49 protein-coding genes, 1 pseudogene and 1 riboswitch are annotated in these 54,348 nt (G+C 66.7%); of the genes and pseudogenes, 23 read left to right on the plus strand and 27 right to left on the minus strand.

Going from position 1 to position 54,348, the window contains the following annotated elements; all coding sequences use genetic code 11:
- Positions 1-257 precede the first annotated feature (257 nt).
- Both ACYVD7_RS04635 and metF read right to left on the minus strand, forming a co-directional pair.
- A complete protein-coding gene (locus tag ACYVD7_RS04635; protein WP_460759647.1) occupies positions 258-893 on the minus strand; it encodes a hypothetical protein in 636 nt (211 codons plus the stop codon).
- 275 nt (positions 894-1,168) lie between these two features.
- Positions 1,169-1,999: a methylenetetrahydrofolate reductase [NAD(P)H] gene (metF, locus tag ACYVD7_RS04640; RefSeq protein ID WP_460759650.1), complete on the minus strand. Its 831-nt coding sequence runs from the start codon at positions 1,997-1,999 to the stop codon at positions 1,169-1,171.
- Positions 2,000-2,197: 198 nt separating this feature from the next.
- Here metF and ACYVD7_RS04645 point away from each other — a divergent pair, with 198 nt between their 5' ends.
- The 3 genes from ACYVD7_RS04645 (at position 2,198) to ACYVD7_RS04655 (ending at position 4,998) form a co-directional block, all read left to right on the plus strand.
- Positions 2,198-3,136, plus strand: a complete 939-nt coding sequence (locus ACYVD7_RS04645) for an alpha/beta fold hydrolase (protein WP_460759652.1) — start codon at positions 2,198-2,200, stop codon at positions 3,134-3,136.
- 75 nt (positions 3,137-3,211) lie between these two features.
- On the plus strand, positions 3,212-4,252 hold the full coding sequence (locus ACYVD7_RS04650) for a sensor histidine kinase (RefSeq protein ID WP_460759655.1): 1,041 nt from the start codon (positions 3,212-3,214) through the stop codon (positions 4,250-4,252).
- Positions 4,249-4,998, plus strand: coding sequence for a LytR/AlgR family response regulator transcription factor (locus ACYVD7_RS04655; RefSeq protein WP_460759657.1), 750 nt, complete (start codon positions 4,249-4,251; stop codon positions 4,996-4,998). Before ACYVD7_RS04650 ends, ACYVD7_RS04655 begins: the two co-directional genes overlap by 4 nt.
- A 98-nt stretch (positions 4,999-5,096) precedes the next feature.
- On the opposite strand, the gene ahcY is transcribed toward ACYVD7_RS04655, so the two are convergent.
- Positions 5,097-6,527, minus strand: a complete 1,431-nt coding sequence (gene ahcY / locus ACYVD7_RS04660) for an adenosylhomocysteinase (RefSeq protein WP_460759660.1) — start codon at positions 6,525-6,527, stop codon at positions 5,097-5,099.
- 47 nt (positions 6,528-6,574) lie between these two features.
- Positions 6,575-6,667: riboswitch (S-adenosyl-L-homocysteine riboswitch) on the minus strand.
- A gap of 242 nt (positions 6,668-6,909) precedes the next feature.
- Here ahcY and ACYVD7_RS04665 point away from each other — a divergent pair.
- Together ACYVD7_RS04665 and ACYVD7_RS04670 are read left to right on the plus strand one after the other, a co-directional pair.
- A complete protein-coding gene (locus ACYVD7_RS04665; RefSeq protein ID WP_460759663.1) occupies positions 6,910-7,479 on the plus strand; it encodes an ECF-type sigma factor in 570 nt (189 codons plus the stop codon).
- On the plus strand, positions 7,476-10,220 hold the full coding sequence (locus ACYVD7_RS04670) for a serine/threonine protein kinase (protein WP_460759665.1): 2,745 nt from the start codon (positions 7,476-7,478) through the stop codon (positions 10,218-10,220). The genes ACYVD7_RS04665 and ACYVD7_RS04670 overlap by 4 nt, the downstream gene beginning before the upstream one ends.
- Before the next feature lie 104 nt (positions 10,221-10,324).
- On the opposite strand, the gene metK is transcribed toward ACYVD7_RS04670, so the two are convergent.
- Complete coding sequence (metK, locus tag ACYVD7_RS04675) at positions 10,325-11,542, minus strand: methionine adenosyltransferase (protein WP_460759668.1); 1,218 nt, start codon at positions 11,540-11,542, stop codon at positions 10,325-10,327.
- 226 nt (positions 11,543-11,768) lie between these two features.
- Here metK and olsF point away from each other — a divergent pair, with 226 nt between their 5' ends.
- Together olsF and ACYVD7_RS04685 are read left to right on the plus strand one after the other, a co-directional pair.
- Positions 11,769-13,505 (plus strand): bifunctional ornithine lipid synthase OlsF, encoded by a 1,737-nt coding sequence (gene olsF, locus ACYVD7_RS04680; RefSeq protein WP_460759670.1) that lies wholly within the window; start codon positions 11,769-11,771, stop codon positions 13,503-13,505.
- Entirely contained in the window at positions 13,502-14,434 is a 933-nt protein-coding gene (locus tag ACYVD7_RS04685; RefSeq protein WP_460759673.1) for a UDP-2,3-diacylglucosamine diphosphatase, read from the plus strand. The genes olsF and ACYVD7_RS04685 overlap by 4 nt, the downstream gene beginning before the upstream one ends.
- Before the next feature lie 173 nt (positions 14,435-14,607).
- On the opposite strand, the gene ACYVD7_RS04690 is transcribed toward ACYVD7_RS04685, so the two are convergent.
- From ACYVD7_RS04690 to ACYVD7_RS04700, 3 genes are all read right to left on the minus strand, one after another.
- Complete coding sequence (locus tag ACYVD7_RS04690) at positions 14,608-14,895, minus strand: hypothetical protein (RefSeq protein ID WP_460759675.1); 288 nt, start codon at positions 14,893-14,895, stop codon at positions 14,608-14,610.
- An 85-nt stretch (positions 14,896-14,980) separates the two neighbouring features.
- Positions 14,981-17,350, minus strand: a complete 2,370-nt coding sequence (locus ACYVD7_RS04695; protein WP_460759678.1) for a serine/threonine-protein kinase — start codon at positions 17,348-17,350, stop codon at positions 14,981-14,983.
- Between the two features lie 222 nt (positions 17,351-17,572).
- Positions 17,573-18,271, minus strand: a complete 699-nt coding sequence (locus ACYVD7_RS04700) for an RNA polymerase sigma factor (RefSeq protein ID WP_460759681.1) — start codon at positions 18,269-18,271, stop codon at positions 17,573-17,575.
- Positions 18,272-18,523: 252 nt separating this feature from the next.
- On the opposite strand from ACYVD7_RS04700, the gene ACYVD7_RS04705 reads away from it, so the two are divergent.
- Entirely contained in the window at positions 18,524-19,561 is a 1,038-nt protein-coding gene (locus ACYVD7_RS04705; RefSeq protein ID WP_460759683.1) for a metal-dependent hydrolase, read from the plus strand.
- Between the two features lie 45 nt (positions 19,562-19,606).
- On the opposite strand, the gene dusB is transcribed toward ACYVD7_RS04705, so the two are convergent.
- Entirely contained in the window at positions 19,607-20,605 is a 999-nt protein-coding gene (gene dusB, locus ACYVD7_RS04710) for a tRNA dihydrouridine synthase DusB (protein ID WP_460759686.1), read from the minus strand.
- A 417-nt stretch (positions 20,606-21,022) separates the two neighbouring features.
- Here dusB and ACYVD7_RS04715 point away from each other — a divergent pair, with 417 nt between their 5' ends.
- The gene (locus ACYVD7_RS04715) at positions 21,023-21,682 is read left to right on the plus strand and encodes a hypothetical protein (protein ID WP_460759688.1); all 660 of its coding nucleotides are present in this window, start codon (positions 21,023-21,025) and stop codon (positions 21,680-21,682) included.
- Positions 21,683-21,718: 36 nt separating this feature from the next.
- On the opposite strand, the gene ACYVD7_RS04720 is transcribed toward ACYVD7_RS04715, so the two are convergent.
- Positions 21,719-22,021, minus strand: a complete 303-nt coding sequence (locus ACYVD7_RS04720; RefSeq protein ID WP_460759691.1) for a hypothetical protein — start codon at positions 22,019-22,021, stop codon at positions 21,719-21,721.
- A 126-nt stretch (positions 22,022-22,147) separates the two neighbouring features.
- On the opposite strand from ACYVD7_RS04720, the pseudogene ACYVD7_RS04725 reads away from it, so the two are divergent.
- The 3 genes and pseudogenes from ACYVD7_RS04725 (at position 22,148) to ACYVD7_RS04735 (ending at position 24,213) form a co-directional block, all read left to right on the plus strand.
- Positions 22,148-23,294: pseudogene (locus ACYVD7_RS04725) on the plus strand (IS3 family transposase).
- A complete protein-coding gene (locus ACYVD7_RS04730) occupies positions 23,295-23,720 on the plus strand; it encodes a hypothetical protein (RefSeq protein ID WP_460759693.1) in 426 nt (141 codons plus the stop codon).
- Between the two features lie 10 nt (positions 23,721-23,730).
- Positions 23,731-24,213 carry a hypothetical protein gene (locus ACYVD7_RS04735; protein WP_460759696.1) on the plus strand — a complete coding sequence of 161 codons (483 nt, stop codon included), beginning with the start codon at positions 23,731-23,733 and terminating at the stop codon, positions 24,211-24,213.
- 288 nt (positions 24,214-24,501) lie between these two features.
- Here ACYVD7_RS04735 and ACYVD7_RS04740 read toward each other — a convergent pair whose 3' ends face one another.
- From ACYVD7_RS04740 to ACYVD7_RS04770, 7 genes are all read right to left on the minus strand, one after another.
- Positions 24,502-24,774 (minus strand): hypothetical protein, encoded by a 273-nt coding sequence (locus ACYVD7_RS04740; RefSeq protein WP_460759698.1) that lies wholly within the window; start codon positions 24,772-24,774, stop codon positions 24,502-24,504.
- A 71-nt stretch (positions 24,775-24,845) separates the two neighbouring features.
- On the minus strand, positions 24,846-25,079 hold the full coding sequence (locus tag ACYVD7_RS04745; protein WP_460759701.1) for a hypothetical protein: 234 nt from the start codon (positions 25,077-25,079) through the stop codon (positions 24,846-24,848).
- A gap of 49 nt (positions 25,080-25,128) precedes the next feature.
- A complete protein-coding gene (locus ACYVD7_RS04750) occupies positions 25,129-25,791 on the minus strand; it encodes a class I SAM-dependent methyltransferase (protein ID WP_460759704.1) in 663 nt (220 codons plus the stop codon).
- A 267-nt stretch (positions 25,792-26,058) separates the two neighbouring features.
- The gene (locus ACYVD7_RS04755) at positions 26,059-28,668 is read right to left on the minus strand and encodes an N-acetylmuramidase domain-containing protein (RefSeq protein WP_460759706.1); all 2,610 of its coding nucleotides are present in this window, start codon (positions 28,666-28,668) and stop codon (positions 26,059-26,061) included.
- A 227-nt stretch (positions 28,669-28,895) separates the two neighbouring features.
- On the minus strand, positions 28,896-29,858 hold the full coding sequence (locus ACYVD7_RS04760; protein ID WP_460759709.1) for a ribokinase: 963 nt from the start codon (positions 29,856-29,858) through the stop codon (positions 28,896-28,898).
- 142 nt (positions 29,859-30,000) lie between these two features.
- Entirely contained in the window at positions 30,001-31,299 is a 1,299-nt protein-coding gene (locus ACYVD7_RS04765; RefSeq protein ID WP_460759712.1) for a NupC/NupG family nucleoside CNT transporter, read from the minus strand.
- A gap of 250 nt (positions 31,300-31,549) precedes the next feature.
- Positions 31,550-32,686, minus strand: coding sequence for a GGDEF domain-containing protein (locus ACYVD7_RS04770; RefSeq protein ID WP_460759715.1), 1,137 nt, complete (start codon positions 32,684-32,686; stop codon positions 31,550-31,552).
- A gap of 77 nt (positions 32,687-32,763) precedes the next feature.
- Between ACYVD7_RS04770 and ACYVD7_RS04775 the strand changes: the two genes are divergently transcribed.
- Entirely contained in the window at positions 32,764-33,729 is a 966-nt protein-coding gene (locus tag ACYVD7_RS04775) for an aldo/keto reductase (RefSeq protein ID WP_460759718.1), read from the plus strand.
- A gap of 311 nt (positions 33,730-34,040) precedes the next feature.
- Entirely contained in the window at positions 34,041-35,042 is a 1,002-nt protein-coding gene (locus ACYVD7_RS04780; RefSeq protein ID WP_460759721.1) for a hypothetical protein, read from the plus strand.
- 171 nt (positions 35,043-35,213) lie between these two features.
- On the opposite strand, the gene ACYVD7_RS04785 is transcribed toward ACYVD7_RS04780, so the two are convergent.
- From ACYVD7_RS04785 to ACYVD7_RS04795, 3 genes are all read right to left on the minus strand, one after another.
- Positions 35,214-36,323 carry a PDZ domain-containing protein gene (locus ACYVD7_RS04785; RefSeq protein WP_460759724.1) on the minus strand — a complete coding sequence of 370 codons (1,110 nt, stop codon included), beginning with the start codon at positions 36,321-36,323 and terminating at the stop codon, positions 35,214-35,216.
- A gap of 63 nt (positions 36,324-36,386) precedes the next feature.
- Complete coding sequence (locus ACYVD7_RS04790) at positions 36,387-37,304, minus strand: hypothetical protein (RefSeq protein WP_460759726.1); 918 nt, start codon at positions 37,302-37,304, stop codon at positions 36,387-36,389.
- Positions 37,297-37,917, minus strand: coding sequence for an RNA polymerase sigma factor (locus ACYVD7_RS04795; protein WP_460759728.1), 621 nt, complete (start codon positions 37,915-37,917; stop codon positions 37,297-37,299). The genes ACYVD7_RS04790 and ACYVD7_RS04795 overlap by 8 nt, the downstream gene beginning before the upstream one ends.
- Before the next feature lie 215 nt (positions 37,918-38,132).
- On the opposite strand from ACYVD7_RS04795, the gene ACYVD7_RS04800 reads away from it, so the two are divergent.
- The 7 genes from ACYVD7_RS04800 to ACYVD7_RS04830 all read left to right on the plus strand — a co-directional run bounded on the left by ACYVD7_RS04800 (position 38,133) and on the right by ACYVD7_RS04830 (position 43,288).
- On the plus strand, positions 38,133-39,089 hold the full coding sequence (locus ACYVD7_RS04800; RefSeq protein WP_460759731.1) for an SPFH domain-containing protein: 957 nt from the start codon (positions 38,133-38,135) through the stop codon (positions 39,087-39,089).
- Positions 39,090-39,092: 3 nt separating this feature from the next.
- The gene (locus ACYVD7_RS04805; RefSeq protein WP_460759733.1) at positions 39,093-39,533 is read left to right on the plus strand and encodes an NfeD family protein; all 441 of its coding nucleotides are present in this window, start codon (positions 39,093-39,095) and stop codon (positions 39,531-39,533) included.
- 23 nt (positions 39,534-39,556) lie between these two features.
- Positions 39,557-40,039 (plus strand): hypothetical protein, encoded by a 483-nt coding sequence (locus tag ACYVD7_RS04810; RefSeq protein WP_460759735.1) that lies wholly within the window; start codon positions 39,557-39,559, stop codon positions 40,037-40,039.
- Positions 40,040-40,110: 71 nt separating this feature from the next.
- Positions 40,111-41,241 (plus strand): glycine cleavage system aminomethyltransferase GcvT, encoded by a 1,131-nt coding sequence (gcvT, locus tag ACYVD7_RS04815; protein ID WP_460759738.1) that lies wholly within the window; start codon positions 40,111-40,113, stop codon positions 41,239-41,241.
- Positions 41,242-41,340: 99 nt separating this feature from the next.
- On the plus strand, positions 41,341-41,736 hold the full coding sequence (gcvH, locus tag ACYVD7_RS04820; protein ID WP_460759740.1) for a glycine cleavage system protein GcvH: 396 nt from the start codon (positions 41,341-41,343) through the stop codon (positions 41,734-41,736).
- 161 nt (positions 41,737-41,897) lie between these two features.
- Positions 41,898-42,488, plus strand: coding sequence for a hypothetical protein (locus tag ACYVD7_RS04825; protein ID WP_460759743.1), 591 nt, complete (start codon positions 41,898-41,900; stop codon positions 42,486-42,488).
- Between the two features lie 380 nt (positions 42,489-42,868).
- Positions 42,869-43,288: a hypothetical protein gene (locus ACYVD7_RS04830; protein ID WP_460759745.1), complete on the plus strand. Its 420-nt coding sequence runs from the start codon at positions 42,869-42,871 to the stop codon at positions 43,286-43,288.
- Positions 43,289-43,605: 317 nt separating this feature from the next.
- Here ACYVD7_RS04830 and ACYVD7_RS04835 read toward each other — a convergent pair whose 3' ends face one another.
- From ACYVD7_RS04835 to ACYVD7_RS04845, 3 genes are all read right to left on the minus strand, one after another.
- Positions 43,606-44,538, minus strand: coding sequence for a histone deacetylase family protein (locus tag ACYVD7_RS04835; protein ID WP_460759748.1), 933 nt, complete (start codon positions 44,536-44,538; stop codon positions 43,606-43,608).
- 397 nt (positions 44,539-44,935) lie between these two features.
- Positions 44,936-45,490 (minus strand): cob(I)yrinic acid a,c-diamide adenosyltransferase, encoded by a 555-nt coding sequence (locus tag ACYVD7_RS04840; RefSeq protein WP_460759751.1) that lies wholly within the window; start codon positions 45,488-45,490, stop codon positions 44,936-44,938.
- Positions 45,491-45,588: 98 nt separating this feature from the next.
- A complete protein-coding gene (locus tag ACYVD7_RS04845) occupies positions 45,589-46,170 on the minus strand; it encodes a DUF6580 family putative transport protein (RefSeq protein ID WP_460759754.1) in 582 nt (193 codons plus the stop codon).
- A 136-nt stretch (positions 46,171-46,306) separates the two neighbouring features.
- Here ACYVD7_RS04845 and ubiH point away from each other — a divergent pair, with 136 nt between their 5' ends.
- Together ubiH and ACYVD7_RS04855 are read left to right on the plus strand one after the other, a co-directional pair.
- On the plus strand, positions 46,307-47,551 hold the full coding sequence (gene ubiH, locus ACYVD7_RS04850) for a 2-octaprenyl-6-methoxyphenyl hydroxylase (protein ID WP_460759824.1): 1,245 nt from the start codon (positions 46,307-46,309) through the stop codon (positions 47,549-47,551).
- Positions 47,548-48,765 carry an FAD-dependent oxidoreductase gene (locus ACYVD7_RS04855; protein ID WP_460759756.1) on the plus strand — a complete coding sequence of 406 codons (1,218 nt, stop codon included), beginning with the start codon at positions 47,548-47,550 and terminating at the stop codon, positions 48,763-48,765. The genes ubiH and ACYVD7_RS04855 overlap by 4 nt, the downstream gene beginning before the upstream one ends.
- An 87-nt stretch (positions 48,766-48,852) precedes the next feature.
- Here the strand turns inward: ACYVD7_RS04855 and ACYVD7_RS04860 are convergent, their stop codons facing one another.
- The 5 genes from ACYVD7_RS04860 to ACYVD7_RS04880 all read right to left on the minus strand — a co-directional run bounded on the left by ACYVD7_RS04860 (position 48,853) and on the right by ACYVD7_RS04880 (position 54,033).
- Positions 48,853-49,377: a hypothetical protein gene (locus ACYVD7_RS04860; protein ID WP_460759759.1), complete on the minus strand. Its 525-nt coding sequence runs from the start codon at positions 49,375-49,377 to the stop codon at positions 48,853-48,855.
- A gap of 112 nt (positions 49,378-49,489) precedes the next feature.
- A complete protein-coding gene (gene rlmM / locus ACYVD7_RS04865) occupies positions 49,490-50,557 on the minus strand; it encodes a 23S rRNA (cytidine(2498)-2'-O)-methyltransferase RlmM (protein ID WP_460759761.1) in 1,068 nt (355 codons plus the stop codon).
- A gap of 260 nt (positions 50,558-50,817) precedes the next feature.
- Positions 50,818-51,393 (minus strand): nucleoside deaminase, encoded by a 576-nt coding sequence (locus ACYVD7_RS04870; protein WP_460759764.1) that lies wholly within the window; start codon positions 51,391-51,393, stop codon positions 50,818-50,820.
- Positions 51,393-51,680, minus strand: a complete 288-nt coding sequence (locus ACYVD7_RS04875; RefSeq protein WP_460759825.1) for a hypothetical protein — start codon at positions 51,678-51,680, stop codon at positions 51,393-51,395. The genes ACYVD7_RS04870 and ACYVD7_RS04875 overlap by 1 nt, the downstream gene beginning before the upstream one ends.
- 607 nt (positions 51,681-52,287) lie before the next feature.
- Positions 52,288-54,033, minus strand: a complete 1,746-nt coding sequence (locus tag ACYVD7_RS04880; RefSeq protein WP_460759766.1) for a glutamine--tRNA ligase/YqeY domain fusion protein — start codon at positions 54,031-54,033, stop codon at positions 52,288-52,290.
- Positions 54,034-54,348: the final 315 nt, after the last annotated feature.

The following is a 54,348-nucleotide window of genomic DNA, read 5'->3' on the forward strand; positions in this document are numbered from 1 at the left end:
CCTTGGTGGACCGCGTCGTCATGACGCAGGGCGCGGGTGCGCCAGCGGGCGAGGTTGCTGGCTGTGCGACTCACGTGCACGCCGCGTCGCAGCACGTTTGACCACACGGTGGCGCACTGTCTGGCATTGGCGGGGCCGTTTGAACCGCAGGCGCGAACAACGATGCGCTGCATCGATCGGTCAGGCGATTGTCGCTGCGTGATGCGGTCCGGCGATCAGGCCGCCCTGGTCAGAACGCACCGATCAGAACGCACCGATCAGAACCGCACCCACAAGCAGCCAAAGTACCTGGTCAGCGCGAACACGGTGTGCGTCGGCGTCGCGGTGCTACCCAGGGTCTGTTCGACGCGAAGGGCGACCGGCGCGCGTCGTACCGTCGTCTGCGGGTAGTAACCGGGATCCGCAGGCGCTTGCGCGTTGTCCGAGGTGACGTCCGTATCCGGGGTGAGCGGCCTGGCTTCGGTCCAGCCGGGTTCGGGTTCCGGCGCGGGCGCGGGATGGCTCGCAGGCGTGATTGGCACGATGTCGACCAGTGGACGGCTGGCGATGCCATCCAGTCGCGTCCACACCTGGTACGCGGTGTCGCCCGACATGCCGACCCAGTGGTACACGCCGGCGAGGCGGTTGGCGTCGTGCGAATCGATGGCGGTGGTCATCTCGAACACCAGGTCCTGCAGGTTGTGCGCGCAGCCGCCTGGCAGGCGCCGCGCGCCGCTGCCTGCCTGCACCTGTTCACGTGGCAACCGCTCGGCCGCGCCGATGTCGCCGCATTGCTTGTCGGTGAACACCGCCTGGCCGCTGGGCAGGACGCAACGCCGTACCTGCGCGGCCGCGTCGCCGTGCCACAGGGCGCAGGCGAGGATCACGAAGCAGAATGGCAGGCGGGCCGGCATGTGGCCGCAGCCTAGCGCCGCGTCCCCGGTGCGGAAAGTGCACGCAGCCCGAAATGGAACACTCGTGGCGAAACATGCATCGCGGGCGTGCGTCGCGAAGTGCGCCGGTCAAGCGCTGCAATCACCAGGATGGGCGTGTGCCCGCGATGCGCCGATTCACTCGGGCGTGTCCAACTCGGACGTGTCCAACTCTGACGTGTCCAACTCTGACGTGTCCAACTCTGACGTGTCCAACTCTGACGCGTCCAACTCTGACGCGTCGAACCCGGTGCCGTTCAATCCAGTCGCGACAGCACGCCCAGCGTGGGTTTGGACAGGTTGAGCGTGTAGAAGTGCAGGCCCGGCGCGCCGCCCTCTATCAGCCGGCGACATAGCGCAGCTACGAACTCGGCGGCGAACTCGCGCACGCTGTCGACGTCGTCGCCGTAGGCCTGCATGCGCTTGCCCACCCAGCGCGGGATTTCCGCACCGCAGGCTTCGGAAAAGCGGCGCAATTGGGTGAAGTTGGAGATCGGCATGATCCCCGGCACGATCGGCACGTCCACGCCCAGCCTGCGCACGTCGTCGACGAAGCGGAAATAGGCGTCGGCATTGTAGAAGTACTGGGTGATCGCGCCGTTCGCACCGGCATCGACCTTGCGCTTGAAGTTGCGCAGGTCGGCGAAGGCGTCGTCGGCCTGCGGATGGCATTCGGGGTACGCGGCGACTTCGATGTGGAAGAAGCCGTCGTGCTCCTTGCGGATGAATTCGACCAGATCGCTGGCGTAGCGGAAGTCGCCGGCCTGGCCCATGCCCGACGGCAGGTCGCCACGCAGCGCAACGATGCGGCGGCAGCCCATCGCCTTGTAGCTTTCGATCAGTTCGCTGAGCTCGGCGCGCGTGCCACCCACGCAGGACAGGTGCGGCGCCGCCACGAGGCCGTGGTGCTTGTGCAGGCGCTGCACGGTTTCCGGCGTGTACGACAGCGTCGAGCCACCGGCGCCGAAGGTGCACGAGACGTATTGCGGCGACAGCGGACGAAGCTTCGCGGCGGTCTTGTCCAGCTGGGCGCGCTGGTCCTCGGTCTTGGGTGGGTAGAACTCGAAGCTGATCGGGGGAAGGGTCATGCGGCCGCCGGACGGGGAAGTCGGGGGAGCTTATCTCTTCATCGCGATGATAGGAAATAAGAAATTGGGCGGGCGCCCTGGCCCCTCACCCCGGCGCGCCGCCGTCCACCACGGCCACCGGCCGCTCGTCATTCCTTTCCCGCGGCTGTGGCGGCTGGCGGCCACGCTTGCACCACACCAACGCAAGGAGCCCGTTCCATGCAACTGCTCGTCCGATCGCTGTTCCAGTCGGCCTTTCGCACTTCCTTCCGCCTGTTCGCCGCTGGCTTTGCCCTGTCGTTCGCCGTCTGGCACACGGCCCAAGCGGCGCCGCAGTCGTTCCGCGACCTGAAGATCGAAGTCGTCGGCAAGGGCCTGCCCGTGCTGATGATCCCCGGCCTCAACAGCGCCGGTGAAACCTGGACCGAAACCTGCGCCGCCCTGCAGGCCGACCATGTGCAGTGCCATATCGTCACGCTGCCAGGATTCGCCGGGCAGCCCGCCGCCCGCGACGCGAGCAAGGATGCGTGGCTCGACGACATGCGCGATCGCCTGCTGGCGTACGTCAAAGCCCGCAAGTTGTCGCATCCGGTCGTGATCGGGCACAGCCTGGGTGGTTTCGTTGCCCTGCAGATGGCGATCAAGCAGCCCGATGCCGTCGGACGGCTGGTGATCGTCGACGCGCTGCCCTTCTTCACCGCCGCGCAGAATCCCGCCGCCACCGAGGAGAACGCGCGACCGTTCGCAGACAACCTGCGCAAGCAGATCCTGGCGCGCGATCCCGCCCCCAAGCGCGACGGCGTGCCGCCGTGGCTGCAGGGCATGACGCGCGAAGCGCAGCGCACGCAGACCCTGGTTGCGTGGGGCGATGCCAGCGACCGTGCCACTACTGCAGAGGCGATGTACGAAATGCTGACCCGCGACGCGCGTCCGCAAATGGCGCAGATCCATGCGCCTACGCTGGTTCTGGGGGCGTGGGCGGCGTTTGCGCCCTACGGCGCCACCAAAGAGTCGACGGCCGCGATCTTCAAGACGCAGTTCGCCTCATTGAAGGATGTGCGTATCGAGATGAGCGACAACGGCTACCATTTCCTGATGTGGGACGATCCGCAGTGGCTGCAAGCGCAGGTGCGCGGGTTCGTCGCGACGGCACAGTAGTCGACGGCCTCTCTTCGACGGCCGGCGTGATGCCGGCCGTCGTCGTGCAGGCAGGCTCATGAGGCAGGTGACGAGATGTTGACCCGCGGCGAATGGCGCTTTGTTTCGTTGAACAGTCTGTTCGGCATCGGTTACGCCGGTCTCAACCTGCTGTTTTTTGCCGTATTTGCGCGTCTCAACACGCCCGCGTGGTTGGTGTCGGTGTGCCTGGGCATCGGCGTGTGGGCGAGCAGCAGCCTGCTGCGCATCGCCGCGCTGCGCGGTCGCTGGATCGAACGCGGCGGGCCGATCTTCGCACTGCGACTCGCAGCGGGCGTGATGTTCGGTGCCACCGTCACCCTGCTGCTGGTCCGGGTGATGGTGCGCGGCGCGCTGATGCTGGGCTGGCTGGTCCCAAGCGATCTGCGACCCAGCAGCTGGGGCCAATTGTTCGGCTACTGGGCGAACATCGCGATCGTGATCGGAATGTGGGCCGCGCTTTGGGCCGGCTGGCAGGCCCTGAGTCGTTATCGCCATGGCGAGATTGCGCGCCTGCACGCGGAGGCGCAGCGAAACGCGCTTGAGCTGGATGCGTTGCGCGCGCGGCTCAATCCGCATTTCGTCTTCAACGCGCTCAACAATGTGCGCGCACTGATCAACGAGGAACCGGCGCGTGCGCGCGAAGTCGTCACGCGCCTGTCGAATATCCTCCGCCACGCGCTGGAACACAGCCAACGCGAGTCCGCATCCATGGGCGAGGAACTGGCGGTCGTGGACGACTACCTTGCCGTTGAGGCCGTGCATTACGAAGAGCGCCTGCGCGTGCATCGCGACATCGCGCGGGATGCACTCGACGCGCAGCTGCCGCCGATGCTGTTGCAACTGCTCGTGGAGAACGCGATCAAGCATGGCATCGCACGTACGCCGGGCGGGGGCGAGCTGGGCGTATCGGTCTGGCGCCACGAGGGCCGGCTGGCGATTGAAGTCAGCAATCCGGGCCGGGTGGATCAGTCGGAAAGTGGCCATGGCGTCGGCCTGGCTTACCTGCGCGCACGGTTGGCGCGTGAGCCCGCAAGCCGTTTCGAGCTGCAGCAGAATGGCCCGCGCGTGCTGGCCTGTCTGGAGATCGCGCAATGACCGCCGCCGCGCGTGTGCGGCCGCTGAAAGTGCTGATTGTCGATGACACCCGGCTGGCCCGACAGGAACTGCGCACGTTGCTGGCCAACGTTCCGGACGTGGAGTGCATCGGCGAAGCCGACGATGTTCCGGGGGCGCAGGCTGCGATCGAAAAGCTGCAGCCCGATCTGGTGCTGCTCGACATCCAGATGCCGTCGGGGACGGGCTTCGACGTGCTTGAAGGCCTCGATCAGGCGCCGCCGGTGGTCTTCACCACGGCCTACGATCACTACGCCGTGCGCGCTTTCGACGCCAACGCGCTCGACTATCTGGTCAAGCCCGTCGTGCCCGAGCGCCTGGCAGCAGCGATCGCGCGTGCCCATGCGCGACGGTCGACAACGGAAGCCGTCGACGCGGAGCACCGAGGGGCTCTGGGTGCCAACGACCAGGTCTTCCTGCGCGACGGCGAACAATGCTGGTTCGTCTCGCTGCACGAGATCAGCCGGATCGTGGTGGACGGCAACTACGCGCGGGTCTGGTTCCGCGATGAGAACGCGATGCTTGCACGCAGCCTGAGCGCGCTGGAGGCGCGGCTGGATCCCACGCTGTTCTTCCGCGCCAACCGCAACACGCTGGTGAACCTGCGCATGGTCAAGAACATCGACCTGGCCGTGGGCGAAGGCTACGACCTCACGCTGCGGGACGGCAGCGTGGTGGAAGTCTCGCGTCGACAGGCACGCGAATTGCGCGAGCGGCTCGCGTTGTAGCTCTCATCGGAGCGGTCCGGGCGTCGTGCCTGCGCGGACCGGTCAGGAAACAAAAACGGGCGCCGAAGCGCCCGTTTCCGGTATCTGAACCTCGCGGATCAGTAGCGGTAATGATCCGGCTTGTACGGACCTTCCACCGCCACGCCGAGGTAATCGGCCTGGTCCTGCGTCAGCGTGGTCAGCTTCACGCCGATCTTCTCCAGGTGCAGGCGCGCGACTTCCTCGTCCAGCTTCTTCGGCAGGATGTAGACCTTCGGCTCGTAGGTGTCCTTGTTCGCCCACAGGTCGATCTGCGCGAGCGTCTGGTTGGAGAACGAGTTCGACATCACGAAGCTCGGGTGGCCCGTGGCGCAGCCCAGGTTCACCAGGCGGCCTTCGGCCAGCAGGAAGATGCTGCTGCCGTTGGCGAAGGTGTACTTGTCGACCTGCGGCTTGATGTTGAGCTTCTTTGCGCCGGAGGCGGCCAGCGCATCGACCTGGATCTCGTTGTCGAAGTGGCCGATGTTGCAGACGATCGCCTGGTCCTTCATCTGCGACATGTGCGAGAGCGTCAGCACGTCCTTGTTGCCAGTGGTGGTGACGTAGATGTCGCCACGGCCCAGCGTCGATTCGACGGTGTTGACCTCGAAGCCTTCCATCGCGGCCTGCAGGGCGTTGATCGGATCGATTTCGGTGACCACGACGCGCGCACCGTAGGCACGCAGCGAATGCGCCGAACCCTTGCCGACGTCGCCGTAACCGCACACCACCGCGACCTTGCCGGCCAGCATCACGTCCATCGCGCGCTTGAGACCGTCGGCCAGCGATTCGCGGCAACCGTAGAGGTTGTCGAACTTCGACTTGGTGACCGAGTCGTTGACGTTGATCGCCGGGACCAGCAGCTTGCCCTGTTCGGCGAGCTGGTAGAGGCGGTGCACGCCGGTGGTGGTCTCTTCCGACACGCCCTTCCAGGCCTTCACGACACCGGCGAAGTAGCCGGGACGCTCAGCGTGGACGCGCTTGAGCAGGTTCTTGATGACCTGTTCTTCGTGGTTGCCCGACGGGGTGTTGACCCAGTCGGAACCGTTTTCGAGCTCGAAACCCTTGTGGATCAGCAGGGTGACGTCGCCACCGTCATCGACGACGAGTTCCGGGCCGTTGTTACCCGGGAAGGTCAGCGCGTCGAGCGTGCAGTCCCAGTACTCCTCCAGCGACTCGCCCTTCCACGCAAACACCGGGGTGCCGCTGGCGGCGATCGCGGCGGCGGCGTGGTCCTGCGTCGAGAAGATGTTGCACGAGGCCCAGCGCACGTCGGCGCCCAGGTCGCGCAGCGTCTCGATCAGGACGGCGGTCTGGATGGTCATGTGCAGCGAGCCGGTGACGCGCACGCCCTTGAGCGGCTTGGCGGCGGCGTACTTGCGGCGGATCGACATCAGACCCGGCATTTCCTGCTCGGCGATATCGATTTCCTTGCGGCCCCAGTCGGCCAGCGAGATGTCGGCAACCTTGTAGTCGCCTTCGGTGGAGAAGGTCTTAGCGACAGCGTTCATGTGAAGCTCCGTTGTTGGGAGTCGGCGCGTATCGTCCGCGGGACTCGCATTAACGGGCGCAGTTGAGGCATTTGCACCGCGCCGAGCCTGGTCCGCCCCACTCCCGTTGGAATGATCGGATCGCAGCGCCCCTCGGCGGGAGGCGCATTCTAGCCTGTGGGCATGTCGGTCGCGTTAAGGAAGGTCTGAATAACCCAGCTCTTGCCCGCCATTCCGGCCTTCGCGGGGATGACGGCAATCATTCAGATATTCCTTGACACGCCAGCGCCATGCCGACCGCGGGCGCCGACCCTGTTGTCTGGCCCGCCGCGGGGCTGGAAACCACGTGCGGAGCCCGCGCTACACTCGCCGCGGGGACATTCCGCAGGGGCTGTGCGTCGCAATGAACGATCTTGATCGTCCCGATCCCGAGCTGACCGCGTTGATGCGTCGTTGGCAGGGCGGCGACACCGATGCCCGGGAGCAGCTGATGGTGCTGGTCTACGACCGCGTTCGTGCCATCGCGGCGGGCTCGTTGCGCCGGCAGGGCGGGGCCACCCTCACCCCGACCGAACTCGCCCACGAAGCCCTGATGCGCCTGATGGGCGCAGACGCCGACTGGAGCAACCGCAGCCACTTCTTCCACGTCGTCGCCCAGGCGACGCGACAGGTACTGGTGGACCGCGCGCGGCGCCGGTTGTCGGAAAAGCGCGGCTCCGGTGTGCAGGCGCTGCCGCTGAGCCAGGCCGAAGGCGTGGGCGTCGTCGACCGCGACGAGGACCTGGTCCGCGTGGACGAAGCCCTGTCCGATTTGCGCGAGGCCGACCCGCGCCAGGCGCGCATTGTCGAGATGACGTATTTCGGCGGCTTTTCGCGTGAAGACATTGCGCAGGCGCTGGAAATCTCCCTCAGCACGGTCGACCGCGACCTGCGTTTCGCCCGTGCCTGGTTAAAGGATGCGTTGACCGAATGAGCGAGAGACACAAGCTGTTGGCGGAACTGTTCGACCAGCTGGTCGCGCTGCCGCCGGACGCACGCGACGCGGCGTTGCGCGAATGCGATGCCGACATGCGCGAACGCCTCGAGCGCCTGCTGGTCGCCGATACCAATGACGCCGACCCGGTCGCGCACGCGGTCGTTGCGGGTGCCGACGCGTTGGTCCGTCCGACCGCCAGTGGCGCGCGCCTGGGCGCCTGGCGCGTGCTGCGCGAAGTCGGCGTGGGCGGCATGGGCTCGGTGCTGCTGGCCGAACGCGCCGACGGCCAGTTCGACCAGCAGGTGGCGATCAAGCTGATCCGCGGCTTCCCCACCGAAGAAGGCAAGCGCCGCCTGCGCCAGGAACGGCAGATCCTCGCCCAGCTCGACCATCCCAACATCGCGCGCCTGCTCGACGGCGGCGAGAGCGACGATGGCCAGCCGTTCGTGGTGATGGAATACGTCGACGGCCTGCCGCTGCTGGCGCATGTCGCCGCGCGTGCACCGGAACTGGCGTCGCGTCTGGACCTGTTCGACCGCATCGCCGCCGCGGTGCAGCACGCGCACGAGCGCCTGGTGATCCACCGCGACCTCAAGCCCGGCAACGTGCTGGTGCGCAACGACGGCCAGCCCAAGCTGCTCGACTTCGGCGTGGCCAAACTCGTCGACCTGAGTGCGCATTCCGATCCACGCCAGACCTCGACCCGCGTGTGGACGCCGGGTTACGCGAGTCCGGAGCAGCAATCGGGCGCGCTGGTCACGACTGCGACCGACGTCTACGGCCTGGCCGTGCTGCTGCGCGAGATGCTCACGGGCGAACGCGAGCCGGGCGTGTCGGCACCAATGCCCGACGGCTTCCAGCCATTGCCATTGAATGCGGAACTGCGCGGCATCCTGGCGAAGGCCAGCGCAGCGGAACCGGCGCAGCGTTACCCGACGGTGGAAGCCTTCCGCGCCGACCTGCAGCGCTGGCGCGACGGGCGGCCGGTACACGCCGCCCCGGACACGCGGGCGTATCGGATGCGCAAGTTCCTGGTGCGGCATCGCGTGGGCGCTGCGCTCACCGCGGTGGCGCTGGCCATTGCGATCGGTTTTGTCTGGCGCCTGGCGCTGGAACGCAGCCGCGCCGTCGCCGCCGAGCAGCGCGCGACCGTGGCATTGAAATCAGCCGAACGCGAAGGCGCCAATGCGCGCGCGGCGCTGGCGTTCCTGTCCGATGCGATCGGCGCGGCGCGACCGGAGAATGCGCTGAGCACGCAGGTCAGCGTGCGCGACCTGCTGGATCATGCCCGCGACGAACTCGACAAGCGCGCACAGGCCGATCCTCAGCTGCGGCAGCCGATCCAGCGGATGCTCGGGCATCTGTACGCATCGCTGGGTGAGTCGAAGGCCGCGGCGGAGCTGTTCGCGGCCGGGTTGAAGGACGTGACTCCGCGCCAGAAGTCGGAAGCGATCGCTTTCGCCGACGACCTGGATGGCTACTCCGATGTCCTTGCCACGCTGGAACGCGGAAAGGAGAGCCTGGCAATCGCACGCCAATCGGCCGAACTGCGTTCCCGCCATGCGCCGCGTGACGCCATCCAGCGCCTGAAGATGCACAACCAGCTTGCGGTGGCGCTCGACAGCGCTGGCGACCACAAGAACGCGGAAGCCCAATGGACCCGCGCGCTTGCCGAGGTGAAGGATGTGCCCGCCGCGCCGGTCCGTGACGTCCTGGAGACCTACAAGGCCTTCGGCCATCACCTGTTCCTGTATGCCGACTATGCGCGCGGGCTCAAGGTCGCCGATGAAGGGCTGGCATTCGCGGATCGCCATTCGCTCCCGGCGAACTCGCCACTGCGCGCTGACCTGCTGTTCGCCAAGGCGCAGTCCTCGTATGCCCTCAACGACCCGGCGGCGGAGACGATGATCCGCCAGGCGATCGCCATGCAGGAGCGCAGCGTCGGCCCGGGTGGTGCGCAGATGGCCGAGCTCTATTCGCTGCTCGGCGTCTCGTTGCAGGGCAAGGAACGCTTCAAGGAAGCGCTGGAAGCCCACGAGCATTCTTCGCAGCTCTCCCAGGCCGCGGCCGGGACGCGACCGCTGGATCGGGCGCTGACCTTGTCCAACATCGGGTACCTGTACCGGGATTACGGCGACTACGCGAAGGCGGTGGAGCTCGCCGGCGAGGCCGTGTCGGTGCTGGCCGCATCCGACATCGAGGCCGATCACATCGAGCGTCGACGGATCGAGAAGTATTACGCCTTCAACCTGGCGTTCGCGGGGCGTGGCGCCGAGGCACGTGCGCGCCTGCTCGCCCTTCGCGAGCGCTCGCGCAAGCTCGACGGCGAGGACTCCTTCGAATACGCCGAGCTGACGTGGCGACTGATGCAGGTGGCCGAACGGATGGGCGACCTGCGCAACGGCGTGCCGTTGCTGGAGGAAACCCGCATGCGGGTCGGCAAGTTGCTGCCCAAGGGGCACTTCGTTTTCGGCCAGCTGTTCCGGTCCAGCGCGGCGTTCGCGCGGATGCACGGGGATCTCGCCGCAGCCGAAAGCGACCTCCAGCAGTCACTGAAGCTCCTTCACGGACTTTATGGCGCCATGGCGACGGCGGAACTGGCCGACGTGCGCGCGGCGCGTGATGACAAGGTGGGGGCGCGCAAGTTGCTTGATCAGGCCTTGCCGGTCCTGCGGGAGACCGTGCTGGCGCAGCAGGTCGACCGTGCCCGGGCCGAGGATCTCGAGCGACAGCTGTAGGGCCGCGCATACGGCGATGTCGAAGGACGTGCAACGAAAACGGGCCGCAAAGCGGCCCGTTTCCATCTGCTGCGCTCCCTGCGATGGGCGGAGAGCGTGGCGACTTACTTCTTCAACCCGGCATCCTTGCGCAGCGCCTCGGCGCGATCGGTCTTCTCCCACGAGAACGCCGTCGCCTTGTGCTTCTTGCCGGCGCCGTCGGTGTAGCTGATTTCCCTCGGCTTGCGGCCGAAGTGGCCGTAGCTGGCGGTCGCCTGGTAGATCGGGTGCTCCAGGTCGAGCATCTTGGTGATGCCGTACGGACGCAGGTCGAAATGCTTGCGGATCAGCTTCTCGATCTTGTCGTCGGAGATGTGGCCGGTGCCGAAGGTGGTGACCGAGATCGAGGTCGGATCGGCCACGCCGATCGCGTAGGAGACCTGCACTTCGCACTTGTCGGCCAGGCCGGCGGCGACGATGTTCTTGGCCACGTAGCGTGCGGCGTAAGCGGCCGAACGATCGACCTTCGACGGATCCTTGCCCGAGAACGCGCCGCCACCGTGACGGGCCATGCCGCCGTAGCTGTCGACGATGATCTTGCGGCCGGTCAGGCCGCAGTCGCCCACCGGGCCGCCGATCACGAACTTGCCGGTCGGATTGATGTGCACGGCCTTCTTGTTCAGCGCCTCGAGCCACTTCTTCGGCAGCACCGGCACCAGGATCTCGGCGCGCACGGCTTCGACCAGGTCCTTCTGCTTGATGTCCGGATCGTGCTGGGTGGAAAGCACGACGGCATCGAGGCCGAGGATCTTGTTGCCGTCATAGCGCAGGGTGACCTGCGACTTGGCGTCCGGGCGCAGCCACTTGAGCTTGCCGCTCTTGCGGACCTTGGCCTGCTGCTCGACCAGGCGGTGCGAGTAGTACAGCGGCGCCGGCATGAATTCCGGGGCTTCGTTGCAGGCGTAGCCGAACATCAGGCCCTGGTCGCCAGCGCCCTGTTCTTCCGGCTTCTTGCGGTCGACGCCCTGGTTGATGTCGGGCGACTGCTTGCCGAGCATGTTGATGATCGCGCAGGTGTGGCCGTCGAAGCCGACTTCGGAGTTGTTGTAGCCGATGTCGTTGATGACCTTGCGCGCGAGCGCTTCGATGTCGACCCAGGCGGAGGTCGTGACTTCGCCGGCGACGATCGCAGCGCCGGTCTTCACCATCGTTTCGCAGGCCACGCGCGCGCGCTTGTCCTGCGCGAGGATCGCGTCGAGGACGGCGTCGGAGATCTGGTCGGCGATCTTGTCCGGATGGCCTTCGGAAACGGATTCGGAGGTGAAGAGGTAGCTGGTGGACATCGCAGGGTTTATCCTTTGATTCGGATGGAAAGATGGCCGGGCATGATACAGGGTCGGCCGGATTGGTGCATCGCGTCGCATTGTGCGCTTTTCAGTCGTTCAGGAAAGCTCTCCGCATACCCAGCCGAATGCGTCCGGGGCGTGACCCGGGTAACCTTCCTGTCGTATTCCAGCAGCCCGGCTGTCGCATCCCGCGCCCAGGCTGCCGCGTAGGGGGCAAGAAGGCATGCGCAAGTTCGAAGAACACCTGCAGCAACGGTTCCCGCAGTGGTTCCGTGGTCGCCGCGCCAAGCTGGCCCGGCCGCTGCTGCGTGCCATCGGCCGCTGGTCGCGGTTCGACGCCATCGCCGAGCACATCGAGGCCAGCGCGCACCTGCGCGATTTCGAGTTCGTCCAGGCGTCGCTGGAGTTCGTCCAGGCGCGCTACCTCGCCGATCCGGCCGAGATCCGTCGCATTCCGGCGAGTGGCCGCCTGCTGATCGTCGCCAACCATCCCTCCGGCGCGGTCGACGCTCTGTCGCTGCTGGACGTCGTCGGCCAGGTGCGCCGCGACGTGAAGATCATCGCCAACGACCTGCTCTCAGCGCTGGAGCCGATGTCCGGCCTGCTGCTGCCGATCCGCATCCTGGGCGGCAAGCCCAGCGCCGACAGCCTGAAGGCGGTGGAGGAAGCGCTGCGCCAGGAGCAGTGCGTGATCATCTTCCCGGCTGGCGAAGTTGCGCGGCTCGGCCTGCGTGGCGTCACCGACGGACGCTGGCGCCGCGGTTTCCTCAAGTTCGCCAAGGCCACCGATGCGCCGGTGCTGCCGGTACGGATCGAAGCGCGCAATTCCGCGTTGTTCTACGGCGCGTCCGCGGTGTTCAAGCCCGTAGGCACGGCGCTGCTGGCGCGCGAGATGTTCGCCCGGCGCATGCGTCGCATCGCCCTGCGCATCGGCCACCCGCTGCGGATCCCGGCCAATGCCAAGGCGACGGAGGTCCTGCGCGAGATCCGCCGCGACCTGCACGCCATCGGCACGCCGCAGGAGCGTGCCGCGCCGGTCGGGCCGGAGGCGCTGATCAATCCCGTCGATCCTGCGGTAGTGCGTGCCGGCGTGGAAGCGATGACGCTGCTGGGCAAGACCTTCGACGGCAAGCACATCCGCGTGGGTTGCCTGCCGGCGGGTTCGCAGCTGCTGCGCGAGATCGGCCGCCTGCGCGAATACACCTTCCGCGCGGTGGGCGAGGGCACCGGCCAGCGCCTGGACGTGGACATCTTCGACAGCTGGTACGAGCACATCGTGCTGTGGGACGACGAGGCCGGGAAGATCGCCGGCGCGTATCGGCTTGCACGTGGCGGCGCGATCCTGCCCGAACGCGGCCTCAATGGTTTCTACACCGCGTCGCTGTTCGACTACCGCGACGACGCGCTGGAGCGCATCGCGCAGGGCATGGAGCTGGGGCGAAGCTTCGTCGTGCCCGAGTACTGGGGCAGTCGCAGCATTGACTACCTCTGGCAAGGCATCGGCGCGTACCTGATGGCGCATCCGGACGTGCGCTACCTGTTCGGCCCGGTGTCGATCAGTGCCGCGCTGCCTCCCGAGGCGCGCGAACAGATCGTGGCTTATTACGCGCACTACTACGGGGCGCAGGAGCAGGCGGCGACGTCGCGGCTACCTTTCGTCTATCGCGCCGCGCCACCGCAGTTCGGCGAGGACATGGACGCGCAGACCGCATTCCGCGTGCTCAAGAACAACCTCGACGCCCTCGGCGCCACGCTGCCGATGCTCTACAAGCAGTACACCGACCTGTGCGAACCCGGCGGCGCGCGCTTCCTTGCGTTCGGCGTGGACCCGGCCTTCAGTGATGCGGTGGATGGCCTGATCGAAGTCGACATGCACCGCCTGCGCCCGAAGAAGCGCGAGCGCTACCTCAGTACGGCTGGCAATGCGGACGCGTCGCAGGCCGAGGGCGCCGCGCAATGAAGTCGCGGACCGCGCAGCCCGGCACGTTGCGCCGCGCGGTCTTCATTTCCGACGTCCACCTGGGTTCCAAGCACTGCCACGCGGCGGAGCTGGCGGATTTCCTGGGTAACCTGCGTTGCGAGCGGTTGTACCTGGTCGGCGACATCGTCGACCTGTGGTGGATGGCATCCAGGCGCGCCACCTGGAACAACGCCCACAACCGCGTGGTCGAGGCGCTGCATGCGCTGCGTCGCGCCGGCACCGAAATCATCTACGTTCCCGGCAACCACGATCGCCCGATCCGACGTTTCTGCGGGCTGGTGCTGCCGCGCATGGCGATCCGCCGTCGCGCGATCCACGTCACTGCCGACGGACGTCGCCTGCTGGTGGTGCATGGCGACGACTACGACAGCGTCACCCGTTGGCATCTGCCGACGCCAACGGCGCGGCCGTCCACATCCCCCATCGCATCGCCGGTAGCCGGCGATGCGATTGCCCCCTTGACTCAAGGGGGCTGGTCGCGATTGATGAATGACATGCAGCATGCGTTCGGCGACTGGCTGTACTACCGCATCCTGACCGGCAACCGCATGCTCAATTTCGTGCGCGCACGCTTCGGCCTGAGGTACTGGTCGTTGTCGGAATTCCTCAAGCGCCGCAGCGGCGCGGCAGAGCGTTACATCGCGCGCTTCGTGCAGGCTGGTTTCGACGATGCAAAGCAGCGCGGGCTGGACGGCATCGTCTGCGGCCATATCCATCGCGGCGCACTGTTCGAGCGCGACGGCCGCGTCTACGCGAATGATGGCGACTGGGTTGAGAGCCTCACCGCGCTGGGTGAAGACATGGATGGCACGCTGCGACTGCTTTCGCATACCGGTGAGACACGGGTATCGCTACCGCCGCGGATGCGCACCGACGGCGGTACGCAGGTGTTGCCGAAGGCGGCGTAGGCGTCACCAGCCGCGGTTCGCGGTTCCATGGGCAGCGCGAACGACGCGCACACGGGAGGCCGATACTCGCGCGCGCGCAGTCCGACTCCAGACCCATCCGGGTGACCAATGTCGTCCCCCGTTTGACCAGCTTTGCTGTTGAAGGTGACGAGCAGAGCTGAGTGATTCAGGCACTAAGGACGCATCGAAGCTGCAAAGGCAAGGTAGGCCTCGCGTTGCTCGGGCCGGGTTTCGCGCGCGGCCAAGCGCTGTGTGGCCAGGTACACGCGCTTCTCGACACGGTCGAAGCTGGTCCGGTATTCGGCGAACGCGGTACGGGCGCCGTACACCATCTGCACCTCGCGTGGCGTGACGCCGGCTTCCGCAGCGATCTTGTCGACTACGCCAGATGAATCATCGGCATACACACCAAAGGGAAGAGCAAGGCCCAGTGCCAGTGCCGCCAGATATGGGAGTTTCATGGCTACCTCCAAGCAGGGCGCGCACGGGCGCCTGCCGACAGGGGAGCGTTCCTGCATAGGTGGGTTGAGGTAACGGCGTGGCCAATTACAGGCGCTTCGCTGCCCCTCGTGCCGGGACTGGCGAGTGACTGACCGGCAAGGCCGCCACCTCAAGGCGGATGCCCACGACCCAAGGGTGTCGCGGGCCCCAGCCCTGGGTGAAGATGCGTTCGGCTATGGCGTAGTGCGTGCGCGCATCCTCGACACGTCCTTGCCGGGCCAGTAGTTGCGCCAGGCTGCGTTCGATCATGCCGCGGCGCACGTTGTTGGCGGGCAGTTCGTGTTGCGCGATGTCGACGCCTTCCAGCAGGTAGCGCCGTGCGGTGTCCAGGTCGCCGCGCTGCATGTACGCCTGGCCGAGGTTGTCGAGGATCAGGATCACGTAGGCCTGCCGACGATTGACCTTGCTGGCGCTCGCCAACGCCTGTTCGAGCAGCGGAATCGCTTCGTCGGTGCGATGCAGCGCGATCAGCGCCTGCGCGACGCGGTTCATGCTGTAGTGCGTCCACTTGTGGTCGGGCCCGTGCGCGCGCATGCGGCCTTCCATCGCTGAACGCAGCAGGGGCAGCGCTCGCGCGGGCTGGCCGCGTTCGAGCTGGATCAGGCCCAGGTAATGCACTGCGCTGAGCGTCTTGGGATGGCTGTAGCCCACCGACGCCGTCAATCCTTCGTGGATGCGGGTGAAGGTTGCTTCGGCGTCGTCCCACTGGGCGCGCATCATCTGCATGTCGCCCAGCGACATGCTCTCCCACAGGTACTGCGGATGGTTTTCCCCAAGCCGCGCGCGCGTGCGCTCCAGTGCGCTGCGCACCAATGTCATCGCTTCGTCCCAGCGGTTGGTCTCGGTGTACAGGTCCGACAGCGCCCATTCGATTTCCGGCAGCTGCTCGGGGGCGTGCGTGCGGGCGAGGACCCGCAATCGCTCGTAGCGGGCGATGGCCTCCTCGAAATGGTCCTCCTCGGACAGCAGCGCGGCTTCGCCACGTTCCAGGTGGATGGTCTTGGCTGCGGTCGGGCCGGACGCCGCGACGCGCAGCGGGATCAGGACGCGGTACAGGGCGCGTGCGCGGGCGAACTCGCCGTCGAAGACGGAGGTCTGCGCCAGGAAGTCGCCCATGTCGAGCGTGATGGGATCGCGCTTCCCCAGCGATTTCACCGCATCGGCGTAGCTGCGTTCCATGCGCAGCTGCGCCTTGTGCCACAGCCCGCGGCCAAAGTACGCACGCGCGATCGACAGTCCGATCTGCGCGCGCGCCTCGGGCTGGTCGGCGAAGCTGCTGTCCAACCGGGCTTCCGTGCGTGCCAGCAGCGCGACCACGTCGTGGTGCTCCAGGTCGGCGCGATAGGGGTCCGCGGCGGCCAGTACGTCTTCGTTGATGAAGCGGTTGACCTCGCGCGCGGAGGCGGCGCTGCGTTCGGCGCGAACCCATTGCATCGAACTGGCCACGATGCCGACCAGCATCGCCAGCATCACGCCGGCCAGGGCCATCGCCAGCCGCGGTTCGCGCCGTGCCCAGTGTTCGGCGCGCTGCCATGACCTGAGCGGACGCGCACTGACCGGGCGCCCTTCCAGGAAGCGTCCGAGATCATCGGCCAGCGCGCGCGCCGCCGGATAGCGCTGTGCCGGCGCATGCGCGAGGCATTTCATGCAGATCGCTTCCAGGTCGCGCGGCACCAGCGTCGTGCGGCTGAGCCGGCGTACGGTGCCTTCGCGCACCAGGCGCAGCGTCGCTTCGGGCGTGCGGGCCAGGAACGGTGGCGCACCGGTGATGCATTCGTACAGCACCGCACCCAGACCCCATACGTCGGTGGCGATCGACAGCACGCCCTGGTTCAGTGCGGTCTGCTCCGGCGCCATGTAGCTGGGCGTGCCGGACACCTTTTCGTTCTCCAGGCACAGTGCTTCGCCCAGGCGCCGGGCCATGCCGAAATCGGCGATCTTGGGCGTGCCCATCAGGTCCAGCAGGATGTTCTCCGGCTTGATGTCCAGGTGCAGCACGCCGAGGCGATGCGCGTAGTCGACGGCCTCGGCGATGGTCTGGATCATGACCGCGGCATCGCGCGCGGGCATTTCCTGGCGCCGGTCCAGGTGGCGCGCGAGCGTCTCGCCGCGCACGAGCTCCATGGCGTAATAGATCAGTCCTTCCTGTTCGCCGATGGCGTGCACGGCGACGATGTTGGGATGCTGCAGTCGCGCGGCGTTCTGTGCTTCGTGCTTGAAGCTGGCGATGAACTCGGTGGACGCCCATGGCCCGGCGGCGAGCAGCTTCAGCGCGACCTCGCGATCGAGCGAGCGTTGCCACGCGCGATACACCAGGCCCATGCCGCCTTCGCCGATGCGCTCGATCAGGTCGAAGTCACCGAAGCTGCGCTGTTCCGGATCGGTCAGGTCCAGCTCCAGCGTGTTCGTCGGCACGGCGCCATTCGTGGGCGTTTGCGCGCGACCGTCCCCACCATTCCCGCCGTTGCGACGTTTGCTGATGAATGCCAGCCGGGCGAGCGCCGAATGGAATCCACGGGCCGGTGCGGACCGCGGATCCGGATGCGGCGGATGTTCGCCGGACCTGTCGACTCCGCCGGAGCTCATGGCGGCGCGCCACTGGGTGCGAAGGCGGCAATCCCGATCATGGCCGCGCCGTCAGTGGTGCGTGCGCCACAACGTTTCGCGCAGCGCGGCCATCTCCTCGTCCACGCCATCGTCGGCACAGGTATCGGCCAGCTCCGCGCGCACCAGTTCGCGCAGGCGCGCGCGCAGGCGATGCACCGCCACCGCGACGGTGTTGGTGCGCAGGCCCAGCTGCGCGGCAATGCGCTGGTAGTCGTCGGCGATCGGACGCTCGGCGACATAGGGGCTGAGCTGTTCGAACAGCTCGCCCTTGCCGGCGGTTTCGGCCTCCGTTCGCAGGCGGGCGAAGCTGCGCTCGAGCACGGTGAACACCCACGCCCGCTCGAAGGCGCTCTCGGGCGAATCGCTTTCGGGCCCGGAAAGCCGTTCGAGTTCGTCGTCGACGTCCACTCGCAGCTGGCCACCGCCGCGCTTGCGTGCATGCGCGGCTTCATCGGCGTTGATCAGGAAGCGCTTGAGCGACACCAGCAGCAGTCCGCGGAAATGCCCGCGGGTGGGATCCGCGCCGACGTCCCAACGGCCTTCGAGGAAACGCATGAAGAACTCCTGGGTCAGGTCTTCCGCGTCATCGGCGGAGTAGCCCGCGCGACGCACGTAGGTCAGGACCGGGCCGCGGTAGGCGCGGCAGATTTCCTCCAGCGCATGGCGCGCCACTTCAGGATGGCGCGCATCCAGAATCAGGCTCCATCGCGTGGTTGCAAATCGTGCCATTGGCCGCGTTCCAATCCGTCCATCCACGGATCACCGCGTGCGGTCCTTCTTGCGGCAAGGCCCCGTCATCGGAGCGTCACTGAGGTTAACGCTGTCGGGCGACGCAACGGGCCGGAAACCTGAATCGTGGGTGGGTGACACCCGTTGCAGTGGACAAATCGCCTGTAATCGCGATGAGCGGTTGCCGTCGATATTCCGGGTGCTGGCTCGTGCTGTTTTGGTTGTGTCCGCAACAGCCGCTAGCATCCGGGCATGGATTCGATCACCCATCTGTTCCTTGGCGGCGCGATTGCCGCTGCCATCGCGCCGGCCCGGCATCGGCGGGCCGCGCTGCTCGCCGGTGCGCTCATCAACTCGCTGCCCGATCTCGACGTGTTGCCATTGCTGGCCAACGACGATCCGGTGCTGCGCATGGTCTGGCATCGCGGCCTCACCCATTCACTGCTGGTGCTGCCCCTGGTGGCGTGGGCCCTGTGGGCGTGGTTCCGGCGTCGCAATGGTCGCGTGGCGCAGGCGCCGAGGCGTTGGTTCTTGGTGTTCCAGGCCACGCTGCTCGCGCATCCGCTGGTGGATGCCTTCACCGTCTACGGCACGCAGCTGTGGTGGCCGCTGCCGGTGCCGCCGACGATGTGGTCGAGCGTCTTCATCATCGATCCGGTGTTCTCGCTGTGCCTGGTATGCGCCTGCGTGGTGGCCTGGTTTGCACGGGAGCGCATCGGCCAGCGTGCGCTGGTGGCGGGGCTCGCATTGGCGGCGTGCTACCTGGGGCTGTCGCTATTGGCGAAAACGGCGATCGATCGCGAGGCCGATCGCTCGCTGGCCGCGCTGGGATTGCAGGACGCGCCGCGGTTCTCGGTACCGATGCCGTTCAACATCGTGCTCTGGCGCGTGGTGGCGATGACGCCCGATGGCTTCCTGGAAGGCGAGCGTTCATTGCTCGCCGACCACGGCCCGATGCGTTTTCGCCACTACCGTTCCGACACGCAGGCGCTCACGCAGGTGAGTCACTATCGCGCCGTTGCCCGGTTGCTGTGGTTCAACCATCACTTCGCCAAGGCGGAATCGCGCGAGGGCCTGCTGGTGCTCAGCGACCTGCGCATGGGCGCCGAACCCGACTACGGCTTCCGCTTCGCTGTCGCGCGCAACGTCGGCGGGCGCTGGCAGGAGATCGCGCCGCGGCAACTGCGCTGGCCCTGGCAGGCACGCCGCAGGTTGGGCTGGGTGTGGCAGCGCATCTGGCATGAACCCGCCGACGACGCTCCACCGCAGCAACCGCGCGCAGCGCGCTGAGCGGCACGATCGGCGGGCTCGACGCAATGGCCGCGGACGAAGCGATCAGGCCGCGACAGGCAGACCGGGATTGACGCCGGCGACCAGCGCGTCGAAGTAGTCACGGGTGAGCTGCAACTGTGCCTGCGCGGTCTCGGCGCGATTGACCACGGCGCGAAAGGCGACGTTCTCGGGGCGATCCTTCGCATACCAGCCCAGGTGCTTGCGCGCGATGCGCACGCCCGACGGTTCGCCGTAGAACGCATGCAGGTGTTCGAGGTGTCCGAGCAGGATGTCGCGCACTTCAGCCGCCGACGGCTCGGGGAGTGTTTCGCCGGTGGCCAGGTAATGCGCGATCGCGCGGAAGATCCACGGCCGTCCCTGCGCTGCGCGACCGATCAACACCGCATCCGCTCCGGTGTGCTGCAGCACGAACGCCGCCTTCTGCGGCGAGTCGATGTCGCCATTGGCCATCACCGGGATCGACAGCTGCGACTTGATCGCGGCGATGGTGTCGTACTCCGCGACGCCGGTGTACTGCTGGTCGCGCGTGCGCCCATGCACGGCCAGTGCGGCGATGCCCGATTCCTGCGCGATGCGCGCGATCGCCGGCGCGTTGCGCTGGTCGTGGTCCCAACCGGTGCGGATCTTCAGCGTCACCGGCACGTCGACCGACTTCACGACTGCTTCGAGGATGCGCGCGACCAGCGCCTCGTCGCGCATCAATGCCGAGCCAGCCCAGGCATTGCAGACTTTCTTGGCCGGGCAGCCCATGTTGATGTCGATGATCTGCGCACCGTGATCGACGTTGTAACGCGCCGCGTCCGCCATCACCTCCGGGACCGTGCCGGCGATCTGCACGCTGATCGGCGCGGGTTCGCCTTCGTGGTCCATGCGATGCAGCGACTTGCTGGTCTTCCAGAAACGCGGATCGCTGGTAGTCATCTCCGATACGCACAGGCCCGCACCGAGCCGCTTGCACAGCACGCGGAAGGGTTTGTCGGTGACCCCGGCCATCGGCGCGAGGATCACCCGGGGCGAGATGCTGTAGGGGCCGATGGGCATGGGGATGCCAGCGGAGGCTGCTTGCACGGTACGGGTCCGGGGCGATAGCATCAAATTTAATGCTGGCAAGGATGTCCGGCTCTTGTGCAACTGCTGCCAGCCAGTTGCTCGGATTGATAAAGGACTACAAAAGTGAAGCGAAGCAAGAGTTGCAGTTTGCTAGTGTTGGCTCTGGGTTTGTCGTTCATGGTCACGGCCGCGGCGGAAGGCACCGTTACGGTCAATGGCACTACTACAACGTGCGACAACAGTTGTGTCGTAACAATTGACCCAGATGGTACCTACCATATCGCGGATTGTTGCGGTGGGAGAATTCATCTTCGATTCCCCGGGCGCAAAGATTAAATTTTTCACCAATTAATGAGGGTGCGCTTCGCGCAGCCTCATTAATTTTCTTGAGGGTGGGTTGCAAAGCCAATGCGTGGATTATTGCTGGTGGTTACGACGCTGATATTCGGTGCGGCAATCGTTTGGATCGTCGCGAGCCGAGATCAGACGGTCATCCAACGGAGTACGAAGAGCGGAATGAGTGTCCCAGCTTCTCAGTCTGTTATTGAGGAGCGGACGGGAAATGAAGATGGGACTGAGACGTCATCGCTTGCTTCCTCATCGAGCCATGCCAAGCCTGGAGGAGCTGCTGAGCAGAAGTATTTGCTAGCGGAATCAAGCTATTTTTCCAATGACCAGCTAAATATTCCTGCAATCCAGAGGACGATGACTGGATCGGGATTTGAGAAGCAACTGGAATTGCTGGAAAAGCAGATGTTGGTCGATCCGAATGCTTCGGATTTGACACGCACTTACGCTGCCGAGCTTCAAAAGCAGCTACAGAACGCTGGCATGCATCATGGCTCGCCTCGACTGGCTTGTGGGTTGAGCTTGTGTATGGGGCTGGTCACAGGTGGGCGTGACGATAGCTCATATCAAGCGTGGTGGGCGGACTTCGAAAAGAGTCCAAAGACTCCACATACAATTGGTATCGACTACACACAGCAAATGGTAAATGATACTTACCAGCATCGCTTTGTGTTCGTGACCGATCCTGATGTTCGTGGTTTCTCGAACAGACTAAGGTGAGACGGTAATGCAGGCGACGGCCTGGTGATTGCCGTTTCAGCAACCAACAAGCCCGCCTATCGGCGGGCTTGTTGTATCTGCACCGGCACCTTTGATCATTTCCGCTTGATGTACCGCCACCGCCACCGCCACCGCCGCCTCGCGCACCGCGCACCGCGGCGTCGTCGTCCAGCCCGCCTGCGTGTCGCTCGGGCAGGAAGGGGATGAGAACTCGTAGGACGGGTCTTGATCCGCCGCATGAAGCAAAAAGCCCGCGCACTGCGCGGGCTTCGGTATGTTTCGGTTGAAGCGAGGGAACGAGCTGCCGGCGAAGAACCGTCCCCTGAAGTCGACGACCATCACCTAGGACGGCGCCACCTTCACCTGGAACGTCGCGTCCACCTGCAATGGCAACAACACGCTTGAATCGCCCCGGGTTCACTAGACATCTCCGAGCCGTACATTACGGCAATCACGGAGGTGGGCATGAGCAGCAAGCGGTATTCGGACGAGTTCAAGGCCGAGGCGGCCAAACAGGTGCTTGAGCAAGGTCGATCGGTGCGCGATGTCGCCACTCGCCTGGGGGTGAGCATCGACTCGTTGTATGCGTGGGTTCGCGAGCAGCGCAAGGCGCCGCAGGTGCGACAGGCGGATGCGGCGCAATCGGCGGAAGTGCGCCGGTTGCAGGCCGAGCTCAAACGGGTGACCGAGGAGCGCGACATCCTAAAAAAGGCCGCAGCGTACTTTGCCAAGGGGTAAGGGCGAAGTACGCGTTCATGCAGGCGCATCTCGATCAGTTCCGCGTAACCAGCATGTGCCGTGTCCTGGGCGTGCAACGCAGCGGCTTCTATGCGTGGCAACAGGAGCCGCACAGTGACCGCCATCGCGAGGACCAGCGCCTGCTCGGGATGATCAAGCAAGCGTGGCTGGAGAGCGGCACGGTCTACGGGTATCGCAAGGTCACCGACGACCTGCGGGATCTGGGTGAGCACTGCGGCAAGCACAGGGTCGCCCGGCTGATGCACGGCGAAGGCCTGCAGGCACAGGTTGGCTACGGACGCCGTCCGCGTCCCCGTGGTGGCCGCGCGTCCTCGGTGGCACCGAACCACCTGGATCGGCAGTTCGACGTGGCCGCGCCCAACACCCATTGGGTCACGGACATCACCTACCTGCGCACGCACGAAGGTTGGCTGTATCTGGCCGTGGTGTTGGACCTGTACTCGCGCCAGGTCGTGGGCTGGGCCATGCAGGGCCAGATGCATGCCGATCTGGTGTTGCAGGCGCTGTTGGCGGCCGTGTGGCGACGCAAGCCAGCTCCAGGCCTGATGCTGCATTCGGATCAGGGCAGCCAGTTCACCGGTAACGAATGGCAGGCATTCCTGAGGTCACATGGCATCGTCTGCAGCATGAGCCGACGTGGCAACTGCCACGACAACGCGGTGGCGCGGAGAGTTTCTTCCAGTTGCTCAAGCGCGAGCGGATCAAGCGGAAGATCTACCTGACGCGAGCAGCCGCCCGCAGCGACGTGTTCGATTACATCGAGATGTTCTACAACCCCAAGCGCCGGCATGGCTCCAACGGAGGTGTCTCTCCGGTAGAGTTCGAACGGCAGGCGGGACAATCAGGCTTGTAGGTGTCTACGAAACCCGGGGCGATTCAAACTGGCTCAACCGGAAATGAGCATAAGGCGGCATTTGGTGAGAAAGGCGCCGGAGAGCAAAAAATCTATGGTGCGCGGATAAATACCTCTGACTCACCCATCGTATCGCTTGCCAAGTTTAGGTTGAACTCGGATGGCTGGACCGACTTGGGCAGAAAGAACGACATGCATTCACATGGCTTTTTTGCTTCAGGAAGGGCGTTGTCGGCTCTGGATGCTTCCTTCTTTCGGGATTCTGGATATCGCAATCTCCGAGAGGGGGATTTTCTGAATGGAATAGATGGAATCAGGATTATGGAAGGTATAAAGAGAAGTAGTGCATCACCTCAGGACGTCGCTGGAGATGGTGAGGGTTATCTTTCCACCGAGAAAAATGGGTACATCCACTATGGCAACTAGATCTCTCCTGGTGCTTTTGGTTTCGCTGTTTGGGGTGGCGGGAGTGACGTTGGCATCGCCGCAGCTGGCCAGAGCCCCAGTATCTGTTAGGCAAGTCTATGTCGATGGAGGCTGGAGTCAGCTAACTTGCGATACAGATGAAAAGTGCGAGCTATCGGCTTCTGATTTTCATGATGGTGCGGTCTTTGGTGTGGATGTTGGTCGCTTTGGGTATAGAGCCTATGTTGAAAGATATAGATACTTTTCCACCAATGCGGTTGGTCAAGTAGTTCTCTCCGTGGAGGTAAGGTGCAGTGATAAGGATTTGAGTGCATTTCCTAAGTCGGCAGCTGTTTTTTGCAACTTGGACTACGTTGCAACGGAAAATGGCATAGAGGGCTCTGCAGTCGCCATTTATGCTCTCATTGATGGGCGTACTGAAATGATTGAGCGAGAGGTAACGGAAAATGCTCCCCAGTCAAAGGAGCCGGGGGCAATTAAGCCAACCCCATAACGCACAAGAACCCGCGTAAGGCGGGTTGAAGAACTCGTAACCCGCGTAAGGCGGGTTAAAACTCGCCCTAAGAAAATCCGCGTAGGGCGGGTCTTGACCCGCCGCATGAAACAAAAAGCCCGCTCACTGCGCGGGCTTTTTGTTGGCGATCGAAGGCGATGGTTACGGCTTGGTCAGCATGGAGGCGAGCACTTGCGCGATGGCGCGTTGCTTGGCTTTAGGCAGCGCTTCGATCTGTTCAAGCTGCTGCTGCATCTTTCAAAGGGCATTGCGCAGCCACCCATCAGCTCACGCCGTGGCATGCAGCGGAATCAGCATCACCCGTAGCTTGCACTCATCGAGCGACTGCCGCAGTCGCTGTTCGACCTGTGACAGGTTGTCGAGCTGTTGCGGCGCGTACAGCGAGTACGTCGGTTTGTCGCTTCCACGTGCGCCGTGCATGCGGCTGACGCTGACGTTCGGGGTCTGGCAGGCGCGCGCCCACAGCGCTTCCAGTTCGCTGGGACCGATGCTCTGTCCGGTGCCGAGGGTGAATCGGAAGATCGCGATCTGGTGTTTCATCCAAGGCCCCTGAATTACGGTTCGTGTAAGTGTCGCGCGGGCGATCAGCGCTGTGCGCCGCCCGCGGTTCGTCAGCGTGTCGCTCCGCGGCGCGTTCCGGCGGCCGGGCGTGCCGGTGCCGTTGCGTCCGCGACGGTGTCCTCGAGCTTGGTCAGGACCCGGGTAACGCCCAGCACCTCGATATGGCCCCCGGCCTGGCGGAAGGCCTGGATGTCGTCGGCGATGCGCTCGCTGGTGAGCAGGCGGGAGTCGGGCTCCTTGCGTCGGAATGCCTTGTCGTCTGAAGGAGTGTTGCTGCGTGCCATGGGGGTCTCCGGAGCCGATGTGAGATTCAATGGAAGGGCGGCTGCGCATTCACGACGAGGGTCCGCGTCGGTAGTGCAGCAGGCGGCCGCGATGCGGCGGCGGATCGCCGTCATCCATCGGGCAGCGCGATTCGTCCAAAGAGAACCCGAGATCGCGCATCAGGCGCGTGAAACGCGCGCTGTTGCCGCGTCCCGGATCGGTGATGAGCACCTGCGCCTGTTCATTCGCATGGCGCGTGACGACCTTGGCGAGCAGGTCCGCGTGGCCCAGTTCGTACAGGACATCGCTGGCGATGATCAGGTCGAAATGCCCCAGCGCCGGCAGCGGCGTGTCCCAGCGCAGCTGGCGGTAATGCACGGCGGGCAGGGCATTGAGCGCGGCGTTGTAGGCGAGGAAGGGCTCGGTCAGCGGATGCATGTCCGACGCCACCACGTCAGCGCCACGACGCTGCAGGACGAGGCTGGCCAGGCCGATGCCGCAGCCCAGTTCAAGGATGCGTTCGCCGCCCAGGTCGAAACGGTGCATCGCCTGCGCGAGCAGGCGCCCGGACGGCCAGATCTGCCCGAACAGGCTCCATTGGGAATCGGAAATGCCCAGGCGAGCGCCGTGGCCGTCGGGGTCGCCGAACTGTTGCAGGTCCGACAGCACCCGCAGCTGCCATGGATCGCCGCCTACGGTGAGGGACAGGTTCCGGGTGGTGTAGCCGGGCAAGAGGGCTCCCGTGTGGGCGCCACCGTTGAAGGGTGGTGACGCGTGAGAGGGAGCGAAGCGAGCGACCGGTTTGGTCGGGCGGGACGCGCGAATGGAGCAGTGGCGTCCTGCATCCTACACGAGTGCCCGGCCCCGTCCCGGCAGGCGGGAAGGGCGCCCCGGGGCCCTGGATTCCGGGGGAAAACCGCGCTCCCGAACCCTGCGACGGCGCCCGGCTGAACGGGGACGACGCAGGGATCCGGAAACCGGATACCTGCGCCTTCGGGCCTATTTGCCCTTGATGAACGCCGCCACGGCGTCGCGCACCGCCGCGTCGTCATCCAGCCCGCCATGCGTGGTTGCGCGCGTCGCGCCCATGCCCTGCGCCCAGGTCTCGCCGGGCGTGCGCAACAGGCGGACCTGTGCGCCCCAGGAACGCGCGGGCAGGAAGGGCGTGAGGTGCTTCTCCATGCCGAGGATCGGCGTTTCCTCGAAATCCTCGAACGAGCGCGACACCAGGTACAGCAGCGAGTGGCCGTACGGCTTGCAGGTGTCGTCGGCGCGCTCGGCGGCGTCGGTGAGGTTGGAGATCAGCACCGGTATCGGCGTGTTCGCGATCAGCGGACCCAGGTTGGTGTCGAACAGGTCCAGCCGCACTGCCGGCGCGAGCAGGCTGATCGAAGCGACTTCGAGTTTCGCCGCCACCGCGCGCGGTCCCAGGTAGGCGTGGACGATCGCGCCGGCGGAATGGCCGATCAGGTGCAGGCGGATCTCCGGCAACCGCGCGGCCGCCTTGGACTTGCTGAAGAAACCGAACAGCTGGCCGATGCCGGAGTCCTTGCGGGACAGCTTGTCGGCGTTCTCCTTCATCTCGTCCCACATGGCCTTGCCGGGCACGCGCGCCAGGCCTTCCATGCGTTCGTTCGCCCATTCGCGGAAGTCGCGCTTGATGCGGTTCCAGCGTTCGCCGCCGGTCTTCTCGCTCTCGCCCTTGACGGTGTCCTCGAAGATGTTGGCCCAGGTGTCGAAGGCGCCGGTTTCCCACATCAGGAAGATCGGGAAGATCTGTTGCGAGTACAGGTGCGGAATCCATTCGCGCGCGGTCACCGCCGCCGATTCCTCGTCGGTCAGGCCGCCGTGCGCGTACAGCGCCACGTCGATGTAACCGGCCTTGCTGCTGTTCCATGCGTCGCTGGCGGCGAGCATGTGGTGGTCGATCAGCAGCTTCAGGTCGTCCCTGCCGGTGCGGAAGCGGCCGCGTGAACTCAGGCGACCGTTGTTCTCCATGTTGACCACGAACGGGGAGATCTCGTGGTCGGCGAGCACCGGGTTGCGCGACACCACCGCCTTGCCGCTGCGCGCGTCGGTGCGCAGCGTGGAGGCGCTGGCGACCTTGTCGTGTTCCTCGGTGACCACGCCCAGCTGCACGACCCAGCAATCCATCGCGTTGGCCGTCCAGTCCTCGTACGGAAGCACCGCGAAACCACCATTGCCCCACGCCTCGCCCCAGGAGTTCTGCACGATGAAGCCCTTGGCGTTGTAGCCGACGATGGCGAACGCATGGCCCTGGTCGTGCGCACCGCTGCCGGGCTGGATCACGTCGATATGGGTTTCTTCGGTCGGTGCGGGCACCGCGACGGCCCGGAGCAGCTTGTCCCAGCCGGTATGGGTGAAGGCGCTGGCGTAGATCGCGCCGACTTCGGCGATGGCGACGTGCATGTCGCGGATGTTGGCGGGCTCGATGCGGTAGTACGCGCCCATCGGCCGCTTGATCGCATCCAGCCACCAGTCGGTGTCTTCCTCGTTGGTGGCCTTGGGCATCTTGGGCTCGTTCCAGAGCGCGTCTTTCGCCGCGCCATGCCGCGACCAACCCTTGAGTGCGCCGCGCAGGGAGGAACCGCTGTCGTCGTTCTCGCTTTCCTCCGGCCACTCGTCGTAGCGGCGGGCCATGTTGTAGATCATGAAACCGGAGATCGTCTCGACGTCGCGGCCGGCCTTGGCCAGCAGGTACTCGATCACCAGCGACAGGCTGAAACCGGTGCAGGCGTTGGTCTGGCCCTGCAACTTGGTCGGGCGCGGATTGGTCGGGCGATGCAGGTGGGCCGGTGCGTCGCGCACGCTGGGCTGGTATTGCCAGTCGCGCAGGTCGACCGGATCCGGGCGCACGTTGCGGCGCCGGGTGTTGCCACGACGCACCGCCTTGACCAGCGGGAAGTCCTCGCGGCCCGGTGGCAGGGCGGGCTTCGCCGCCGCGGCCTTGGCGGCCGCCTTGGCCGCCGCGACCGTCGTCTTTCCGGCGCCAGCCGCGGGCGGGGCGAGCGCGAGCTTCCACTTTGCGTATGCCGTCGCCAGCTTGGTGTCGTACTTGTTCTGCGCGTAGCCCGGGCCGTTGTAGGCCTTGGCGAAGGCCGCCCACTTCCTCGCCTGCAACGTCGCCAGGAAGGGCGGGCGCGAAATGAACTTGACGAACATCGCCAGCTGTTCGGTCGCGCCGGCATGTTGCGCGACGACGAAGGCATCCACGTCGACGCAACCGCAGTGCGGGTAGTTGAAGCCCATGATCTGGAACATGCCCCAGCTGGCCGATTGCAGCGCCGCGCTGCGATCGAGCTGGCAGGCGGCGTCGAGGCGTTTCCATTCGCCGGTCAGCGAACCGGAATATTTCTTCCGGTCCCATTTCGGGTAGCTGATGCCCGGGTGCGCCTTGCTGAAGCGGCCACCGGTGAGGCGGTGGAAGGCGTGGCCTTCGAACAGGATTTTCGGCTTGTCGCCGTTGGGCGGTGGCAGGAAGCCCGCGCCTGCGGCTTCCACTTCGGCCACGGCATGCAGCGTGGCGGATTCAACTCCAAGCGCGCGGGCGTAGTCAGCCCATGCCTGTTCTTCGATGACCGTATTCATCGTGGTCTCCCTACGCCATTCCGTTGGAAATCCATGGGGCCCCGGTTGCGCGGCTCCCTGTAGAGGCAACGCAAAGGTGCTGCCGGATCGGTCAGCGTACCTCGGTCAGTGCGCCAGTGCCGATGCCGAAGGCATGGTCGCTGGTGTCGTGGAGTTGCTGGTGCCTTACGAAGATTTCACGCGCCTGGAGCCGCGCTTTCCCAAGCCGCTGGAGACGCGTGCGCAGTTCAGCCGAAGCGCGCCGTCACGTCGTCGTCGCGCGGCATCGCGATCGCCGCGCCCGCTCGTTGCGTGGAGAGCGCGGCGTAGCGGTTGGCGTAGCGCACGTGTGACTGGAATGCATCCTGCGGCTGGCGCGCAAGGCGAGCCGCGAGCGCGCCGCTGAAGGCATCGCCGGCGCCGGTGGTATCCACGGGCGTGACCGCTTCGGCGGCGATGCGGTAGTGGTCGACGGCGTCGCCCCGCAACTGCTGCGCGCAATGCGAGACGAAGCAGCCGGCACTGCCGAGCGTGACGACGACACTGCCGTCCGGATGTAGCCGGCGGCACAGCGCGTGCAGGTCGCCGTCGTCGCGTGCGGCCAGGCTGTCGGCGTCGACGGATACGTCCGCATGGCGCGCAAGCTGCGCGCAGAACTCGGTTTCGTTGGGGGTGAGGATGTCGGACAGCGCCAGCAGCCGTGGCGTCACCGTCGCATCGGCCGGCGCGGGGTTGAGCAGCGTGGCGATGCCCGACGCACGGGCGAGTTCGAACGCGTGGACGATGGCGTCGGCCGGCGTTTCCAGCTGGCCCAGCACCGCGTTCGCCGCGCCGATGTCGTTCGCATGCCGTGCGATGAACGCAGCGTCGAGCACGGCATTGGCGCCGGGCGCCACGACTATGCTGTTGCGGCCCTGCGCGTCGACGAAGATGCCGGCAGTGCCGGTGGGAGCGTCGCTGCGTGCGTCGCGCAGGTCGATGCCGTCGGCGGCGGCCAGCGCGCGTGCCAGCTGCGCGCCGACGTCATCGCCGAGCGCGCACAGGAAGGTGGTGTGGACGCCGGCGCGCACGCAGGCAGTGGCCTGGTTGAAGCCCTTGCCGCCGGGACCGCTGGCGTAGGTGCCTCCCAGCGTTTCGCCGCTGCTGGGCAAACTGGCCACGCGCCAGGCGTGGTCGACGTTGAAGCTACCGATGACGACGACGCGGGCCATGCATAGCTCCTGCGGTGGTGCGGCGTAGGCGAATCGGGCCGCCTCGGATTTCGTCCAGTCGAGCGGAGCTTTGCTCCGCTGCTTTCACATCGTGGTCCAGGGCAGCGGAGCCGGGCTCCGCCCCACAGGCATCAGCGGCGCATCAGCTGCCGAACGTGGTCAGCACGCCGGCGATCGTCGCGGTCATGAACGTTGCGATCGAGCCGCCCAGCACCGCGCGCAGGCCCAGTCGCGCCAGGTCATGGCGACGCTCCGGCGCCAGTCCTCCGATGCCGCCGATCTGGATCGCGATCGAGCTGAAGTTGGCGAAGCCGCACAGCGCATACGTCGCGACCAGCTTGCCGTGTTCGCTCAGCTGCACGCCCGCGGTCTTGCCCTGGATGATGTCGGACAGCTGCAGGTAGGCGATGAACTCGTTAAGCACGATTTTCTGCCCGATCAGCCCGCCCACGGTGGTCGCGTCCTGCCACGGCACGCCGATGATCCAGGCGATCGGCGACAGCACGTAGCCCAGCAAGCTGCCCAGGTCGGTCGGGCGGCCGAGCATCGACGCCAGGCCGGTGGCCTCGCCCAGCCACGTCAGCGGCGCGTTGAGCAGCGCGATCAGCGCGGTGAAGGCCAGCAGCATCGCGCCGACGTTCAGCGCCAGGCGCAGGCCGTCGCCGGCGCCGGCCGCGGCGGCATCGATCACGTTGGCGGTGGTCTTCTCGACTTCGATCTTCACCTTGCCGCGCGTGAGCGGTTCGCCGATCTCGGGCATCAGGATCTTGGAGATCACCAGCGTCGCCGGCGCGGCCATGATCGACGCGGTCAGCAGGTGCTTGGCGTAGAACGCGCGCTGCACCGGATCGTCGCCACCGAGCATGCCCACGTACGCGGCCAGCACGCCGCCGGCGATGTGGGCCATGCCGCCGACCATGATCGTCAGCAGCTCGGACTGGGTCATGCGGCCGATGTACGGACGGATGGTCAGCGGCGCTTCGGTCTGGCCGATGAAGATGCTGGCGCAGACGCTGGTGGTTTCCGCGCCGGATACGCGCATCACCTTGGTGATCGCCCAGGCCATGCCGCGCACGATCCACTGCATCACGCCCAGGTGGTACAGCATGCCCATCAGCGCGGCGAAGAAGATGATCGTCGGCAGCACCTGGAAGGCGAAGATGAAGCCGAATTTCTCGCTCTTGGACAGGTCGCCGAAGATCAGGCCGCTGCCGACGGCGGTGAAGTCGAGCAGCTTGACGAAGCCGCGCCCCAGCGCATCGAACACGTCCTTGCCGCCCGGCACCAGCAGCACCAGCGCCGCGAAGGCGATCTGCAGGGTCACACCGGTGATGACCAGTTTCCAGTCGACCGATTTCTTGTTGCTGGAAAACAGCCAGGCCAGCCCTACGAGGCAGGCCAGGCCAAACAGGCCAAACGCGATGCGTGCAATCGACTCCACGGTGCTCCCCTGTGCCAGTGGCGAAATCCGCGGCAGGGTAGCGCGAAACGGGGGAGGACCGGGATGACCAGTCTCCCGTTCTTCCAAGCGTATGGAGTGGTCCGGCGTCGAAGGCCGGCATCCGAGTGGTTGGGGAACCTCTGAACAACTCGAATGTCATCCCGAGCGTAGCGGGGATCTGCTGCTTTGCTGGGAAAAACAGATCCCTCGCTACGCTCGGGATGACAGGACAAGGGTTGTTCAGACCTTCCTAGGTGTCCCGCGCCACTACCCGGTTGCGGCCTTCGCGCTTGGCCTGTTGCAGGCGCTGGTCCGCGCGCCGCAGCAGGCGCGAGAGATCGACGCCTTCCTGCGGATAGGTCGCCATGCCGGCGCTGAAGCTGACGCGGAAGGCGTCGCCACCGCGCTCGGGCTCGAACGGCCGCGCCAGCAGCTGCCGTCGGATCGCGTCGACGCGCTCCCATGCCGTGCCGATGGGCTTGCGCAGCAGCAGCACGAACTCCTGCCCGCCGATGCGCACCAGGTTCTCGCCGGGTTCGATCGTCTCGCGCAGCGTGGCCACGACATGGCGGATCGCGCGGTCGCCGGCATGGTGGCCGGCTTCGTCGTTGATGCGCTTGAAGTTGTCCAGGTCGATCAGCGCCAGCGACAGGCTGCTGCCGTCGAGCTGCGCCGCATCCATCAAGCGCGGGACGCGATGCAACAACCAGATGCGGTTCGGCAGGCCGGTGAGGCCGTCGGTGCCGGACATCTCGACCACGCGCTGCATGCGGTAGGTCACCATCGCGGTAACGAGCGTGACCATCGCCAGCAACACCAGCCGCTGGATCTGCGAGCCCAGGGAAACGGCGCCGTAGTCCAGCGAGATCAGGTCTTCCGGCGACGCCGTCGTGGCCATCACCACCAGCACCACCAGCCCGTACTGGAGCAGCGCCAGGATTCCCGCGAACAGGGTCACGCGCCCATCGCTGCGCAGGGCGGTGACCACGATCGAAAGCACGTAGCCGCACCACACCACCATGCTGTTGAGGCCCGAGGGCAGGTGGTTGAGCGTCAGCACGACCAGCACCAGCGTGGTCGCGGTGACGTCGAATGCAGAAGTGGCGAAGGGCAGCCAGCGGTGCTGCCGGCGCCGGTGCGCCAGCGCCAGCCACACCTGCGCGAAGAGATTGACGAAGACCGCGCCGCCCAGTCCGATCATGGTCTCGCGCACCGTGCCGCCGGTCGCCGCGTTCACCAGCGGCAGCAGCAACAACAGCATCGAGAGCACCGCGCGCAGGCGGGCGACCAGCAGTTCGCCGCCCGAACCGACCTCCAGCATGATCTCGTCCGGCTGCGCCAGCAGCAGGTCGAAGGCATGGCGGGCTTTGCGGATGAGCGCTTGCACGTCGATGGGCTCCACACGGTCCGGGGTGCAAGGCGGGTAGCATGCACGGCAACGCGGACGATTACACGGAACCTGTCATGCAATACCGTCGCCTCGGCTCCTCCGGCCTGCAGTTGTCAGCCCTGTCTTTCGGCGCCTGGCTCACCTTCGGGGGGCAGATCACCCGCAGCGTCTCGCGCGACCTGGTGGCCGCCGCGTGGGACCACGGCATCAACTTCTTCGACAACGCCGAGGGCTACGCCAACGGCGCGGCCGAGGCGGTGATGGGCGACGTCATCGCCGACCTGCGCCTGCCGCGCGACGGCTTTTGCGTGTCCAGCAAGGTGATGTTCGGCTCCGCCGTCGACCCCCGGCCGACGCAGAAGGGGCTCTCGCGCAAGCACGTCACCGACGCCTGCCACGACGCGCTCAAGCGCCTGCGCGTGGACTACCTCGACCTGTACTACTGCCATCGCCCCGATCCGGACACGCCGGTGGACGAGACCGTGTGGGCGATGGACGCACTGATCCGCCAGGGCAAGGTGCTGTACTGGGGCACGTCCGAGTGGCCGGCCACGCTGATCCGCGAAGCGCACAAGGTCGCGCGCGCCCACAACCTGCACGCACCGACGATGGAGCAGCCGCAGTACAACCTGCTGCACCGCGAACGCGTGGAACTGGAATACGCGCCGCTCTATGCCGAATTCGGCCTGGGCACCACGACCTTCTCGCCGCTCGCGTCCGGCCTGCTGACCGGCAAGTACAGCGCCGGCGTCCCAGAGGACGCGCGCCTGGGCAAGGAAGGCTGGCTGCAGCGGATCGTCGTCGGTGGCAGCGAGGATCGCCGCATCGAACGCTCGCGCCGCTTCGTCGGCGCCGCCCACGACCTCGACGTCGAACCGGCCGCGCTGGCGGTGGCCTGGTGCCTGCGCAATCCGCACGTGTCCAGCGTCATCCTCGGTGCGAGCCGGGTCGAGCAGCTGGTGCAGAACCTGCAGGCGCTGGATCTGACGCAACGCCTCGGCGAGGCCGAATGGGACCGGGTGGAAGCAGCGGTCGCCTGACGGGCCTGGTGCGCGGGTAAGGCCAGCGACACGCTTGCTCGGTGTAGCCCCTGCGACTCGGTGTTGCGACCCTTCCCGGGAGCCTTCGCGACCGGTCGCCACATGTCTTTGGAGCGTTCCGGAAACCCTCGCAGTCGATTCCGGGACCCTCGCGAGGGTTTCAGGAAGCCTGTTTTGCCAGGGGACCGGTACGTTGCCGGCATCGGAGGCTGTCGTGCTGCCGCTGGCCTTGAGCCGGGACTTTTTGCGTATCCCGTTGGGTGGGCCGTGACCTGGACCCGGCCACTCAACTTCACTGACGAGGGGAAAACATGAAAAGTAGTCGGATGCGCCTGGCGGTGCTGGCGCTGTTGGTGGCTGTCGCCGCCGGAAATGTCGATGCCGCGCAACCCGGTGCCGTGCAGGGTAAGGAGCAGCATTCGCGTCGTGGGGACCTGGTCCGCGCACTGGTGCTCAAGTGGGCGCCCTACGTGCAGGAGGCCTACCACGTCGCGCCGGCCAAGTGGGCCCGTGGCTTGGCCCAGCCGTTCGCGCGCAGCACGCAGGACGCCCTGCGGAAAGCCCTGGACGCGCGCACGTTCGACGGGATGAACGAAGCGCTGGTGGGCACCTCGTCGTCGCCGACGATAACCAAGTCGCTGGGCATCGACATCGACAAGGATCTGGTCTTCATGCCGGTCGCGCCTTGCCGCCTCCTCGACACGCGTGTGGCAGGCGGTGCCTTTGCCGCCGCGGAAACGCGGGGCGTCGACGTGACGGCCGTGGCCAATTACAGCTTCCAGGGCGGTGATTCCACTGATTGCGGCGTTGGCGGCATGGGCTCGTTCGCGGCTGCGGCGATCAACTTCACCGTTGTCAGCCCTACCAACAACGGCTACATCACCGCGTACCCGTACAACACCACCCGCCCGCTCGCGGCGACGATGGCCTACAAGACCGGCGCGCTCTACAGCAGCATGGCGATCGTGCGCCTGGACCAGAGCATGGCGGCGTCGGAGATCAGCCTGTATGCGAATTCCGCGACGCACGTCGTTGCCGATATCGTGGGTTACTTCATCAACCCGCAGGCCACGGCGCTGGATTGCGTGACGTCGCCGCAGACCGTCGAGTCCGTTGCCGCTGGCGGGCAAGCCAACGTGGTTGCCGGCGCCTGTCCGGCGGGCTACACGGAAACCGGCACGCAATGCCAGAGTGGCAGCTGGACCATGCCCTTCGTTTACAGCAGCGAGGGCATCTGTTCGGCGCAGAACAACGGTGGCGGCGCGGCAGAGCTGAGGGCCTCCCGCAAGTGCTGCCGCTTGCCGGGTCGTTGAGCGCGCATGGCTGGCACGTGAAAAAGTGCCGGTAGTGGATGCGTGTTGCGCGGACGGTGAACCAACAGCAAACCTGCTTGCCGATTCCGCGCCCCCGCACGGAATGACACAGTGCATCCATCCGCACTAACAGAAAGCCCCGGAAATCCGGGGCTTTTTGTTTGCCTCCGGTTACAGCAACGCCATCGGTGCAGCCGGGGGTGCCGGCGGCGGAGGCGGTGCCGCGGGTGCGGGCGGCGGCGGTGGGGGCGCCAGCTGCGGCGGTTCCGGCGGGATCGGCGGCGCGGGTGCTGCGGGCGGCGGCGGTGGCACCGGCAGTGCGCGGCGCTCGGGAAGCGCCAGCGTGGTCGATGCGACCTGGCGGTCGCGCAGGTACTCCACCTTGATCTTCGTTCCCGCGGGCTGCGAATGCGTGGCCACCATGGCTTCGCGCGGCGTGTTGACCGGCTTGCCATTCACCTTCTGCACGATGTCGCCCGCCTTCAATCCGCCCATCTGGTCGGGGATGCTGAGGATCAGCACGCCGTGGTCGGTGCCGAAGTAATGGCCCAGCTGCTTGTCCACCGACGCCAGGTTGAGGCCGGTGAGGCGGAAGGCTTCGGCCAGCATGCAGTCGCCGTCGCGGCATGCGCCTTCGTGGCCCATGCGGATGATCTCGCGGCGGATTTCCGGTGCGACGCCATCGCGCATGACGATCACGCGCTCGTCCATGCCGCCCATGGCCGGGGGATGCATGCCCGGATGCTCGAAGTTGCGCAGCCGCATCAGGTGGTCGCCCAGCGTCGGCGTGACGTCGAGGCTGGCGCGGCGACCATCGCGCTCGTAACCGAGCTTCGCGGGCGTCTTGGTGTCGAGTGCGCGCAGGCGGTTGCTGGCATCGTCCAGTCGCGCATCGCCGTCTTCGCCGGTGATGGCCCGGCCATTGATGGAGAGCAGGCGATCGCCACCGCGCAGGCCGGCCTTGGCGGCGGCGCCATCGGGCACGACATCGGCAATGCGCACGCCGGCAGCGTCGTCGGGTTCCAGCAACACGCCGACCATCGGGCGCTGCTCGCCGTGCTGCTCTGCGTGGAATTCGACGAAGCGTTCCATCATCGGGCCGTGTACGCCCAGTTCGCGCGAGAGCTCGGCGACGCGTTCGGCCGCGCGATGCAGGTCGGCGCGGGCGGCTTCCAGTTCCTTCTGCTTGGCGGCGTCGCCAGCCTGGCCTTGCGCGATAGCGCCGGTGACGACCAGCGCCAGCGCGAGGGCGAGCGAGGTCACGAGGGTTTTGCGTTTCATTGGAGACTCCGCGATGTGGGTGGTGCGGTGAACGAGGTGATGCGATGGACAGGTGGGAAGGACTCAGTAGACGCTGACCATCGCGTCGTCGTAGTGCGCGCCCTGCGCGGCGAACCAGCGCTGTGTGGTCTCCACGCCGGCCAGTTGCCGCAGCGCTTCGACACGCTGCTGCCACAGGTGTGCGCGGCGGGCTGCGTCCAGGTCGGGATGGGCGAGTGCGGTGTCGATCCTGGCGATGTCGCCCTCGAGCGCGAGGGTGATCGCCACCGTGGTGGCGCTGCCGAAACGCTCGTCGCGTGCGAGCGCGACCAGTGCTTCGAGTTGCGACGACTGCGCCCGGAGCGCGGCGATGGCCGCGGTCGCATCAGTGGTGTCGGCAGCACCGGCGCCAGCGACCGGTGTCGACGACAGCGACGGCGGCGCGAGCATCGGCAGGGTGGCGACGAGGCGGCTGGTCGCGCGACGCGCGGCGTCGCGGTTGGCGCGGCGCTGCTGCGCGAGCGGATCGGGCGTGGTGGGGGCGTCGGAACCAGTGGAGGTGGAGGCGATCGCGGCACGCGATGTGTTCACGGGCCCGCGCTGCGTGTCGCCGACCGGGGTGGCGGCTTCGTCAGGCGCGGTCGTGCTGGGCGATGGCGTCATGCCCGAGGCGGTCGGCGTGCCCACCGATGTCGTCACCACCGCGGTGGTCGCGCGTCCACTTGCAGGCGATACGGCAACCGCTTCGCCCGGCGCAACGATCATCCGTTGCAGTGGTGCCCACGCGACGATCGCGAGCACGGCTGCGCTGGCCGCGCCGATCAACCAGCTGGTGCGGCGGTCGCGGCGCGCACGGTGGTTGGGGGCTTCGCGCCGGTCGAGTGCGGCGGATACTCGCGCCCAGCCATCCGCGGGCGCGGCTTCCAGCGGCATCGTCGCGAACGCCTGCGACCATCCAGCGGGCGCATCGTCCGCGCGGCGCGGGTCGAAGGAATCAGGCATGACGCACCTCCATCGGTATTGCGGCCGCGCCGGGTGAGGGCGCGACGTCCTGCGGGTCCAGCAACTGGCGCAGGCGACGTCCGCCGCGTGCCAGCTGCGATTTCGAGAAGCTCGCGGTGCGCTGCATCAGCGTGGCGATCTCCTCATGGGTGTAGCCCTCGGCGTGGTACAGCCACAGCACGCTGCGGGTGGGCGCCGGCAGTTGTGCCAACGCGCGCTGCAACTGCGCGGCATCGGCGGCGGCGGGCGGCAGCGGGGTACGATCTTCGAGCGTGTATTCGTCGTCGATCGCAACTTCTATCCCGTGCGAGCGCCGGCTGCGCAGTCGCATCAACGCCTCGTTCACCGCGATCTGTCGCAGCCATGCCCAGAACGGGCTGCCGCCTTCGCCCTGGTTGCCGCGGAAATCGCCCACGCGCCCGAGCACCTTCAACATCGTGTCCTGCAGCACCTCGGCGGCTTCCTCGCGGTCGCCGGCGATGCGCAGCGCCAGCGTGAACACCGGCCGTTCGAACCAGCGGTAGATCTGCTCGAACGCCGCACGCTCGCCCGCCTTCGCCCGGGCAAGCAGGCTGTCGGGGACATCGATGGCGAAGGACGAGGTGGCTGGCATTCCAGGACAAAGATGCAGCAGGTGGGGAAACCGTCGCAGCGGCCCGCGACCAACCGCGAGCCACGATGACGTTGATGCCGCGCCGGCGGCCCGTGAACAGCAGGTCGCAAGCACCGCATCACAAAGAACCGGCGCAACACGGCGCTCCGTCGCGTCGCCCCCGGTCCACCATCTCACCGTCCTATACTGAACCCATCCACAGGAGGGGGTTCCAAATGACACTGGGTTCGCTATTGGCCGTCGTACTGCTGTTCGCCGGCGTGGTCGTGCTGTTCAAGGCGGTGCGCATGGTGCCGCAGGGTTACGAATGGACCGTCGAGGCCTTCGGCAAGTACACGCACACGCTGACGCCGGGCCTGCACTTCCTGATGCCGATCTACCAGGGCGTCGGCCGCAAGATCAACATGATGGAGCAGGTGCTGGAAGTCCCCAGCCAGGACGTGATCACCAAGGACAACGCGGTGGTCAAGGTCGACGGCATCGTGTTCTTCCAGGTGCTCGACGCGGCCAAGGCGGCGTATGAAGTCGCACAGCTGGAGATCGCCATCCTCAACCTGGTGATGACCAACATCCGTACCTCGATCGGTTCCATGGACCTGGACGAGTCGCTGTCCAAGCGCGACGAGATCAATGCGAAGGTGCTGGTCGCCGTGGACCAGGCAACCCATCCCTGGGGCCTGAAGGTCAACCGCATCGAGCTCAAGGACATCCAGCCGCCGCGCGACCTGATCGATTCGATGGCGCGGCAGATGAAGGCGGAGCGTGAGAAGCGCGCCAACATCCTCGAAGCCGAGGGCTTCCGCCAGGCGGCGATCCTCAAGGCCGAGGGCGAGAAGCAGTCTGTGATCCTGGAGGCCGAAGGCAATAAGGAAGCCGCGTTCCGTTCCGCGGAAGCGCGCGAACGCCTGGCCGAAGCCGAGGCCAAGGCGACGCAGGTGGTGTCGGACGCGATCGCCGGCGGCAACGTCCAGGCGATCAACTACTTCGTCGCGCAGAAGTACATCGAGGCGTTCAAGGCGCTGGCAGAAGCGCCGAACCAGAAGTTCGTGATGATGCCGATGGAGTCGGCCGGCGTGATCGGTTCGCTCGCCGGCATCGCCGAGCTGGCGAAGGAAGCCATGTCGCACCAGGGTGGCAAGGCGCCGCCGCCGATGCCGGCGCGGGGAGGCTGATCCATGCGTTGGGACTGGCAGGTAGTGGCGTGGGCGGCGGCGGCACTGGTGCTGTTCGCCCTGGAGACGATGGCGCCGGGCGCATTCATGCTGTGGCTGGGGTTCGCGGCGACGGCGGTGTTCGTGGTGGTGCTGCTGTTCGACATCCCGGTGCTGGCGCAGGTGACGCTGTTCGTCGTGCTCAGCTTCATCTCGATCCAGGTGTACCGGCGCTGGTTCCGCGGACGCCAGCGCGCGAGCGACAAGCCGACGCTGAACCGTCGCGCCGATGCACTGATCGGTCGCGTGGTGCCGCTGGATCAGGCCATCAGCAACGGCCGCGGTCGCGTGCAGATCGCCGACGCGTACTGGGACGTGCGCGGTCCGGACCTCGCGGCGGGAACGCCGGTGAAGATCGTGGCCGTCGACGGGATGAGCCTGCAGGTCGAAGCCGTCACGGCCTGATAACGCTATCTGGGGAAGGCGCGATGCGAGTCCACGCCCTGTGGTTGTTGTGCTTCGCCTCGCCGGTGCTGGCCGGGAGCGCCGACTGGATCGGGCGGGAGGTTCCGCCCTATCCGGACGGACTGGTTTCGAGCCTCGGGGCGTGCGTGGGTTCGGGCACGACGCCGGATGCGATCTGCGCATCCGGCATGGGCGTACTCGATGACGCCCGCGGTCGGCCGCGTTACCTGGTCGCCGAGCGCGCGGCGGGGCACGTCGGCAACCAGGCGCACTGGATCATCACCGACGCGATCGCGCTTCCGCTGCTGCGCCGCGGCGAACAGCTCGCCCTGGCGACGTGCGAACGCGATGGCGCGGCCGATGCGGGCATCGTGGCCGTGGTCGACACCACGGGCGCCGAGGAAATGTACGAGACCGTACGTTGGGCGGTGCGCCTGCAGGACGGCAAGTTCGTCCGCCTGCAGACGTCGGGAATCGCCTGCTACAACGAAGGATATGGCGAATAGTGTTGACCGGCCGGCCGCGCGCCGGTCTCTGCGATAATCCCGGGCTCCCCCACACACCCGACCCCGCACCGATGACGCAGAAGACGATCCTCAACGACACCCACCGCGCCCTGGGCGCCAAGATGGTCGACTTTGGCGGCTGGGACATGCCGATCCATTACGGCTCGCAGATCGACGAGCACCACCTGGTGCGCCAGGACGCGGGCATGTTCGATGTCTCGCACATGACCGTGGTCGACCTGCGCGGCGCGAAGGTGCGCGACTTCCTGCGCAAGCTGGTCGCCAATTCCGTCGACAAGCTGCTCAAGTCAGGCAAGGCGCTGTACACCTGCATGCTCAACGCGCAGGGCGGCGTGATCGACGACCTGATCGTGTACTACCGCGACGAGCAGTATTTCCGCCTGGTGGTGAACGCCGCCACGCGCGACAAGGACCTGGCGTGGATCACCGCGCAGGCGAAGGCTTTCGACGTCGCGGTCACCGAGCGCCCGGAGTTCGGGATGATCGCGGTGCAGGGCCCGACCGCGCGCGAGAAGGTGCTCGGCGTGCTGCGCGAGGAAGATCGCGCGGCGATCGCCAAGCTGGGCAAGTTCGTCGCCGGCGAGGCGAAGACGGTCGATGGCGTCGATGTGTTCGTCGCCCGCACCGGTTACACGGGCGAGGACGGCTTCGAGATCATCGTCCCCGAACCGCAGACCGTCGCCTTCTGGAATGCACTGCTCGCGGCGGGCGTGAAGCCGGCAGGCCTGGGTGCGCGCGACACGCTGCGCCTGGAAGCTGGCATGAATCTTTACGGACAGGACATGGACGAAACCGTGTCGCCGTACGAGGCCGCGCTGGCGTGGACCGTCGCGCTCGACGATCAGGCTGATGGCAAGCCGCGCGACTTCACCGGCCGCAGCGTCCTTGAAGCGCAGAAGGCAAACGGCGTGCCCAGGCAGATGATCGGCCTGGTCATGGACGAGAAGGGCGTGCTGCGCCACGGCCAGAAGGTCCTGACCGCCCATGGCGAGGGCGAGATCCTCTCCGGCACCTTCTCGCCGACGCTGGGCAAGGCGATCGCTTTCGCGCGCGTGCCGGCGGGCGACATCCCGCTGGGCGCGGCGGGCAACGTCCGCGTCGACATCCGTGGCAAGGAAGTCCCGGTGCGCGTGGTCAAGTTCCCGTTCGTCCGCGACGGCAAGCCGCAGGACGGCATCTGAGTCCACCGTTCGATGCCGGACGGTTGAACCGCCTGCTCCGGCCTGCTCTACACTTAGCCACCTTCCCCCAACGTACCGATCGAATACACGGAGTTAGCAATGAGCGAGATCCCCGGCGACCTCAAGTTCCTCAAGTCCCACGAGTGGGCCCGCGTCGAAGGTGATGGCAAGGTCACCGTCGGCATCTCCGACCACGCGCAGGGCCTGCTGGGCGACCTGGTGTATGTCGAGCTGCCCAACGTCGGCGATCGCGTCGAAGTCGGCAATGCCTGCGCCGTCGTCGAGTCGGTGAAGGCCGCCTCCGACGTGTACGCGCCGGTCAGCGGCAAGGTCACGGCGGTGAACGCCGCGCTCGCCGACAAGCCGGAAACGATCAACGAGGACGCCTACGGCGAAGGCTGGCTGTTCACGATGGAGATCGAGGACGCCGAACAGCTCAACGACCTGCTGGGTCCGGACGACTACGCCGAGCTGCTCGAAGACGAAGACCACTGAGTCCGTCGGCGGGGCTGCCCGCAACGCAACACCACGATGCCGGCCGGGCAACCCGCCGGCATCGTCGTTTCTGGGGTCTCGCTTCCGGGACTCGCCCGGGATCTTCCTGCTGGAATCTCCCGCTCGAAATCCCCCTTCTCTCGAATCCGCGTCCGTCCGGCATGCACGCGCTGGTCACCGCTCACCGGATTTCCGGCGCGATCGCCACGAACGTGGAAAGCGGCATTGCGCCGCTGCCTTTCGCCGCGCCGACAGCGGCGCGCTCCCCGACTTCGCTCCCCGATCCATCGCGCAGCGATGCCGGCGCCAACGCGATGCGTGATCGCACGCGCTTCCCGCATGCGTCGCCGAGCGGGTGCGTGTTGCCCCGGAAAAAGTTTGCGCAGTTTTGCGCAAATCGACTTGTGCGACGCCGAAACGGGTCGCCATTCGTCCAGTCCGTGAAGCGCCGCCAAACGGCGCATCGCGTCGTTGTCCTGGCGCGTCGTCGCGCGGCTGCGACATTCGTGATGGCACGGCATGCGCGCGTAGCGCTGATGCGAAATGCCTTTATTTACGTGCTTTGGTTATCGCGCGTTGCGTGCATGCGAGTTCGCTGGACGAACTTCGTGCACGCCGTCGTGGCGCGATGCGGGGCGATGCGCCAGGACGACCGGGAAAGGGGGGTGGAAAAAATTTGCTTCAGATTGTTGACATGTCGAAAAACCGTGATTAGGTTTCGCCCAGCAGACGTTTCCTGCGGAATAGAGTGAGCACAGCAATCGCGACAACACGCAGCAAAAAACGGACCTCCGCCCGCAACATGAAGACGGTGGACGTTGGCGTTCTGTCCTCTGCGAATTTGCAGCTAACCCTGATCCAACCCAGTGATCGCACCCAACCCGGTTCGCCCTTCGCGGATCGGGTTTTTGTTTGCGGGGCGATCGCTACGGCTCCGGTCCGTGCCTTCGGGCGTGGATCGGAAGCCACCCGTCGCGGGCCGATGGCGACGGAACAAGCATCCGCTTTGGTGCGCGTGGCGCACCTACGGTTTGCCGCGGGCTTGCCTGCGGCGGTTTTTGCACTGGGCTGTTAACCCCGAAAGACCGTGCCCTGAAAGGGGCTTGTTACACCACTGACGAGGAGCCACACCATGGCCGTTAAGAAAGCTGCTAAGAAGAAGCCCGCCGCCAAGAAGGCTGCGAAGAAGGTCGCAAAGAAGGCTGGCGCCAAGAAGGCCGCCAAGAAGACCGTGAAGAAGGCCGCCAAGAAGGCTGCCAAGAAGACCGTGAAGAAGGCCGCCAAGAAGGCCGTCCGCAAGGTCGCCAAGAAGGCCGCCAAGAAGGCGACCAAGAAGGCCGCCAAGAAGACTGCCAAGAAGCCGGCTAAGAAGGCTGCCAAGAAGACCGTCAAGAAGGCCGCCAAGAAGGCTGCCAAGAAGACTGCAAAGAAGCCGGCCAAGAAGGCTGCGAAGAAGGCTGCCAAGAAGCCGGCCAAGAAGGCTGCCAAGAAGCGCGCTTCCAAGAAGGCCGCTGCTGCTGCCATGCCGGCCACCCCGGCGCCGATGATCTAAAAGAACAGAAAGTCCCGATTACCGTAATGCAGCTCTCTCCCCGCAGCCCAGGCGGGGGGAGAGTTTTTTTTTGGGGCGCCACGGCACCGCCGGCCCACTGAGTCATCAGTCGCGCCGCAGCGCGCCGCAGAAAGTGACGTGACGGCGCCTCGGCCCAGGGCGCGATTGCCATCAAGGTTTCGCAACAGCACTCGGGCCATATCTACCCGGTGCAGAAGAGAAGACGCCGCGGATTCTCCCCGCCTGGTCTGGATACCCACTGACGCCGCAACGTGCCCGGAAGCGACGCCCGCTTCCATGAACCCCAGGTGGTCGAACTACCCGCCCACCAGCGCATCCACGTGCGCCACGCTGCACTCACGCAGCGCATCCAGGTCGTAGCCGCCTTCCAGCATCGACACCACCCGTCCCTGTGCATGCCGCTGCGCGATCGCCAGCAGCTGTTGCGTCAACCAGGCGTAGTCCGCGGCCTCCAGCATCACCTGCGCCAGCGGATCGCGGCGATGGGCGTCGAATCCAGCGGACACGAACAGGAGTTGTGGCCGGAACGCGTCCAGCGCCGGCAGCAACGTCCCTTCCCACAGGTCGCGGAAGAAGCGGCCATCCGATCCCGCGGGCAATGCCGCATTGACCACGTTGCCGACGCCGCGCTCGTCCGGGTAACCAGTGTCGGGGTAGAGCGGCATCTGGTGCGAGCTGAGGTAGAGCACGCGCGAGTCGCTGGCGAAGATCGCCTGGGTGCCGTTGCCGTGGTGTACGTCGAAGTCGACCACCGCCACGCGCGCGAGTCCGTGCCCGTCCAGCGCGTGCGCCGCCGCGACGGCGATGTTGTTGAACAGGCAGAAGCCCATCGCCACCGACGCCGTGGCGTGATGCCCCGGCGGCCGCACCGCGCAGAACGCACGCGTCCGACTGGCGTCGCGCAGGGCCGCGCCTGCGATGACTTCATCGACCGCCGCGATGCCCGCACCGGCAGCGCGCAGGGCGGCCTCGGCGGAGCCCGGCGAGAGCACCGTGTCGGGATCCAGTGGCAGCCGCTGCGCGACGCGGGTGTCGAGCACCATGTCGAGCAGCGCGTCGTCGTGCACGCGCAGCAGTTGCCCGCGCGTGGCGCGTGGCGCCTGCGTCCACGGCAGCTGCGGAAATGCGTCGGTCAACGCGGCGGTGACGGCTTCCAGTCGCGCCGGTCGTTCGGCGTGGCCGGGACCGGTGTCGTGCAGCAGGCAGGCAGGATGGGTGTAGAAGCGCACGGGATGCCGGTAGCGTTGGCGAGGCCATGAAGAGGCCACGATCCTAGCCGGTGGCCTGAGGTGCGGTGTGAAAGCGATGCGACTGATGATCCGGCGCTTACCGCAGGGCAGGCCGGTGGAGTCGAGTCGGCCCGCGTCGAATCAGCTGGAAGCGTGTCGACCCGCGTTTGCCTCATCGAGCCGTGGCTCGCAACGATGCGAAGGACGACTTCGGGCGACGGTCTCGAAATTGGCCTTTGAAATCGGTCTTCGAAATCGATCTTCGAAACAGGCTGGGAGACCAGCCTTCGGAACCAGCCTTCGAAACCAGCCTTCGAAACCAGCCTTCGAAACCAGCCTTCGAAACCAGCCTTCGAAACCAGCCTTCGAAACCAGCCTTCGAAACCAGCCTTTGAAATCAGCCCTTGCGGCGATCGTGGTCCCACAGTACCTCGCCCTGCCCACTGGCGCGCGCCAGCACGCGGCACAGCACGAACAGCAGGTCCGACAGGCGGTTGAGGTAGCGGATGGCTTCCGGGCGCACGGCGTCGTGGCGCGACAGCGTGACGGTATCGCGCTCGGCGCGGCGCACCACGGTGCGGGCGATGTGGCAGCGCGCGGCAGCCTCGCCACCACCGGGGAGGATGAAGTCCTTGAGCGCCGGCAGCGGCTCGTTGAAGGCGTCGAGCCTGGCTTCCAGGTTGTCGATGTCGGCGTCGAAGATCGCCGCGTGGCCGGGAATGCACAGCTCGCCGCCCAGGTCGAACAGCTGGTGCTGGATCGACGTCAGCAGCGCGCGCACGTCATCCGGGATCTCTGTGGCCAATACCAGGCCGATGCAGGAGTTGGCTTCGTCGACCGTGCCGTACGCGTTGACGCGTGCGGAGTCCTTGGCCACGCGCGAGCCGTCGCCCAGTCCGGTGGAACCGTCGTCGCCGGTCCGGGTGTAGATCTTGGAGAGTCGGTTGCCCATGCGTGCAGGAGCCGGTTGTCAGTTGCTGGTCGGTAGGCGGTCATCGGCTGCCGGTGGTCGCAACCGACGACCGGCAACCAAGAGGCACCTCGCGGGTGTCAGACCGTCTGCGCGTGCAGCGCTGGTACGCGCTGGCGGAGCAGGGCGAAGCCACCGAACAGGATCGCCGAGTAGAACAGCGTGCCCGCTACCGTCCACTGGAAGAACGGGATCGCGGCGACGTAGCAGGGGATCAGGCCGGTGCCGCAGGCCGGATAACCTGGCACGACCACCGCCGTCAGCCACACGCCGAAGTTGCTGACCACGAAGAACAGCACCGAACCGGCCAGCGAGAAGCCCAGCACGCGCGTGCCGTTGACCTTGCCGCGCAGGCCGAAGCCCAGCACCGTGGACAGCGCGATGCAGGCGTAGACGATCCAGAAGCTCGGCGTGCTGAAGTATTCGAAGTAGGTGCCGCCGTTGACCAGCCCCAGTACCACGTCGGACACCAGCAGGCTCGCCAGCGGCACGATCAGCGCCCACTTGCGCGAAGCGAAATAGGCGCCGCCGAACAGCGCGATGGCCTCCACCGGCGAGAAGTTCCACGGATGCGGCAGCAGGCGGCTCAGTGCGGCCAGCAGGATCATGACGCCCAGGACCAGCGGGCCGGGAGCGAAGGACGGGGAAGTCGGACGGTTCATGAGGTGGATTCCGTAAAGCAGGAGCGAAGGCCGGACGGCGGATTTCGCCGTGGCGCGGGTGGTTTCCAGCGCGGTTCGCTAGCATAACGCAATGCCCCAGACCGACCTTTCCCCCCTGGCCCCGGCGTCCGAGCCGGTGGCTTCCGTGCACGACGTCCTGATCATCGGCGGCGGACTGGTCGGCGCGAGCCTGGCCATCGCCCTGGAGCGCATCGGCGTCGATGTCGGGCTGGTCGAGGCCGGCGCCGTGGGCGCGCTGCCGGCCGTGTTCGACGAACGCAATCTCAGCTTCGCCGAAGCCACCGTCAACGCGCTCACCGCGCTGGGCGTGATGCAGCAGCTGCGCGCGCCGACCGGTGCGATCGAGCGCATCCATATCAGCCGCCGCGGCGACTTCGGCCGCACGCTGCTGCACGCGCATCGCCATGGCCGTAGCGAGTTCGGCCGGATCGTGGTCGCGCGCGATTTCGGCGACGCGCTGGAAGCCCGCCTGGCGCAGCTGCCGCGCCTGCACCGCTACCGTCCGGCGCGCTTCGTCGGGCTCGCCGACACCCACGACGCCTTCCGCGCCATCCGCATCAACGACGACGTGCATGGCGAACGCGTCCTGCGCGCGCGCCTGCTTGTGGCCGCCGACGGCACCCGCAGCGGCGTGCGCGATGCTCTGGGCATGGGCGCCGAAGAACACGACTACGACCAGACCCTCTTCGTCACCCGCCTGCGCGCGCAGCGTGCCCCCGACGGCACCGCCTACGAGCGCTTCGGCATCGACGGCCCCACCGCCGTGCTGCCGCGCGGCGATCGCCACTACGGCCTGATCCACGCCGTCGCACGCGAGGACGCCGACGCCGTCGCCGCACTGGACGAAACCGCCTTCCTGGCGCGTACGCAGGATGCGTTCGGCTGGCGCGTGGGCCGCTTCGAGTCCTGCGGCACACGCAGCGCCTACCCGGCGATCCGGGTGATGGCAAACGCACTCACCGCGCCGCGCGCCGTGCTGGTCGGCAATGCGGCGCAGACCATCCATCCGATCGGCGCGCAGGGGTTCAACCTCGGCCTGCGCGATGCGCTGACGCTGGCTGAAATGATCGAAGCCGGTCGTACTTCCGATCGCGCCTTCGATTGCGGCGACGCAGCGCTACTCGCGCGCTACGCCCAGCGCCGGCAGGAAGACCGCGAACGTACGCTGGCATTCTCCGACGGCCTCGCCCGAATCACGTCCCACACCTCGCGCGTGCTGCGGCCGTTGCGCAGCCTCGGGTTGTTCGCCTTCGATCGGCTGCCGTCGGCGCAGGCCTTCCTGGTCGGCGCGGCGATGGGCTATCGCGGCGACGTGCCCGCGCTCTGCCGAAACGCAGTATTGGCGGAGGGCGCCGCATGAGCCGCCGTGACGTGATCGACATCGCCATCGTCGGCGCCGGTGTCGTCGGCGCCGCCGCGGCGCTGGCGCTGGCGCGCGACGGCTGGCAGGTGACGCTGGTGGAGGCGCGCGAACCCGCCCGCTGGCGCGCCGACGCGCCCGACCTGCGGGTGTACGCCTTCGCGCCGGACAACGCCGCGCTACTCGACGACCTTGGCGCCTGGAATGCGGTGCGCGATGCACGCGCGCAGCCGTACCGTGGCATGCGCGTGTGGGATGCCGCCGGCGGCGATGCGCTCACGTTCGACGCGGATGCATTCGGGCGGCGCGAGCTGGGCTGGATCGTCGAACACGGCCTGCTGGTGGATCGCCTGTGGGCTGCGTTGCCCGCGGCAGGCGTGCGCATCGTCTGCCCCGGCGAAGTCACGGCGCTCGAGCAGGGCGACGACCACGCGACGGGCGACCACGCCACGTTGGAGCTGGACAACGGCACGCGCCTGCGCGCGCGACTGGTGCTGGCGGCCGACGGGGGCGATTCGAAGTTGCGCGCGCTGGCCGGGATCGAGACCTTCACCCACGACTACGGCCAGAACGGCCTGGTCGCCTTCGTCGACCACGAGCTCCCGCATGCCGCGACCTGCTGGCAGCGCTTCCTGCCCACCGGACCACTGGCGTTCCTGCCGTTTTCGAACGAGCGTGTTGCCGGCAATGACGGTCACCGCAGCTCGATCGTGTGGACGCTGCCGGAAGCCGAAGCGCTGCGCCTGCTGCAGGCCGACGACGCGTCCTTCCTGCGCGAGCTGCACAACGCGTTCGCCGGCACGCTGGGTGCGTTGACTGCCGTTTCGCGACGCGCGGCGTTTCCACTGCGGCGCCAGCTGGCGCAGGCGTGCACCGCGGGCCGCGTCGCGGTGATCGGCGATGCCGCCCACGTCGTGCATCCGCTCGCCGGGCAGGGCGTGAACCTGGGCCTGCGCGACGTGGCCGCGCTGCGTGGCGTGCTGCAAAAGCAACGCGAAGCCGGTCGCGATCCCGGTGCCGCGACACCGTTGGCACGCTGGGCACGCGAACGCCGCAGCGAGAATGCCGTTGCGGCGTATTCCTTCGATGGCCTCAACCGACTGTTCTCCAACGACAACCTGCTCGCCACGCTGGCGCGGGGGCCGTTGCTGGGCCTGGTCGGCAAGCTGCCGCCGCTGCGGCATGCGTTCTGGAAGCACGCGGCCGGGCTGTAATCAGCGCCTCGTAACCGGCGCGGTAGTCATCGCGCCGCGGCGTTCGTGCCGTGGCCATCGCGCGATGATCAGGTCACATCGGCCGCGTCAGTTCACCACGCTTTGCGTTTCGTCACGCGACAGCCGGCCGCTGTGGTCGGCGTCCAGCACAGCGAACTGCTGTTGCAGCGTCGCGTTCCGGTTGGCTTCGGCGCGCGAGAGTTCGCCGTCCTGGTCGGTGTCCAGCGCACGGAAGCCGGGGCGCCAGCCGGTAGCGACCGGATCGTTCGGATGCGAGCTCACGGTGACGTTCGCACCGATGCTGGCGCTGGCCTGCGGCAGGACCACGGCATGCGCGTTCGGCGGCACGGGCGGCGAACTTTCCTGCGTCGGCGGGGGCGGCATCGACTCCCTGCGCATCGTCGTGCCATTCATCGTTGCGTCCCGCATCGGTTCGTTGGCAGGCACGGGTGCCTCCTCCGTCGGCGGCGCCGTGGTTTCGGGCGGCACGCTTTCGGTTGGCACGCTTTCCATTGGCGTGGCCGGCGTGGGCGGCGTCTGCTCCGGCGCGGACTGCGCCCACGCCGTGGACACGATTGCGGTCAGCAGAATGATTGAGATCGTGCGTTTCATGCGGTGTCCTCCCTATGGTGGGACGACCCGACCCTAGCGCGGCGGAAATAAATCCCGCGTCAATCAGCGAAACCGCGGCTGAACATGCGTACTGGATCGTTCAGCGCGGCTTTCAGTTGCGGGTCGTCGCGAACACCGTGATCTCTTCGCGATCGTGGTAGAGCTGCCGCGCGCGCACCAGCAGCGGCTTCTTCGCCTGCTGCTCGAACAGCTCCAGACACAACCGCGTTTCGTCCCAGCGCTTTTTCATTGGCAGCTTGAGATTGAAGATCGCGTGCCGGCACCAGCCTTCGCGCAGCCAGGTCGCCATGCGCTCGGCGACGCGGCGCGGCTGTTCGACCATGTCGCACACCATCCAGTCCAGCGATGACTTGGGCTGCCAGTGGAAGCCGTCCGCGCGAAGGTGGTCCACGCGACCGCTGTCGAGCAGGTTCTGGCGCAGCGGGCCGTTGTCGATCGAGGTTACGTGCAGCCCGTTGCGCACCAGTACCCAGGTCCAACCACCGGGTGCCGCGCCCAGGTCGGCACCACGCATGCCGTCGCGCAGCAGGCGTTGACGCTCGTCGTCGGTGAGCAGCGTGAGCAACGCCTCCTCCAGCTTCAGCGCCGAACGGCTGGGCGCTTCGGCATGCATGCGCAGACGCGGGATGCCCAATGCCCATGGCGAGCTGTCGCGCTGCTCGGCGCTGGCAAGCACGACGTGGTCGCCGTCGAGGAAGACCACGTGCAATCGCGGCTTGCGTGTGTCGTCTTCGCGGGTGAGCCAGCCGGCCTTGCGCAGCGCCGGGCGCAGTGCGTTGCCGAAGCTGCGCGCGAGGCCAGCGAGCGGCTTGCCTTCATCGGAGTCGGGATGCTCGACCCACAGTTCGCCGAACGCGCCGCCAGCCGGCTTGGGCATCGCGTCAAGTGCGGCCAGGATCGGCGTGATCCGGTCCTTCGGGTCGATGCCGCGCAGGTCGGCGAGGCGCAGCAGCTTCTGCCGCGCGAAGATCAGCTTCGAGAACGGCAATGCCCGCGACAACGCCGCGGCATCGTCGCAGAGGAACTCCACGTGGCCGCTGTTGCGCTCGGTGCGCGCGTAGCCGGCGAAACCCGCTTGGCCGGCGCGTTCGTTGAGCTCGGCGGCGAGTTCGGGCTCGAAGCCGGCGCGGCACCAGCAGAACAGGGCGTCAGCGGTCATGGCGTGTGGTCCGGAGTACAGCGGTGATGTCGGTGTGGGTCACAGTGCCCTCGAACCCATGCGGGTTTCGTGGTGCGACTGCGGGTTGTGGTGCCGCAACAAGACGGCCGCGGGGTCCGCATCGCGTTCGGGATGACAGGAGGAGCGTGAAGCAAGTGACCGCGTTCGGAAACGGGGCGGGCTTGAACGGGCGTAGAACGGATGTATCCGGGATGAAAGGGATGCACGACGAGGCCAATGGTGCGACGGCCGGACAACCCTCAATAGCGATCGCCACCACGCTCCCCATAGGTTCGCAGCACGTACCGCGCTGCTTCGCGCTGCACGTCGCGTGTCACCGCGATGCCACGGCGTTCGAGTTCGCCGACCCAGTCCGCCGGCAGCGGGCCTTCGTCGAATTCGGTGAGGGCTTCCACGTCCTCGCTGCGTGCGCCGATCAGCAGGCGGTCGATGCCCGCCCACACGGTGGCGCCGTAACACTGGCAGCACGGCTGAGAGGACGTCGCCAGCGTGATCGGTCCGATGGGGTTGTCGTCGGCGTCGCGGTTGAGTCGCACCCGCTGGGTACGCTGCTGCGCCAGCATGTACGCCATCATCTCGGCGTGCGCGACCGAGCACGAATGCGGGATCACGCGGTTGACGCCGACGGCGACCAGACGATGGTCGGGGCCGAACACGGCGGCACCGAACGGACCGCCGCTGCGGGCTTCGATGTTCTGTCGCGACAGTTCGATGGCGAGCGCGACCTTGTCGTCGTCGCTGGTGTAGATGCGCGCGGTGTCGATCGATTCGTGGACCCAGGCGGGCAGGGTGAGATGGACCTGCGCGTAGAGCATTACTGCAGCGCCCCGCCGGCCTGCGCTTCGCAGTGGCCTTTCACGCAGCTGCAGCCGGCGATTTCCTGGAAGCCGCAGACCGAGCCCATGCCCTGCTTCGCGCATTGCGCCTTGACCCCTTCCGGGTCGGTCGGACTGTTCACGTTGACGCAGGCAGGGAACGCGCCGCAGCAGTTACCGACATTCTTCACCGCGCAATCGGCGTCGACCTTGCAGGTCGTGTCGACGGCGACCGGCGCCTTCCCGGGCGAAGCGGTGGCGTCGTCGCTGATGCTTGGCGGCGGCAGCTCGCCGCCGGTGTGCCATTCGCGCTTGGGTGCGGCGGGTGGTGTTGCTGCCGGCTGTGATGCTGTCGGTGCTGCGGATTGATCGGCGGACGATTTCGCATCGTCGCCCTGCCGCGTCGGCGCGACGCAGGCGGTGAGCGCAAGCAGGCTGATGAGGAGGGGCAGGATGATCAGGGCGGGCAGTGTGCGCATCGCGTGCTCCGGGCGTGGTCACGGTCGGAAGACAGTGACGGGAGATTCTGCTCCCTCCCTTTCGCCAAAGGCGAAGGGGAGGGTTGGGGAGGGGTGCCTTCGTTTCTGCTGTTGGCTTTGGAAGAACAGAAGCAACGACGACAGCAGAAGCACCCCCTCCCGACCTCCCCCTTGCGCTGCGCGCAAAGGGGAGGAGCAAATCGGGCTGCTGTTTACCCCCTCCCTTTCGCCAAAGGCGAAGGGGAGGGTTGGGGAGGGGTGCCTTCGTTTCTGCTGTTGGCTTGGAAGAACAGAAGCAACGACGACAGCAGAAGCACCCCCTCCCAGCCTCCCCCTTGCGCTGCGCGAAAAGGGGAGGAGAAAAGCATCGTGTGCTGCGCGCATCGGCAGGCAGGCGCGCAGCGTTGCTGGTGGCTCAGGCTTTTCCGGACCACGTATCCCGCAGGGTCACGCTGCGGTTGAACACGGGCTTGCCGACTGTGTGGTCATAGCGATCGGCGACGAAATAGCCGGTGCGCTCGAACTGGAACGACTGCTCCGGCGTGGCCTGCGCGGCGGCAGGTTCGACATAACCGGTGACGACGCGGCGCGACTCCGGGTTCATGTAGTCGCGGTAGGTCTTGCCGCCTTCGTCGTTGTCAGGATCCGCAACGGTGAACAGCCGGTCGTACAGGCGCACTTCCGCCGCCACCGCGTGCTTCGCGCTGACCCAGTGGATGGTGCCCTTCACCTTGCGGTTGGCGCCTTCCATGCCCGGGCGCGATTCCGGGTCGAGCGTGCAGCGCAGCTCGACGACCTTGCCCGCGTCGTCCTTCACCACCTCGTCGCAGCGGATGATGCCGGCGCCGCGCAGCCGCACGTCGCCGCCCACGGTCAGGCGTTTGAAGCCCGGCGGCGGAACTTCCTCGAAGTCCTCGCGCTCGATCCACAGCTCGCGCGCGAACGGGATGCTGCGCTCGCCCTGCGTCGCGTCCTTGGGATGGTTGGAGAATGTCAGCGATTCCTCGTGCGACTCCGGCAGGTTGGCCAGCACCACCTTGAGCGGATCGATCACCGCCATGCGGCGCGGCGCATGCGCGTCGAGGTCGTCGCGCAGCGCGCCTTCCAGGATCGAGATGTCGAGCAGCGAGTTCTGCTTGCTGATGCCGACGCGATCGACCATCAGGCGCAGCGCCGACGGCGTGTAACCGCGTCGGCGAATCCCCTGCAGCGTCGGCATGCGCGGATCGTTCCAGCCGTCGACCAGGCCTTCGTCCACCATCGCCAGCAGCTTGCGCTTGCTCATGACCAGGAAGTTGAAGTTCAGGCGCGAGAATTCGATCTGGCGCGGCTTGCTGGCCTCGAACGGCAAGCCCTTGCGGGTCAGCGACGCGACCAGCTCCGGCGAATGCGCCAGGTCGACCTTGTCCACGCACCAGTCGTACAGCGGGCGGTGGTCCTCGAACTCCAGCGTGCACAGCGAATGCGTGATGCCTTCCACCGCATCGCTGAGCGAGTGCGCGAAGTCGTACATCGGGTAGATCGGCCAGGCGTTGCCGGTGTTCTGGTGCTCGACGTGCTTGATGCGGTACAGCGCCGGATCGCGCAGGTTGATGTTGCCGCTGGCCATGTCGATCTTGGCCCGCAGCGTGCGCGCGCCGTCCGGGAATTCGCCCGCGCGCATGCGGCGGTACAGGTCGAGGTTCTCCTCGACGGAGCGGTCGCGGTACGGCGAATTGCGGCCGGGTTCGGTGAGCGTGCCGCGATACGCGCGCACTTCATCGGCGCTGAGGTCGCAGACGAAGGCGTCGCCCTGGCGGATCAGCTTCTCGCCGGCCAGGTACAACACTTCGAAGTAGTCGGAGGCGTGGCGCAGGTCGTGCCACGCGAAGCCGAGCCACTGCACGTCGTCCTGGATGGCGCGGACGTATTCGGGGTCTTCCTTGGCCGGGTTGGTGTCGTCCAGTCGCAGGTTGCACTCGCCGCCGAACTCGCGGGCGACGCCGAAGTCCAGGCAGATCGCCTTGGCGTGGCCGATGTGCAGGTAGCCGTTGGGCTCCGGCGGGAAGCGGGTCTTGATGGCCGCGTGCTTGCCGCTGGCGAGGTCCTCGCGAACGATCTGCCGGATGAAGTCATTTTTTTCCGGGGTGGCGGGGACGGCGGTGTCAGGCGTGGCGGACATTCGGGGCGGTGGAAGCGGGGAGATCGCGCAGTTTAGCCGGTAGCGCCGGACGGGCAGCGGCAATGGTGTCGGTCACCGACCCGCCTGGAGACGTAGGGCGCGCGACCCGCCGTCGCGGACCCGCCGACACGCCCATCTCGCCGGAGCGCGGAGGCAATGGGTGCGTGGAGGTGCGCAGGGGTCGAACGAAGGTGCGCAGGGGGTCGGGCGAAGGTGCGCAGGGGGTCGGGCGAAGGTGCGCAGGGGGTCGAACGAAGGTGCGCAGGGGGTCGAACGAAGGTGCGCAGGGGGTCGGGCGAAGGTGCGCAGGGGGTC

It is taken from the genome of Lysobacter fragariae, from assembly GCF_054779775.1.

Bases quoted from the DNA above. Each gene is read 5' to 3' on its own strand.
- ACYVD7_RS04650 (WP_460759655.1), top strand. From the start codon at position 3,212: ATGTTGACCCGCGGCGAATGGCGCTTTGTTTCGTTGAACAGTCTGTTC.
- ACYVD7_RS04790 (WP_460759726.1), bottom strand. From the start codon at position 37,304: ATGCCTGATTCCTTCGACCCGCGCCGCGCGGACGATGCGCCCGCTGGA.
- ACYVD7_RS04840 (WP_460759751.1), bottom strand. From the start codon at position 45,490: ATGGGCAACCGACTCTCCAAGATCTACACCCGGACCGGCGACGACGGT.
- ACYVD7_RS04665 (WP_460759663.1), top strand. From the start codon at position 6,910: ATGAACGATCTTGATCGTCCCGATCCCGAGCTGACCGCGTTGATGCGT.
- ACYVD7_RS04810 (WP_460759735.1), top strand. From the start codon at position 39,557: ATGCGAGTCCACGCCCTGTGGTTGTTGTGCTTCGCCTCGCCGGTGCTG.
- metF (WP_460759650.1), bottom strand. From the start codon at position 1,999: ATGACCCTTCCCCCGATCAGCTTCGAGTTCTACCCACCCAAGACCGAG.
- ACYVD7_RS04720 (WP_460759691.1), bottom strand. From the start codon at position 22,021: ATGGTCGTCGACTTCAGGGGACGGTTCTTCGCCGGCAGCTCGTTCCCT.
- ACYVD7_RS04880 (WP_460759766.1), bottom strand. From the start codon at position 54,033: ATGTCCGCCACGCCTGACACCGCCGTCCCCGCCACCCCGGAAAAAAAT.
- ACYVD7_RS04740 (WP_460759698.1), bottom strand. From the start codon at position 24,774: ATGAAACACCAGATCGCGATCTTCCGATTCACCCTCGGCACCGGACAG.
- ACYVD7_RS04785 (WP_460759724.1), bottom strand. From the start codon at position 36,323: ATGAAACGCAAAACCCTCGTGACCTCGCTCGCCCTCGCGCTGGCGCTG.
- dusB (WP_460759686.1), bottom strand. From the start codon at position 20,605: ATGCCCATCGGCCCCTACAGCATCTCGCCCCGGGTGATCCTCGCGCCG.
- ACYVD7_RS04715 (WP_460759688.1), top strand. From the start codon at position 21,023: ATGCGTGGATTATTGCTGGTGGTTACGACGCTGATATTCGGTGCGGCA.
- ACYVD7_RS04800 (WP_460759731.1), top strand. From the start codon at position 38,133: ATGACACTGGGTTCGCTATTGGCCGTCGTACTGCTGTTCGCCGGCGTG.
- gcvH (WP_460759740.1), top strand. From the start codon at position 41,341: ATGAGCGAGATCCCCGGCGACCTCAAGTTCCTCAAGTCCCACGAGTGG.
- ACYVD7_RS04855 (WP_460759756.1), top strand. From the start codon at position 47,548: ATGAGCCGCCGTGACGTGATCGACATCGCCATCGTCGGCGCCGGTGTC.
- ACYVD7_RS04745 (WP_460759701.1), bottom strand. From the start codon at position 25,079: ATGGCACGCAGCAACACTCCTTCAGACGACAAGGCATTCCGACGCAAG.
- ACYVD7_RS04795 (WP_460759728.1), bottom strand. From the start codon at position 37,917: ATGCCAGCCACCTCGTCCTTCGCCATCGATGTCCCCGACAGCCTGCTT.
- gcvT (WP_460759738.1), top strand. From the start codon at position 40,111: ATGACGCAGAAGACGATCCTCAACGACACCCACCGCGCCCTGGGCGCC.
- rlmM (WP_460759761.1), bottom strand. From the start codon at position 50,557: ATGACCGCTGACGCCCTGTTCTGCTGGTGCCGCGCCGGCTTCGAGCCC.
- ACYVD7_RS04690 (WP_460759675.1), bottom strand. From the start codon at position 14,895: ATGAAACTCCCATATCTGGCGGCACTGGCACTGGGCCTTGCTCTTCCC.
- ACYVD7_RS04775 (WP_460759718.1), top strand. From the start codon at position 32,764: ATGCAATACCGTCGCCTCGGCTCCTCCGGCCTGCAGTTGTCAGCCCTG.
- ACYVD7_RS04645 (WP_460759652.1), top strand. From the start codon at position 2,198: ATGCAACTGCTCGTCCGATCGCTGTTCCAGTCGGCCTTTCGCACTTCC.
- ACYVD7_RS04830 (WP_460759745.1), top strand. From the start codon at position 42,869: ATGGCCGTTAAGAAAGCTGCTAAGAAGAAGCCCGCCGCCAAGAAGGCT.
- ACYVD7_RS04705 (WP_460759683.1), top strand. From the start codon at position 18,524: ATGGATTCGATCACCCATCTGTTCCTTGGCGGCGCGATTGCCGCTGCC.
- ACYVD7_RS04655 (WP_460759657.1), top strand. From the start codon at position 4,249: ATGACCGCCGCCGCGCGTGTGCGGCCGCTGAAAGTGCTGATTGTCGAT.
- ACYVD7_RS04805 (WP_460759733.1), top strand. From the start codon at position 39,093: ATGCGTTGGGACTGGCAGGTAGTGGCGTGGGCGGCGGCGGCACTGGTG.
- ACYVD7_RS04700 (WP_460759681.1), bottom strand. From the start codon at position 18,271: ATGGCACGATTTGCAACCACGCGATGGAGCCTGATTCTGGATGCGCGC.
- ACYVD7_RS04825 (WP_460759743.1), top strand. From the start codon at position 41,898: ATGCACGCGCTGGTCACCGCTCACCGGATTTCCGGCGCGATCGCCACG.
- ACYVD7_RS04635 (WP_460759647.1), bottom strand. From the start codon at position 893: ATGCCGGCCCGCCTGCCATTCTGCTTCGTGATCCTCGCCTGCGCCCTG.
- ACYVD7_RS04870 (WP_460759764.1), bottom strand. From the start codon at position 51,393: ATGCTCTACGCGCAGGTCCATCTCACCCTGCCCGCCTGGGTCCACGAA.
- ACYVD7_RS04860 (WP_460759759.1), bottom strand. From the start codon at position 49,377: ATGAAACGCACGATCTCAATCATTCTGCTGACCGCAATCGTGTCCACG.
- ACYVD7_RS04670 (WP_460759665.1), top strand. From the start codon at position 7,476: ATGAGCGAGAGACACAAGCTGTTGGCGGAACTGTTCGACCAGCTGGTC.
- ahcY (WP_460759660.1), bottom strand. From the start codon at position 6,527: ATGAACGCTGTCGCTAAGACCTTCTCCACCGAAGGCGACTACAAGGTT.
- olsF (WP_460759670.1), top strand. From the start codon at position 11,769: ATGCGCAAGTTCGAAGAACACCTGCAGCAACGGTTCCCGCAGTGGTTC.
- ACYVD7_RS04760 (WP_460759709.1), bottom strand. From the start codon at position 29,858: ATGGCCCGCGTCGTCGTCATCGGTAGCTTCAACGTCGACCACGCCTGG.
- ACYVD7_RS04685 (WP_460759673.1), top strand. From the start codon at position 13,502: ATGAAGTCGCGGACCGCGCAGCCCGGCACGTTGCGCCGCGCGGTCTTC.
- ACYVD7_RS04845 (WP_460759754.1), bottom strand. From the start codon at position 46,170: ATGAACCGTCCGACTTCCCCGTCCTTCGCTCCCGGCCCGCTGGTCCTG.
- metK (WP_460759668.1), bottom strand. From the start codon at position 11,542: ATGTCCACCAGCTACCTCTTCACCTCCGAATCCGTTTCCGAAGGCCAT.
- ACYVD7_RS04780 (WP_460759721.1), top strand. From the start codon at position 34,041: ATGAAAAGTAGTCGGATGCGCCTGGCGGTGCTGGCGCTGTTGGTGGCT.
- ACYVD7_RS04755 (WP_460759706.1), bottom strand. From the start codon at position 28,668: ATGAATACGGTCATCGAAGAACAGGCATGGGCTGACTACGCCCGCGCG.